General features: G+C 51.2%; 47 protein-coding genes (1 of these 47 cut by a window edge). 12 read left to right on the top strand and 35 right to left on the bottom strand.

The window, feature by feature from the left end:
- Positions 1-409, top strand: the end of a protein-coding gene (gene glnE / locus H8K47_RS13985; RefSeq protein WP_186882026.1) for a bifunctional [glutamate--ammonia ligase]-adenylyl-L-tyrosine phosphorylase/[glutamate--ammonia-ligase] adenylyltransferase. It extends 2,318 nt beyond the left edge of the window; only the last 409 of its 2,727 coding nucleotides appear in the window; the start codon falls outside the window, past its left edge; it ends in the stop codon at positions 407-409.
- Between the two features lie 81 nt (positions 410-490).
- Here glnE and pbpG read toward each other — a convergent pair whose 3' ends face one another.
- The 3 genes from pbpG to H8K47_RS14000 form a co-directional block, all read right to left on the bottom strand.
- A complete protein-coding gene (gene pbpG / locus H8K47_RS13990; protein WP_408057902.1) occupies positions 491-1,513 on the bottom strand; it encodes a D-alanyl-D-alanine endopeptidase in 1,023 nt (340 codons plus the stop codon).
- A gap of 156 nt (positions 1,514-1,669) precedes the next feature.
- Positions 1,670-2,365, bottom strand: a complete 696-nt coding sequence (locus H8K47_RS13995) for a nitroreductase (protein ID WP_186882027.1) — start codon at positions 2,363-2,365, stop codon at positions 1,670-1,672.
- Complete coding sequence (locus tag H8K47_RS14000; protein ID WP_186882028.1) at positions 2,352-2,819, bottom strand: acyl-CoA thioesterase; 468 nt, start codon at positions 2,817-2,819, stop codon at positions 2,352-2,354. Before H8K47_RS14000 ends, H8K47_RS13995 begins: the two co-directional genes overlap by 14 nt.
- 263 nt (positions 2,820-3,082) lie before the next feature.
- On the opposite strand from H8K47_RS14000, the gene H8K47_RS14005 reads away from it, so the two are divergent.
- The gene (locus H8K47_RS14005; RefSeq protein ID WP_186882029.1) at positions 3,083-3,655 is read left to right on the top strand and encodes a phasin family protein; all 573 of its coding nucleotides are present in this window, start codon (positions 3,083-3,085) and stop codon (positions 3,653-3,655) included.
- Between the two features lie 78 nt (positions 3,656-3,733).
- Here the strand turns inward: H8K47_RS14005 and H8K47_RS14010 are convergent, their stop codons facing one another.
- The 6 genes from H8K47_RS14010 to H8K47_RS14035 all read right to left on the bottom strand — a co-directional run bounded on the left by H8K47_RS14010 (position 3,734) and on the right by H8K47_RS14035 (position 9,266).
- Entirely contained in the window at positions 3,734-4,459 is a 726-nt protein-coding gene (locus tag H8K47_RS14010) for an ABC transporter ATP-binding protein (RefSeq protein WP_186882030.1), read from the bottom strand.
- Complete coding sequence (locus tag H8K47_RS14015; RefSeq protein WP_162021237.1) at positions 4,459-5,229, bottom strand: ABC transporter ATP-binding protein; 771 nt, start codon at positions 5,227-5,229, stop codon at positions 4,459-4,461. The genes H8K47_RS14010 and H8K47_RS14015 overlap by 1 nt, the downstream gene beginning before the upstream one ends.
- An 11-nt stretch (positions 5,230-5,240) precedes the next feature.
- The gene (locus tag H8K47_RS14020) at positions 5,241-6,422 is read right to left on the bottom strand and encodes an ABC transporter permease subunit (protein ID WP_186882031.1); all 1,182 of its coding nucleotides are present in this window, start codon (positions 6,420-6,422) and stop codon (positions 5,241-5,243) included.
- A gap of 11 nt (positions 6,423-6,433) precedes the next feature.
- Positions 6,434-7,363 carry a branched-chain amino acid ABC transporter permease gene (locus tag H8K47_RS14025; protein ID WP_186882032.1) on the bottom strand — a complete coding sequence of 310 codons (930 nt, stop codon included), beginning with the start codon at positions 7,361-7,363 and terminating at the stop codon, positions 6,434-6,436.
- 504 nt (positions 7,364-7,867) lie between these two features.
- Entirely contained in the window at positions 7,868-8,809 is a 942-nt protein-coding gene (gene ispH / locus H8K47_RS14030) for a 4-hydroxy-3-methylbut-2-enyl diphosphate reductase (protein ID WP_186882033.1), read from the bottom strand.
- A 1-nt stretch (position 8,810) separates the two neighbouring features.
- Entirely contained in the window at positions 8,811-9,266 is a 456-nt protein-coding gene (locus tag H8K47_RS14035; RefSeq protein ID WP_186882034.1) for an FKBP-type peptidyl-prolyl cis-trans isomerase, read from the bottom strand.
- Positions 9,267-9,353: 87 nt separating this feature from the next.
- On the opposite strand from H8K47_RS14035, the gene radC reads away from it, so the two are divergent.
- The 3 genes from radC to rpmG all read left to right on the top strand — a co-directional run bounded on the left by radC (position 9,354) and on the right by rpmG (position 10,584).
- Complete coding sequence (radC, locus tag H8K47_RS14040) at positions 9,354-10,028, top strand: RadC family protein (protein WP_186882035.1); 675 nt, start codon at positions 9,354-9,356, stop codon at positions 10,026-10,028.
- 126 nt (positions 10,029-10,154) lie between these two features.
- On the top strand, positions 10,155-10,391 hold the full coding sequence (rpmB, locus tag H8K47_RS14045) for a 50S ribosomal protein L28 (RefSeq protein ID WP_162021243.1): 237 nt from the start codon (positions 10,155-10,157) through the stop codon (positions 10,389-10,391).
- 25 nt (positions 10,392-10,416) lie between these two features.
- Positions 10,417-10,584: a 50S ribosomal protein L33 gene (gene rpmG, locus H8K47_RS14050; protein WP_110257750.1), complete on the top strand. Its 168-nt coding sequence runs from the start codon at positions 10,417-10,419 to the stop codon at positions 10,582-10,584.
- Between the two features lie 281 nt (positions 10,585-10,865).
- Here rpmG and H8K47_RS14055 read toward each other — a convergent pair whose 3' ends face one another.
- The 14 genes from H8K47_RS14055 to H8K47_RS14120 all read right to left on the bottom strand — a co-directional run bounded on the left by H8K47_RS14055 (position 10,866) and on the right by H8K47_RS14120 (position 22,907).
- Positions 10,866-12,068 carry a DesA family fatty acid desaturase gene (locus tag H8K47_RS14055; RefSeq protein WP_186882036.1) on the bottom strand — a complete coding sequence of 401 codons (1,203 nt, stop codon included), beginning with the start codon at positions 12,066-12,068 and terminating at the stop codon, positions 10,866-10,868.
- Between the two features lie 122 nt (positions 12,069-12,190).
- Complete coding sequence (locus tag H8K47_RS14060) at positions 12,191-13,510, bottom strand: mechanosensitive ion channel family protein (protein ID WP_186882037.1); 1,320 nt, start codon at positions 13,508-13,510, stop codon at positions 12,191-12,193.
- 58 nt (positions 13,511-13,568) lie between these two features.
- On the bottom strand, positions 13,569-14,828 hold the full coding sequence (locus tag H8K47_RS14065; RefSeq protein WP_186882038.1) for an RsmB/NOP family class I SAM-dependent RNA methyltransferase: 1,260 nt from the start codon (positions 14,826-14,828) through the stop codon (positions 13,569-13,571).
- Between the two features lie 95 nt (positions 14,829-14,923).
- Positions 14,924-15,532 (bottom strand): phosphoribosylglycinamide formyltransferase, encoded by a 609-nt coding sequence (purN, locus tag H8K47_RS14070; RefSeq protein ID WP_186882039.1) that lies wholly within the window; start codon positions 15,530-15,532, stop codon positions 14,924-14,926.
- Positions 15,533-15,627: 95 nt separating this feature from the next.
- Complete coding sequence (locus tag H8K47_RS14075; protein ID WP_186882040.1) at positions 15,628-16,035, bottom strand: barstar family protein; 408 nt, start codon at positions 16,033-16,035, stop codon at positions 15,628-15,630.
- A gap of 24 nt (positions 16,036-16,059) precedes the next feature.
- Complete coding sequence (locus H8K47_RS14080; RefSeq protein ID WP_186882041.1) at positions 16,060-16,431, bottom strand: guanyl-specific ribonuclease; 372 nt, start codon at positions 16,429-16,431, stop codon at positions 16,060-16,062.
- Positions 16,432-16,524: 93 nt separating this feature from the next.
- Entirely contained in the window at positions 16,525-17,691 is a 1,167-nt protein-coding gene (locus H8K47_RS14085) for a patatin-like phospholipase family protein (protein ID WP_186882042.1), read from the bottom strand.
- A gap of 191 nt (positions 17,692-17,882) precedes the next feature.
- Positions 17,883-18,641 (bottom strand): 3-hydroxyacyl-CoA dehydrogenase, encoded by a 759-nt coding sequence (locus H8K47_RS14090; RefSeq protein ID WP_186882043.1) that lies wholly within the window; start codon positions 18,639-18,641, stop codon positions 17,883-17,885.
- Between the two features lie 219 nt (positions 18,642-18,860).
- Entirely contained in the window at positions 18,861-19,517 is a 657-nt protein-coding gene (adk, locus tag H8K47_RS14095; RefSeq protein ID WP_186882044.1) for an adenylate kinase, read from the bottom strand.
- Between the two features lie 255 nt (positions 19,518-19,772).
- Positions 19,773-20,525, bottom strand: coding sequence for a 3-deoxy-manno-octulosonate cytidylyltransferase (gene kdsB / locus H8K47_RS14100; RefSeq protein ID WP_186882045.1), 753 nt, complete (start codon positions 20,523-20,525; stop codon positions 19,773-19,775).
- Between the two features lie 10 nt (positions 20,526-20,535).
- Positions 20,536-20,721: a Trm112 family protein gene (locus H8K47_RS14105; protein WP_186882046.1), complete on the bottom strand. Its 186-nt coding sequence runs from the start codon at positions 20,719-20,721 to the stop codon at positions 20,536-20,538.
- Positions 20,702-21,745 (bottom strand): tetraacyldisaccharide 4'-kinase, encoded by a 1,044-nt coding sequence (gene lpxK / locus H8K47_RS14110; protein ID WP_186882047.1) that lies wholly within the window; start codon positions 21,743-21,745, stop codon positions 20,702-20,704. The genes H8K47_RS14105 and lpxK overlap by 20 nt, the downstream gene beginning before the upstream one ends.
- Positions 21,746-21,849: 104 nt before the next feature.
- Entirely contained in the window at positions 21,850-22,299 is a 450-nt protein-coding gene (locus H8K47_RS14115) for an ExbD/TolR family protein (RefSeq protein WP_186882071.1), read from the bottom strand.
- A 2-nt stretch (positions 22,300-22,301) separates the two neighbouring features.
- Positions 22,302-22,907 (bottom strand): MotA/TolQ/ExbB proton channel family protein, encoded by a 606-nt coding sequence (locus H8K47_RS14120; protein WP_186882048.1) that lies wholly within the window; start codon positions 22,905-22,907, stop codon positions 22,302-22,304.
- 1,282 nt (positions 22,908-24,189) lie between these two features.
- Here H8K47_RS14120 and xseA point away from each other — a divergent pair.
- The 6 genes from xseA to H8K47_RS14150 all read left to right on the top strand — a co-directional run bounded on the left by xseA (position 24,190) and on the right by H8K47_RS14150 (position 31,832).
- Positions 24,190-25,557 carry an exodeoxyribonuclease VII large subunit gene (gene xseA / locus H8K47_RS14125; protein WP_186882049.1) on the top strand — a complete coding sequence of 456 codons (1,368 nt, stop codon included), beginning with the start codon at positions 24,190-24,192 and terminating at the stop codon, positions 25,555-25,557.
- A gap of 177 nt (positions 25,558-25,734) precedes the next feature.
- Positions 25,735-26,313 carry a superoxide dismutase [Fe] gene (sodB, locus tag H8K47_RS14130; protein WP_162021258.1) on the top strand — a complete coding sequence of 193 codons (579 nt, stop codon included), beginning with the start codon at positions 25,735-25,737 and terminating at the stop codon, positions 26,311-26,313.
- Between the two features lie 154 nt (positions 26,314-26,467).
- Positions 26,468-27,340 (top strand): DMT family transporter, encoded by an 873-nt coding sequence (locus H8K47_RS14135; protein ID WP_186882050.1) that lies wholly within the window; start codon positions 26,468-26,470, stop codon positions 27,338-27,340.
- A 293-nt stretch (positions 27,341-27,633) separates the two neighbouring features.
- Positions 27,634-30,279 carry a S9 family peptidase gene (locus tag H8K47_RS14140; protein ID WP_186882051.1) on the top strand — a complete coding sequence of 882 codons (2,646 nt, stop codon included), beginning with the start codon at positions 27,634-27,636 and terminating at the stop codon, positions 30,277-30,279.
- A gap of 249 nt (positions 30,280-30,528) precedes the next feature.
- The gene (locus H8K47_RS14145) at positions 30,529-30,849 is read left to right on the top strand and encodes a hypothetical protein (protein ID WP_186882052.1); all 321 of its coding nucleotides are present in this window, start codon (positions 30,529-30,531) and stop codon (positions 30,847-30,849) included.
- Positions 30,850-30,995: 146 nt separating this feature from the next.
- Positions 30,996-31,832, top strand: coding sequence for an HDOD domain-containing protein (locus H8K47_RS14150; RefSeq protein ID WP_186882053.1), 837 nt, complete (start codon positions 30,996-30,998; stop codon positions 31,830-31,832).
- Positions 31,833-31,856: 24 nt separating this feature from the next.
- On the opposite strand, the gene H8K47_RS14155 is transcribed toward H8K47_RS14150, so the two are convergent.
- The gene (locus H8K47_RS14155) at positions 31,857-32,933 is read right to left on the bottom strand and encodes an acyltransferase family protein (RefSeq protein ID WP_186882054.1); all 1,077 of its coding nucleotides are present in this window, start codon (positions 32,931-32,933) and stop codon (positions 31,857-31,859) included.
- A 456-nt stretch (positions 32,934-33,389) separates the two neighbouring features.
- Here H8K47_RS14155 and H8K47_RS14160 point away from each other — a divergent pair, with 456 nt between their 5' ends.
- Complete coding sequence (locus H8K47_RS14160; RefSeq protein ID WP_186882055.1) at positions 33,390-34,700, top strand: MFS transporter; 1,311 nt, start codon at positions 33,390-33,392, stop codon at positions 34,698-34,700.
- 70 nt (positions 34,701-34,770) lie between these two features.
- On the opposite strand, the gene H8K47_RS14165 is transcribed toward H8K47_RS14160, so the two are convergent.
- From H8K47_RS14165 to H8K47_RS14215, 11 genes are all read right to left on the bottom strand, one after another.
- A complete protein-coding gene (locus H8K47_RS14165; RefSeq protein WP_186882056.1) occupies positions 34,771-35,940 on the bottom strand; it encodes a heparan-alpha-glucosaminide N-acetyltransferase domain-containing protein in 1,170 nt (389 codons plus the stop codon).
- A complete protein-coding gene (locus tag H8K47_RS14170) occupies positions 35,940-37,109 on the bottom strand; it encodes an ABC transporter ATP-binding protein (RefSeq protein ID WP_186882057.1) in 1,170 nt (389 codons plus the stop codon). Before H8K47_RS14170 ends, H8K47_RS14165 begins: the two co-directional genes overlap by 1 nt.
- Positions 37,110-37,179: 70 nt before the next feature.
- A complete protein-coding gene (gene nagZ / locus H8K47_RS14175; protein ID WP_230410216.1) occupies positions 37,180-38,700 on the bottom strand; it encodes a beta-N-acetylhexosaminidase in 1,521 nt (506 codons plus the stop codon).
- Positions 38,697-39,551: a carbohydrate ABC transporter permease gene (locus tag H8K47_RS14180; protein ID WP_186882058.1), complete on the bottom strand. Its 855-nt coding sequence runs from the start codon at positions 39,549-39,551 to the stop codon at positions 38,697-38,699. Before H8K47_RS14180 ends, nagZ begins: the two co-directional genes overlap by 4 nt.
- Positions 39,548-40,411 carry a carbohydrate ABC transporter permease gene (locus H8K47_RS14185; protein ID WP_186882059.1) on the bottom strand — a complete coding sequence of 288 codons (864 nt, stop codon included), beginning with the start codon at positions 40,409-40,411 and terminating at the stop codon, positions 39,548-39,550. The genes H8K47_RS14180 and H8K47_RS14185 overlap by 4 nt, the downstream gene beginning before the upstream one ends.
- The gene (locus H8K47_RS14190; protein ID WP_230410217.1) at positions 40,408-41,745 is read right to left on the bottom strand and encodes an ABC transporter substrate-binding protein; all 1,338 of its coding nucleotides are present in this window, start codon (positions 41,743-41,745) and stop codon (positions 40,408-40,410) included. Before H8K47_RS14190 ends, H8K47_RS14185 begins: the two co-directional genes overlap by 4 nt.
- Before the next feature lie 131 nt (positions 41,746-41,876).
- Positions 41,877-42,887 carry an SIS domain-containing protein gene (locus tag H8K47_RS14195; RefSeq protein WP_162021291.1) on the bottom strand — a complete coding sequence of 337 codons (1,011 nt, stop codon included), beginning with the start codon at positions 42,885-42,887 and terminating at the stop codon, positions 41,877-41,879.
- Positions 42,880-43,995, bottom strand: a complete 1,116-nt coding sequence (nagA, locus tag H8K47_RS14200; RefSeq protein WP_186882060.1) for an N-acetylglucosamine-6-phosphate deacetylase — start codon at positions 43,993-43,995, stop codon at positions 42,880-42,882. The genes H8K47_RS14195 and nagA overlap by 8 nt, the downstream gene beginning before the upstream one ends.
- The gene (locus H8K47_RS14205; RefSeq protein ID WP_186882061.1) at positions 43,992-44,726 is read right to left on the bottom strand and encodes a GntR family transcriptional regulator; all 735 of its coding nucleotides are present in this window, start codon (positions 44,724-44,726) and stop codon (positions 43,992-43,994) included. The genes nagA and H8K47_RS14205 overlap by 4 nt, the downstream gene beginning before the upstream one ends.
- 38 nt (positions 44,727-44,764) lie before the next feature.
- Complete coding sequence (locus tag H8K47_RS14210) at positions 44,765-45,727, bottom strand: glucosamine kinase nucleotide-binding domain-containing protein (RefSeq protein WP_186882062.1); 963 nt, start codon at positions 45,725-45,727, stop codon at positions 44,765-44,767.
- Positions 45,728-46,138: 411 nt separating this feature from the next.
- Positions 46,139-46,545 (bottom strand): ExbD/TolR family protein (locus H8K47_RS14215; RefSeq protein ID WP_186882063.1); only part of this gene is annotated, 407 nt, incomplete at its 5' end.

A 46,545-nucleotide genomic window follows, 5' to 3' on the forward strand; every position in this document is an offset into this window, starting at 1 on the left:
GTTGTGTCAATCGCGGGATGAAGCCAGCTTACGTCACGAAGTACTGCAAATGCGCAAAAAAATGCGCGATGCGCATCCTAGCCGTAGTGAGCTGTTCGATCTCAAACATGATGCGGGCGGCATGATAGACCTGGAGTTCATGGTGCAGTATCTGGTGCTGTGTCATGCGCATCAGTATCCCGAACTGAGTGCCAACATTGGCAATATCGCCTTGTTGAAACGTTGCGGCGAACTGGGTCTGATTCCGGATGAGCTGGCACAACGCAGTGCGTCAGCGTATCGCAGCCTGCGCAAATTGCAACATACCATACGGCTGCAGGGCGAAGACCGGGCTAGGGTCGCGTTCGACAAAGTCAGCCAGGAAGTCACTTCCAGTCAACAGCTATGGAAGACCTTATTTTCTGAGTAAAGTGAGCGGTAGAACAAGACCATGAAAAAAGCCGGCTGCGCAACGCAAACCGGCTTTTTAATTATGAAGACAAGATGGCTGTCAGGCTTGTGGCTTATTTGACTCCAGCCATTTTTTGATGCGACCGGCATCTGCCAGGCGTGAATACTTCCCTTTAGAATCCAGGAACACCATCACAATCGCACGCCCTTCTATCATTGCCTGCATCACCAGACAACGCCCAGCTTCGGCAATATAACCAGTTTTTTGCAGACCAATTTCCCAGGAAGGATTCGCTACCAGTTTATTCGATGTACCGTATTCCAGCGGACGCCCACCCGGATTGACTATATATTTCGAATCCGTTGAGTATTCGCGGATCACGGGATGCTGATAAGCCGCATTGACCAGCTTGACCAAATCACGTGCGCTGGCGCGATTCTGGCTGGACAAACCACTGGAATCGACATAATGGGTGTCACTCATACCCAATTGTCTTGCCTTGGCATTCATGGCAGCCACGAATGCGGACAAGCCCCCCGGATAACTCCGGCCCAGCGCAGATGCCGCGCGGTTTTCCGAGCTCATCAACGCGATATGCAACATATCCGCACGGGTGAGTTTAGCGCCGATTTTCAAGCGCGAACCGGTACCTTTTTCCTTGTCGATGTCTTCGGTGGTGACTTCAATCAGTTCATTCAAATCCTGATGCGCCTCCACCACCACCAAACTGGTCATCAGCTTGGTAATAGATGCTATCGGCAAAGACACATCCGAATTTTTTTCAAACAGCACTTTGGAACTGGCCTGATCCACGACATACGCCACATTCGACTGCAGGGACAAAGGATCCGCATGTTTTAAACCAACGGTATCGCCTACGCTGGGTTTTTCCGCAACCACGGGGGCGAGTGCCACGTGCTCAGTCACCAGCTTGCGTTTGCCATTCACCAGCACATAACGTTTCACTACTTTGGTATTCGCAGCGATCTTCGCAGATTTTTTGTGTACCACGTGTTTTTTCGCATGACGATGGCGGGATTCCGTCGCCTGCACAGAGAGCGCAACTGCAGGAAGAATGGCAGCAAGGCTCAGAATAATTGCTTTACGGGCAAATTTCACTATCTACAACTCCTACATAAAATATGCCAAAAAATTTAGTGCAGTGTAGCAAATCCCAAAAAAATCGCAAGATAATTAAAGACTTAGCGGTTCCAATTGAAGTTTACTCTTATTTAATTTCACCTTGTCCCTATGCAGGCCGCAATGAATAATAAAATGCTACTCTACAAACCGTACAAACCCAGAAACCGGCTCCCGCTCTGTCTGCAAGGAATTTTCAGGCTGACTGAGGTCGGCATAACCTAAGGACATGCCGCACACCAGCATTTCATTTGCTGGCAACGCAAGCTGTTCGCTGATAATTTGATGGTATTGGGTAAAGGCAGCCTGTGGGCAAGTATCCAAACCACGTGCTTTCGCAGCCAGCATCAGATTTTGCAAAAACATGCCATAGTCCAGCCAGGAACCTTGTTCCAGGATACGGTCTATGGTGAAAATCAAACCAACGGGGGCATCAAAGAACGTGTAATTGCGTCCATGCTGGGCATGCATACCAGCCTTATTGTCACGTCCTAAACCCAGCAATGCATACAAATCCCAACCTACTTTTCGCCGGCGTTCCAGATACGGGCTGGTCCATTGTAAAGGATAGTAGTGATATTCCTCAGTATGCGGAGCAGCCGGGTTCGGATGATCATGTGCTTGCAAAATTTTCTGTGACAGCTGATTTTTCTTTTCACCGGTCAGCACATAGACTTTCCAGGGCTGAGTATTGGTGCCAGACGGCGCACGTGCCGCCACACTGAACAAGTCCTGCAGCAGTTCGGCGGAGACAGGATCAGGTAAATAGGCACGCACAGAATGGCGCGCAATGATGAGTTGGTCTACCGCTTGCTGCAATTCAGTGGGTGTCATCAGAATCACTCAGAATAAAAGTTAATACAGATCTTAGCTCGCCAGGTAACGGAACCGGGCGCCGCTCCTGCCTGTCCACATAGACATGGATAAAATGTCCTTGCGCAGAAGCGACCTGCTCATCGTTACGGAATATACCCAACTCATAACGGACACTGGTGTTTCCCAAGCGACTGACCGCAAATCCTACCGTCACCTCATCAGGAAACGCAATCGGTGCGAAGTAATTACAATGGGTTTCTATGACCAGCCCTATCACCTGGCCATGCTCAGTATCCAACACCTGCTCACTGATCAGATACTGGTTGACTGCCGTATCAAACCAACTGTAATACGTCACATTATTGACATGACCGTACACATCATTATCCATCCAACGGGTTGTGAGTGTATAGAAACGCTTGAAATCCCTGCGAGTCTTAATGCTATTTTTTACAGGTGCATTTGAATTCATGAATGGAAATTCCAGAAAGAAACACTCACAAAAAGTGTAACACAAACCCTGCTTTCATCGTCCAGTCACATAGCCAGTTCAGAATCTCCCAGGCAACATATCCCTCAGCCATAGAGGCTCCGGCTTCAGCCACTGTGTATGTTTGAGTTGCCAAACATATTTATTTCATTATAATCAACTTATTGCAGCGCACAATTTATGTGGATTCCCTGCAATATCTCATCTGACTTCATTCATGCACGACCTTTTTCAAGGAGATTCCTATGTTTTCAGTACCTGAACAATTCTCAGCGGCAACTAAAGCAAATCTGGATGCACAATTCGCATTATTCTCCACCATCAGTGCAAAAACACTCGAAAGTGTTGAAAAACTGGCCGAGCTGAATTTGAATGCAGTAAAAAGTACACTGGAAGAAGCCACTGCCACAACCCGCCAGTTATTGTCTGCAAAAGATGCACAGGAATTCATACAACTCAGCAGTGCACAATTGCAACCGAATGCAGAAAAATTCCTGTCTTACAGCCGCCACCTGGGAAATATTGCGTCATCTGCTCAGGCTGAGCTTTCCCGCGCAACGGAAATACAGCTCAACGAAAATAAGCGTAAAGTAGTCAGCCTGTTGGAAGATGTAACGAAAGATGCTCCTGCCGGAACCGAGCAGATTGTTGCGGCGATCAAAACTGCCATCAACAACTCTCATGCCAGCCTGGAGCAAATCAATAAATCAGGTAAGCAAACTGTCGAGGCACTGGAAGCCAACCTCAACACAGTAGTAACACAACTGGTGCAAGCGAGCGAGAAAGCTATTCCAACCAAGGCAAGTACAAAAAAATAATTGATAGTCGATAGCAGATAAAAAAAAACCCGCTTCAATAGCGGGTTTTTTTATCAGTTTAATTCACTATACAGAAAATTAACCTTCTCCCAGATAAGCCGCCTGAACCTTAGGATCATCCAGCATATCTTTCGCATTTCCGCTCATGGTAATCAAACCGGAATCCATCACATAACCACGATGTGCGGCTTGTAACGCGAGCTTCGCGTTTTGCTCAACCAGCAAAATAGTCACACCTTGAGCCGAGACATTGCGAATCACTTCAAAGATTTTCTCGACCATGATAGGCGACAAGCCCATAGATGGCTCATCCAGTAACAGCAGATTAGGATGACTCATCAGCGCACGCGCCATTGCCAGCATCTGTTGTTCACCACCCGACAGGGTTCCGGCTAATTGTGCTGAACGCTCCTTCAGACGTGGGAACACAGCATACCATTTGTCGATGTCAGCCGCGATACCGCCTTTATCATTGCGTGTGTACGCACCCATCATCAGATTTTCGTGGATGGTCATACGCGTAAACACGCCACGGCCTTCCGGTACCATGGCCAGGTGCTCAGTGACCAGTTCGAAGGAGTTTTTACTGCGGATAGAGCCTCCCATGTACAGGATCTCACCCTCAACCTTGCAGCTTGGTAAAGTACCTGTGATGGCCTTCAAGGTCGTTGTTTTACCCGCTCCGTTAGCGCCAATCAGGGTGATCAGTTCGCCCTTATTGACGACCAGATCGATTCCCTTAACTGCCTTAATTCCGCCATAAGCCACTTTGAGCTGTTGGACTTTCAATACATTTTCAACCATTAGTGTCCACCTCCCAAATAGGCTTCGATCACAGCCGGATTTTTCTGAATATCTGCAGGAACACCTTCTGCAATTGGTTTGCCGTAATCGAGTACAGTCAGGCGATCACACAAACCCATCATCAGTTTGACATCGTGTTCAATCAGCAGGATCGTTTTACCTTCAGCCTTAATCTTGACCAACAGCTCACGTAAAGCCAGCTTTTCAGTCGCATTCATACCAGCGGCAGGCTCGTCCAATGCAAGCAGCTTAGGATCAGTCGCCAGTGCACGTGCGATTTCCAGACGACGCTGATCGCCGTAAGACAGGAATTTAGAGGTGCGGTCAGCAAACTGACCGATACCAACGAAGTCCAGTAATTCCTGCGCACGCTGGCGAATTTCTGCCTCTTCCTTACGTGCAGCCGCATGGTGAAAAACAGCACCAAACACACCTTGATGAGTACGCACATGACGTCCTACCATCACGTTTTCCAAGGCAGTCATTTCGCCAAACAAGCGGATATTCTGAAATGTACGTGCAATCCCCGCTTTGGCCACTTCATGCGGTGCGGACGGTGAATATGGCTTACCGTCCAACTCAAAACTACCGGTATCAGGTTGATACAATCCGGTAATTACGTTAAAGAAGGTTGTCTTACCTGCACCATTCGGTCCGATCAGGCCATAAATCTGACCTTTTTTAATATGAATACCGACATTGGATAAGGCTTGCAGCCCGCCGAAGCGCTTATTTGCGCCTTCAATTTTTAAGATAGTCTGTTCAGTCATCACATTTGTCCTTACGCTGTGGCATCATTGGTTTTACCAATCTTGTCTTCATGCTTAGGTGCTGGCCACAATCCGGCCGGGCGATTCAGCATGACAACTACCATCGTCAGACCATATAACAACTGACGCAACACTTCTGCTTCTATCCAGATTTTACCGAACAGCATATTCTGTACAGGCTCAACCACATGACGCAACACCTCTGGCAAGGCAGCAAGCAACACAGCGCCCAGAATCACGCCAGGAATATGTCCAATACCGCCCAGCACCACCATAGCCAGAATCACGATTGATTCCATCAGTGAGAAAGATTCCGGTGAAACGAAGCCCTGGAAAGAGCCGAACATAGCGCCTGAAATACCGCCAAACGATGCGCCCATCGAGAAGGCCAACAGTTTGACGTTACGTGTATTGATACCCATGGCTTTGGCAGCAATTTCATCTTCACGGATCGCGACCCAAGCACGTCCAAGACGGGAATTTTGCAAGCGCAGGGAAACAACCACAATAATGATGCACAGGGTCAGGAACAGGAAGTAATACGCGTTCACGGATGGCATACTAAAGCCAAGGAAACTCACGACACCTGCCTCACCTTGCAGTGACACGCCCATAATGCTGACCGGATCCACCATATTGATCCCTTGCGGTCCATTCGTGAAGTTAATCGGTGCATTCATGTTATTCATGAAAATACGGATAATCTCACCAAAACCCAGCGTGACGATCGCCAGATAATCACCGCGTAGTTTCAGCGTAGGTGCGCCGAGCAAAGCGCCGCACAAGCCTGCAATCAACGCAGCAAACGGGATAATGACCCAGACTGACAAATGTATGCCTTTTTGAGCAATTTCAGGTCCGAACAGCGTCACCAATGCATTTCCAAGTGCAGGATAATTCTCCACAAAGGATTCAAGTATCACAGCAAACTGTGGCGATCCGAAAATCGCAGCCAGATAGGCACCGACAGCATAGAACGCGATATAACCAAGGTCCAGCAAACCTGCAAAGCCAACCACAATATTCAGGCCAAGCGCCAGCATAATGTAGAGCAAAGCAAAATCGATAATACGGACCCAGGAATTACCAAAGTTAGCAGCAACAAAAGGAAACAGCACCAGCACCAGACCGATCAGGGCGAAACTGGTATAGGCTTTTTTCGGGTTAGCTTTTACATCGAAAATAGTTGACATTGATCTTCTCCTTAAGCGCGATCAGCGACGCGTTCACCCATAATTCCGGATGGACGTAATGTCAGCACAATAATCAAAACAACGAACGCAAAAATGTCCTGGTAATGACTACCCAGCACGCCGCCAGTCAGATCACCGATATAACCCGCACCCAGGCTTTCAATCAGCCCCAGGATAATGCCACCCACCATCGCGCCATAAATATTACCGATACCGCCTAAAACCGCAGCTGAAAATGCTTTCAGGCCAGGTACAAAGCCCATTGCAAACTGTGCGGAAGAATAGTTAGCGGCCCACATCACGCCTGCAATCGCTGCCAGTGCTGCACCGATAGCAAAGGTGGCCACGATCACATAGTTGGAATTCACTCCCATCAAACCGGCAACACGTGGATTTTCTGCCGTTGCGCGCATCGCGCGTCCCATTTTGGTTTTTTCAACCAGCAGAACCAGACCAAGCATCGCCAGTGTCGCCAGTATCAGTAACAGTATCTGCGTCTGCGAAATAACAGCACCACCGATTTGAACCGGTATCGTGGGCATCACGGATGGGAAAGGGATAGGGCTGCGGCCCCAAATCATCATGGCAAATGTCTGTACCAGGATGGATACACCAATCGCCGTAATCAGCGGAGCCAACCGCGGAGCATTACGCAAACGACGATAAGCAATACGCTCTATCAGTATATTAACAATGATACAAACGGGAATTGCTCCGATGATTGCGATGAGCAACATGACAATGCCATGCATTTCAGGCGCAACAACTTGTAATAACTTAATGATACTGAGTCCCGCCATTGCACCGACCATCAATACATCGCCGTGTGCAAAGTTAATCAGATTTAAAACGCCGTACACCATGGTGTAACCCAGCGCGACCAGGGCATACATACTTCCCAGAACCAGCCCGTTAATCATTTGTTGGATAAAGGTATCCATATTGGTATCTCTTTCTATGAACGAATCTAAATTTCAACCGAGCCCGATGTTTACATCCAGTAAAGGATAACAAATGGGTCAGAAAAATCATTCCCGATAACAAAAAACGGCACCCGTCATACGGTGTGCCGCTTTCAACTCCGTTATCCGGAAAGGCGTGTCTTCATATCAGGAGTAACAATATTGCGTGTGATGCACATGATAAAACTCTCCTCTGCAACTTTTGGTAAAAGCTTTTCTAATATTTCGACTTCTTATATACGCCAATGAAGTGGGCGCGATTATACATAGGCAACTTCTCAAGACAGTGGTATAAAAACCACCCCTGCCTACGTATTTTCCACAAACCCATTATTTAAGCATACACCTTTATCAATTTCACAAACAGTCAAATTGATTTGCGGGCTCATCTTAAACACGAATTCGCTAAATAAAATATCGAAAACCAAGACAAAACAGATTTTTATCAAAACAGATTACAAATTTTTATGCTTGCAGCCTGACTCAGACTTCTTGCGCAACGCTTAAACCCTTAGGCATAGGGAAAGTAACGTTTTCTTCTACCCCCTCCAGCGCACGAACACTGCTAGCACCCAGCTCTTTAAGCCGAGCGATCACTTCCTGCACCAACACCTCTGGTGCCGAAGCACCGGCCGTAACACCAATACGCTGCACATTCTCCAGCCAGGCAGTTTGTATTTGCCCCGCATTGTCGACCATGTAAGCGGCCGCACCGATTTTCTCAGCCACTTCACGCAAGCGGTTGGAATTAGAACTGTTGGGACTGCCCACCACAATCACCAGCTCGACCTGCGGTGCCATGAATTTGACCGCTTGCTGACGATTCGTGGTGGCGTAACAAATATCACCTTTTTTGGGTTCACTGATGGCTGGAAAACGTTGCTTAAGTGCCGCAATAATGTCAGCCGTATCGTCCACCGACAAAGTGGTTTGCGATACATAAGCCAGCATCTCAGGATTGGCGACTTGCAGGGTCACCACATCGGCCACCGTTTCAACCAAATACATCCCCTCCTCTGTCTGCCCCATCGTACCTTCGACTTCCGGGTGACCATCGTGGCCGATCATGATGATCTCGCGGCCTTCCTTGCGCATTTTGATGACTTCCATATGAACCTTGGTCACCAACGGGCAAGTTGCATCAAACACTGTCACACCACGTTGCTCAGCCTCCTTGCGCACCGCTTGCGAAACACCATGTGCAGAAAAAATCAAGGTATTTCCTGCTGGAACATCTTCCAGATTTTCTATAAAAATAGCGCCTTTCTCACGCAAATCATTGACGACAAAAGCGTTATGCACTATTTCATGTCTGACGTAGATAGGTGCGCCAAACTGCTTCAAAGCGCGCTCTACAATTTCAATCGCGCGATCAACACCCGCACAGAATCCACGCGGCTGCGCCAGTAAAATTTCTTTATCCATCTTACAAAATTCCTATGATGCGGGTTTCAAACAACAGGGTTTGTCCTGCCAGCGGATGGTTAAAATCAAATATATAGCCTTGCTCATCCTTCGCCTTGAGTATGCCGGCAAACCGCCCACCAGACGGTGCGGCAAACTCGACCAGGTCGCCCACGACATATTGTTCACCAAAAGCGGAATTTTCACGCAAAGTGGCTTCAGATACGCGTTGTATCAGCTCGGGATTACGCGGACCAAACGCTTGCTCAGGCGGCAATTCACGTGTGGTATGTGAGCCCTCCGGCAAGCCCAGTAAGGCTTTTTCTAACTCTGGGGCAAGTTGCCCCATACCCATTTGCAAAGTCGCGGGACTTTCATCGAAGGTGCTGATAATATTTTCACCATCCAGACTGGCGAGACGGTAATGCAAAGTCAGGTAGGAGTCAGGATGAACTAAAGGTAGAGCTGGATTCGTCATGATTTCAGGCTTTCACTAATAAGCCGCTATTGTAAGCCAGCTTTCAGCGATACAAGTTTTTCTCAAACATAAGCAGGAGTCCGGGTAATGGCAATTCATGACTGGCCTGAAGATGATCGCCCCAGAGAACGCCTGATTAAGTCGGGTGCCAGCGCCTTGTCTGACGCTGAACTGCTGGCCGTCTTTCTGCGCACCGGTGTGAAGGGTAAGAGTGCAGTGGATCTGGGCAGACAGATGCTGCAAGAGTTTGGCTCTTTATCCAAACTGTTTGGTGCCGGTATCAATGACTTCTCGCGTATCCATGGTTTAGGCTCGGCAAAATACGCACAATTACAAGCCGTACTGGAACTCGCGAAAAGAGCCATTTGTGAAGAAGTCAGGCAAGCTGATATTCTGCATTCGCCCCAGGCTGTGAGGCAATATCTGCAGTTAATGTTAGGGGGCCGCGCTTACGAATCCTTTGCCGTATTATTTCTGGATGTTAAAAACCGTCTGCTTAGTAGCGAAGAATTATTTCGCGGCACCCTGGATCAGGCCAGTGTTTATCCAAGAGAAGTGCTGAAATCCGCACTCAAACACAATGCAGCCTCTGTGATACTGGCGCACAACCATCCCTCAGGCGCCTGTGAGCCCAGCAATGCGGACCGGCAACTGACCAGTAAACTACAACAGGCACTACAGTTGGTCGATATCCGTGTTTTAGACCACTTTATCGTAGCAAACCCACATGTTTACTCATTTGCAGAGCACGGTTTACTATGAAATTTTAAATTGTTAAATTTAAAAAAATCAAAAGACACAATTGTTTTTCACAAGTCGTTGATATTTCACGATTTTTTGTATACACTCTCATTTTTTCCAATTTCGGAAACTATTAAGGAGTTAATCATGGCACGTGTCTGCCAAGTGACTGGGAAGGGGCCAATGGTTGGCAACAACGTTTCCCACGCTAACAACAAAACTAAACGTCGCTTTTTGCCTAACCTGCAAAATCGTCGCTTTTTCGTAGAATCAGAAAACCGTTGGGTTTCTCTGCGTTTGTCTAACGCTGGTTTGCGCGTCATTGACAAAGTCGGCATCGATGCCGTTTTGGCTGACCTGCGTGCTCGCGGCGAAAAAGTTTAAGCTAAACTATTGTTAGGAAAAAATCATGGCTAAATCTGGTCGCGACAAAATCAAGCTGGAATCTACTGCCGGCACTGGTCACTTCTACACAACCTCCAAAAACAAGCGCACTATGCCTGAAAAAATGGAGATCATGAAGTTTGATCCTAAAGCACGTAAGCACGTTATCTATAAAGAAACAAAAATCAAGTAATTTTTGCTTCGCTTGTAACGTCAAAAAAGCCCTGCCCTGCAGGGCTTTTTCTTTTGATAAATTAGCGCTGATATCCAGGTTTGGTATGTGGCTTGAATGTGCCACTTTGGTCGCTGGTTCGTCAGTGTTGGGATCACGTGCAAACCGTTTAATCGGAAGTCCATAAGCTGACATCTCGTTCCGCCCCCAGCTGAACACCGGGTAAGTATTTGCTGTACAAATGTCTGGAATAAAAAAAACGACGCCTGAGCGTCGTTTTTTTATTCCAGATCAATCCAGACTTACGCGTAGGTACGCAAACGCAAAGAGAACTCTTGCAAAGTTTTGATACCGGAAGCTTCGGCACGTGTGCACCAGTCTTGCAATTGCTGCACCAGTTGCTCACGGCTAACTGTAGAACGTTCCCAGATCAAACCCAGCTCAACGCGCATATCATGCATGGTTTTGAGCACGTTGCTATGTGCGAGCACTTCAGACAAAGCCTGCTGTTGTTCACTGACCAGCTTACTAGGCTCACGCTGCAGCAAAACTTTGGTCGCTTTCAGGCGTGCTGCTTCAAACTGCGCTTTTTCACGCAAGGAAGCCACTTCTTCACGCCATGTACGACGCAGGGTCTTCGCATATTTCGCCATGACATCGTAACGGTTCGTGATCACTGCCTGCAAAGTTTCCATATCAACCGCAGCTTTATTGGCAACGAATTTCGGTTCCGGTGCAACTTTCTTCACCTTGGCCAGACCCAGCGTTTCCAGAGTACGGATATACAGCCAGCCAATATCGAACTCATACCATTTAGATGACAACTTGGCAGACGTACCAAAAGTATGGTGATTATTGTGCAATTCCTCACCACCGATCAGGATGCCAATAGGGAAAATGTTGGTGGAAGCATCAACGCAATCATAGTTGCGGTAACCCCAGTAGTGGCCGATACCATTGATAATGCCTGCTGCGGTGATAGGAATCCACATCATCTGTACCGCCCAGACGGTGACACCGATCACGCCGAACAAACTGAAATTGATGATCAGCATCAATGCCAGACCCTGCCAGCTGAAACGGGTATACACATTGCGTTCCATCCAATCATCTGGCGTACCATGGCCGTACTTTTGCAGGGTTTCCTGATTTTTGGATTCAATACGATACAGTTCCGCGCCTTCCAGCAACACTTTCTTAATGCCACGCGTTTGCGGGCTATGCGGATCTTCTTCAGTTTCACATTTGGCGTGGTGCTTGCGGTGCACAGCAGCCCACTCTTTAGTCACCTGACCGGTGGTCATCCACAACCAGAAACGGAAAAAATGACTAGGTATGGCATGCAATTCCAATGCACGGTGAGCCTGGCAACGATGCAGGAATATCGTCACACTGGCGATCGTGATGTGGGTCACCACCATCGTATAGATAAACACTTCCCAGCCGCTTGCGCGGGTCAGTCCATTGGACAGGAAGTCGACTAGAGATTCAATAAATGTACTCAAAATGACAATTACTCCGGTGTTATTGTGTGTTACCCAGCTTATGTTGAAAAGCAACAGCCGTCAAAATTTATTTTTAATGCGCCCGAATTGTACGCGTTTTAGAGGAATTGCACCAATGCATGTCAGGATTTTGCGCCCAGTTCCCGCGCCAACTCTGCCGGACTTTGCGCCAGCGTAACAACACGTTGTGGGAATGGCAAATTTGCACCCTGCTCACGAATGACTGTCCAGATCGCGCGATTCACCGCAGACAAAACATTCGATCGTCCATTTTCCGGATCTGCAATCCAGAACCCTACACGTAACTCCAGGCCATCGGCGCCAAAGCGCATCAGATAAGCGGAAGGCCCTGGCTCCTGGCAGACACGTTCAGTCGATTTGGCTGCCTGTGCCAGCAAAGGCAGCAGACTATCCAAATCGGTGTCATAGGCCACCGTCAAATCTGTCCACATGGCGACGCTGGAGTTGGTCAGGGAGTAATTTTGAACCGGGCTTGAAACCAGCATCTCATTCGGGATCACCGATTCAGCACCATCTAAACCCTGCAATACGGTGTAACGAGTGTTGATCTGTGTAACTTTGCCATTAAATTTATCGACAGAAATCATGTCGCCAATCGACATACTGCGGTCGATCAGTATGATAAAACCTGACACATAGCTACTCGCGATTTTTTGCAAGCCAAAGCCCAAGCCTACACCCAGAGCACCGCCAAATACCGACAGGACAGTCAGATCAATGCCCACCAGCGTCAGGCTAATCAGAATGGCCAGCAAGATCAACAAGGCACGCCCAACTCTGGACATCACCACTTTGAATGAAGAATGGGCATTGGGCAAAGCCATCAACCGGGCCTCGAGCGCCGCACTGGCCCACAAGGCGATCACCATGGTGAAAATGACAGAAATCGTGGCTTGAATAATGCTCAGCAATGAGATTTTATTTTTACCGACCGGCAGTACTATGCTGTCCAGCGTATCAATCAGATCTGGCCATAAACCCGTGTAATGCAATACCACGCCCAGCCACACCAGTCCGGCAAACAGTTTTTCAAATGCTGCTAAAAAACTGCCTATACGCCCCTCGCGCACAAAAGTCTTACGCAAGATATAAAACGCCAGCCGTATCATGGCGAGTGACCCCATAATAGGGAACAGCAAGGTCAGCAAGTGGGTATGCTGCCAGCGCGCCAGCGCCTCCTTGCCGATAGCGAGGAAAACGACGCTCAATAAGGGCATCAGTACCCGGGAAAAACTCTGCACACCAATATGCACCATGCCCGAACTGGCATCACCACCGGTGAACAGACGCTTCAGGTAGCGCGAACTGAGCCATGCCAGTGCAAAGCACACTGCGACGGTGGCAACCTGCCAAAGGAACTGGGGTTCTCTGAAATCGTCAGCCAGATCGGCCAACAAGCTGGTTAAAACGGGAGTACTCATGTTTTAGCAAATAAAAAGAAAAAATCCCGGCATTTGTTGTGCCGGGAGATCTCAGGGTTTAGGCTTTTTTACGTTCCATGATGGCAGCGAAGAAGCCATCCGTCTGATGCAGATGGGGATAGAGTTTCAGGTAATCGCCCATTTCCAGCTCAACCTTTTGCTCAGCCAACACGGCGGATGCCGGAATCAGCGTAAAGTCTGGATGCTGCGCCAGGAAGGCCTGTACGATACCCTCATTTTCTTCGTCAAGGATGCTGCAGGTCGCATACACCAAACGTCCACCTGGCTTGACCATTCTTGCTGCACTAGCGAGAATGGACGCTTGCTTCACATTCAGTTCAGCCACGCCTTCTGCCGTCTGACGCCATTTCACGTCCGGGTTGCGACGCAGGGTACCCAGACCACTACAAGGCGCATCCACCAGCACACGGTCCAGCTTGGCAGCCAGACGCTTGATCTTGGCGTCTTTCTCATGCGCGATCACGACCGGATGCACATTCGACAAACCGCTGCGAGCCAGACGTGGCTTCAGTTTTGCCAAACGCTTCTCAGAAATGTCAAATGCATACAAGCGTCCGGTATTGCGCATAATCGCGCCCAGCGCCAGCGTCTTACCACCGGCTCCGGCACAGAAATCTGCCACCATTTCGCCACGGCGCGCACCGACTAACTGTGCCAGCAACTGACTGCCTTCATCCTGTACTTCTATCGTACCGTCTTTGAACAAAGGCAGATTTTGCAGCGAAGGTTTTTTCTTCACGCGCAAACCTGTCGCCGAATAAGGTGTAGGCTCGGCAATAATAGGGGCTTCTGCGAGCTGTGCCACAACAGTCTCACGATTGCCTTTAATAGAGTTGACGCGCAAATCCAGCGGAGCCGGCGTATTCAGGGACTCTGCCAGTGCTAAGGCCTGCTCTTCACCAAAGCTTATGCTTAATTTGTCCCATAACCAGGATGGTAAGTTGGACTTCATATTGAGCGGCAGGTGGCTGCGGTCTATCTGCATCACACGATCCAGCCACGCGGTTTCTTCTTCGCTCAGGCCACCCAGCGATTCCAGCCCGACGGCATCCGCCAGACCCAGCAGGGTCAGACGGCGCATAGCTGGTCCGGTACCGGATTCAGCAAAACTGGTATAGACCGACTTATTACGCAACAAGCCGTAAATTGCTTCTGCAATCACACCGCGCTCGCGACCACCCAGCCTTGGATGTTCACGGAAATAACGGGACAATGTACCATCTGCAGGGCCGGTGAAACGCAAAATTTCACGTAATACTTCTTCGGTATGGCCGATGATGGCTGGAGGTAATCTCATACTGCTTCCTTCTCAATTTCTGTTCTGACCAGAATGGTCTGCGTCACATGTGCATCATGGTCACGCTGCTGGCTGGTGTCGCCGGATTGAAGCGATTATGCGTCAGCAATGGTGACATGATGGCCAGATACCGAGATTTTCCCCTCGATGAACTGGCGTACTGCACGTGGATAAATGATGTGTTCCTGTCTGAGCACGCGCTGTGCAAGGCTGTCTTCTGTGTCGTTATTCAATACTTCCACCGCTGCCTGCGCAACGATAGGACCATGATCGAGTTCAGCAGTCACAAAATGCACGGTAGCGCCATGTAATTTCACGCCTGCGTCCAAGGCCTGCTGGTGCGTATGTAAGCCGACAAAACTAGGCAACAGCGACGGGTGTATATTCAGCATACGATTCGCATAATGGGCCACAAAGGCAGGTGTCAGTATACGCATGAAGCCAGCCAGAACCACCAGATCAGGTTCAAATTCATCGATCTTTTGCTGCAAGGCAGAATCGAATGCTTCTCTGCTGCTGAAATCTTTACTGACGACAACTGCCGTCGGTATGCCATGGGAAGCGGCGAAGGCGAGACCGGCTGCATCTGCTTTATTGCTGATGACAGCCGCAATTTGCGCAGGCCATTGCTCAGCGATACTGGTTTCAACGATAGCCTGCATATTACTGCCACGGCCGGAAATAAGGATAACGATCTTTTTCATGGGCGCATTGTAACGCTGACAGGCACTTTGCCCCAAGTAAAAATACCCGCAGACATAGCCGTCAGCAGGAAAATGGCTATTCTTTCAACGCTGAATCAGGAATAAAATACCCTAAAAGCAATTTTTTTCTGCGCCCATTCATGCGCCGCATCCTGCAAAATTTCCAATAAAATTTCTTTCGCTGCCAGATCAAAATCAGCCAGTGCCGGCAGATTTTCCAATACCAGTACGATGCCTGAGGCATTACCGATGTCCAGTTCACTCAGACAGTCTGCGAGCGCATCGAAATTCGCGCCATAATGCGATGGAAAATGCATCGACTGTCCGATTGCAGTCAGCACGGCTTTTTTAGAAGCGGCATGCACCAGATCCACATGAAAATACAGTTGCCCATGGCTGACAGACTGTTGCTGCCAGTGCGTAGTCTGACTACCCTGTAAAGGCGATACGGATGCAATCGGTAAGGCGGTCAATGACAAACTGACTGGTGAAGGCATACTCATACTGAATTCCTGTTTCGGTTCTGATTATTCTTTGATACGACGAAAACTTTGGTAGTGATCATCGGTGTAATAGTATTCGCCTGAACTGGCAGGCTCGCCACCAGCCACGATACGGCGTGCACCGCGATTTCTGGCACCCGGCGTTTTGACCGTGTATTCATGGTAGTAACCACGCTTTTGTTTAGGTAATGCACCTTCGTAGTTTCCAAATACCACGCCATCTTTGGCATATGGAAAAGGCCCGCCTTGCTTAATCAGCTGCAGCAAGGACTGCGCCTCCCTGGGCAAATCCTGAACGAACACCACATCGGGTAAATCTTTGGCTGTGGCCATACCCGCACACAGACTGAATACGCAAAGTAAAAGCAGGCGACGAAAGCAGGAAAAATAGTTCATAGGACGTGTGAGTTGATATCGGCGTGCAAAGTATAGGTGAAACTGCCAGTGTCTGCCTATGGCTATGTGAGTCCGGAATGGGCGACTCAATGATCAGGCAAAAAAATCCAGCACATCCTGTTTGCGCGCATAGGTATCGTCACGTCCCAATGCGATCAGCTCACGTGTATAACTGGACTCAAATAAGAGGTAAGAGGCCAAGGCGGAACCACGCGCTTCGGTTGCGCCTATACCACCTAACATGGTTCTGACAGGTAAAGGCAAACTGGAAATATGTTGACTGGCGATGGCATCCAGCCTTTTCGAGGGAGCAATGACCAGAGTCTGTACCGGACGCAAGGGCGTTTTATGCAACAATTCAGGCGGCAACATCGACAAGGTTTTGTTGATGCGCTCAACCCGTTCAATATCGACCGCCAGGCTATCAAGGAAAATACTGGACAGCGCGTGGCCGGCAATCTGCGCCAGGCTGGGATAACGCGGGCTTTCCTGCTGAACGGCCGGTGGTTCTGCCAAGCGGCCTGCACCGATAATCATTACCTTGCTGGCCCCAAGATGGATGGCTGGCGAAATTGGCGCTAACTGACGCATAGAGCCATCACCACAATACTCCAGCCGCCCGCCCCAGTTCAGCGGAATCGCAGGAAACACAAAGGGAATGGCCGACGAGGCCATCAAATGTGCAATAGAAATAAAGTCACGTTGTGCCAGACGCTGACTGCGTACCCAGGGCTCAATATTCTGCAAAGTCTGGTAAAACGTTAAATGCTGCCCAGCGGTATACGAAGATGCAGTGACTGCCAGTGCCTGTAACGCGCCGCTCTGCAAAGCTGCATCCAGCCTGGGCAAATCCAGCATACGGATCAACAAATCTTCTAAGGGCGAATTATCCAGCAAAGAATTGGGTGGTGATTTTCGCCATTTGTTGAGCAACCAGCCAAACGACCAAAGTGACAGCCAGCGCGCGCCGCTGCGCATCACGCCCAGTGAATCAGCTCGATACACCTGTGCAGCTTCAAAGTTTTCCCAGATATGCAGCACAGCAGACAAAGACGCAGCAAAATCATCGGCGCGGCAAGCCAGCGCAGTGGCATTGATGGCACCCGCAGAGGTGCCGCAAATAATACCAAACGGATTCGTATGCGCTGGCCATCCTGCATCCTGCAACATTCTGTGCATGGCATCCAGTACCCCAACCTGATACGCCGCCCGAGCACCGCCGCCAGTTAGTATTAATCCCGTTGTTGCTGTATCGCGCATGATGATCTCTTGGTTCTGATAGCAACAGTCCCCCGCGTCACAAGAAGCCAGAGGGAGAGGCCGTCACGAAAAAGCAAAAAAAGGGCAAACTATGTTTGCCCTAGTGTATTAGTCAGACCCGCTGGTTGTCATGCTGCATGACAATAGAATCTAAGTAATCATCCCTCAAAACAACATTTCGCCTCAGCGCCTTACTTAGGCTGCATACGGATCGCGCCGTCCAGACGTATGGTTTCGCCATTCATCATCACATTTTCGATGATGGTTTTGGCCAAATGCGCATACTCATCCGGCTTACCTAAGCGTGGTGGGAACGGTACCATTTTGCCGAGTGCATCCTGAACTTCCTGTGGCATACCCAGCAGCATCGGTGTTTCAAAAATACCCGGCGCGATCGTCATGACACGGATACCGTTGCGCGACAGATCACGCGCCATAGGCAGAGTCAGACCCGCAACGGCCGCTTTGGATGAAGCGTAGGCCGCCTGACCAATCTGGCCATCAAACGCAGCGACTGACGCGGTATTGATCATCACGCCGCGCTCACCGTGTTCCGCCGCCTCTGTTTTCGCCATCGCATCCGCTGCCAGACGACACATGTTGAAAGTACCGACCAGATTGATGTTCACTACACGCTGGAATAATTCGAGCGGATGCGGGCCATCTTTACCTACCGTTTTCACTGCGGGAGCAACACCCGCGCAGTTAATCAGGCCACGCAGCGTGCCCAAGGCAACGGCAGCAGCCACCACAGCCTGACCATCCGCTTCTGATGTCACATCACATTTAACAAACTGACCGCCGAGTTCAGCCGCCAGTTTTTCGCCGGCCTCGACCTGCACGTCAGCCAACACGACCTTACCGCCGTTCGCGACGATCATTTTTGCAGTCGCTGCACCTAAGCCGGAAGCGCCACCAGTAATAATGAATACGTTATGTTGAATTTGCATCGTTGTCTCTTTCTGCGTTATGAATCAATCTGTCAGCCCGATCCGGCCTGAATGCCCGGTCAGGCACCTCAACATTGACGTTTACGTAAACGTCATATGCGCACATTGTAACTAAAAACAGCCACGAATACAGAAAAAAGGCGCTGAAACGTCAAATCCGCCTTTACTAACTGACATAAAAAAAGCGGACCAGAGTCCGCTTTTTTCGCTTATTGCAAATTACTCGCTCAGCGCAGCAAATGCGCTGTCGCGTATCGCTTCAACGGCACCGACACCGGCAATCTTGCGATACTTAGGCGCGCCAGGCTCGCCAGTCTTCGCCCAGTTACCATAATAGCCGAGCAACACTTCGGTCTGTTCGTGATAAACCTGCAGACGTTTTTTAACGGTTTCTTCCGCATCGTCTGGACGCTGCACCAAGTCTTCACCGGTCACATCATCCTTACCCTCAACTTTAGGCGGATTGAATTTCACGTGGTAAGTGCGGCCAGATGCCGTATGCACACGACGACCACTCATACGATCAACAATCGCTTCATCCGGCACATCGATTTCCAGTACGTAATCGATACTAACGCCAGCTTCTTTCATTGCGTCTGCCTGAGGGATAGTGCGCGGAAAGCCATCAAACAGATAGCCATTCGCACAGTCAGCCTGCTTCAGACGGTCTTTAACCAGGCCAATGATAATGTCATCAGAAACCAGACCACCGGCATCCATGACTTTCTTCGCAGCCAGGCCCATTTCAGTTCCGGCTGCAATCGCTGCACGCAGCATATCGCCTGTTGAAATTTGAGGAATATTGAATTTTTCTTTGATGTAATTAGCCTGAGTACCTTTACCGGCTCCTGGCGCACCCAACAAAATAAGACGCATAGTATTTCCTAGACGAGTTTGAGTTTATTGAAATTTTTGAGGACAAAGCAGCATGCTGCTTCGCGAATTACTTTTGTTTTTAAGTGTTTTACCTGGAATACATCTCGCTTAGTGCGAGGAAATGCATTCGGTTTATTTTTTTCTTTTACCAGTAGTAACACAGTATCTTTTCACGAAACTTACCACAAATTGCAGCATTCTTGATGCTTTGCCATGAAAACAGCGCAAACTTAGTGCTTTTTTTGCGTAATTTGCTTATTTCCGGAAAAACGCGCGAACCCGTTCCAGATCTTCCGCTGTATCCACACCGGCGGCCGGACTGCTGTCTGTCACATGAACTGCAATCGCGTAACCGTGCCACAACACACGCAATTGCTCCAGTGCTTCAATCTGTTCCAGGGGTGAGATGGCGAGCTTAGGATAGTTCTGTAGAAAGTCATTACGATACGCATATAAACCGATATGTCGCAGAGGCTGATAAGCCTCGGGCAACTGGGTTCGGTCTTGCGCAAAGCCATCACGATGCCATGGGATGGTGGCGCGAGAAAAATACAAGGCCTTGCCCTGTTTATCGAGTACGACTTTCACCACATTCGGATTGAATACGTCGTCCGGCAAATGCAGAGGATGCGCCGCCGTTGCCATCGGTACCGATGCATTTACCAAGGCTGCCGTGGCTGCGATCAGCGCGGGAGCGATCAGAGGCTCATCGCCCTGCACATTGACAATCACAGCATCTTCTGGCAAATCCATACGGGCTGCGACTTCGGCTATCCTATCGGTGCCAGACGGATGATCAGCACGGGTCAGACAAACCGGAATCTGATGCGCCTCACAGGCCGCGACGATGTCGGTGTGATCGGTAGCGACCATAATGCGGCTGGCACCGGAAGCCAAAGCCTGCTCGGCAGTACGCACCACCATGGGTTTGCCACCGATATCAGCTAAAGGCTTATTTGGTAGCCGGGTCGACGCCAGACGCGCCGGAATAATCGCGATAAAACTCATCAACCGTTCCTCAGCGTGCGTCGACTTCGTCAGAACTGAGTGTGCGCGCTTCTTCCACCCACATCAGTGGAATATCGTCACGCACCGGAAACGCCAGCTTATCGCCATAGCAAATCAACTCCTGATTTTCTTTTTTATAGGTCAACGGGCCTTTGCAGACAGGGCAAACTAATACATCAAGCAGGCGAGCTTCCACGCTTTTTCTCCAAAATCATCGATAGTAAGTCAGCGGCAAAACCGGCACTGAGCTGCGCCTCGACCGGCAGCACCCAGATGCGTGTATCGTTTTGCAACGCTGGAATTTGGCTACATTTTACTGCATCCTTTTCCGTGATCAGTATGTAATCCGCCTGAGTCTGACTAAAAGTAAAGGGATCAAACACCTGGTGGTCGGCTAAGGGCAAGCGCTCAAACTCACATCCGGCAGCAGTCAGGGCCTGATAAAAACGCTCAGGATGGCCGATACCGGCAGCTGCGCATACACGCTGACCCGCAAACGAACTCAGTACGCGTCGCTGTTGCGGCGCACTCAGTTGCCATGCCTGTTGCGTAACGAGTTGCATACGCACCGCATCGGCTGGAATGCCGGGTACCTCAGTACTGTCTACATCAGCAGCGGCATTCAAAACGGTGAAATCGCGCCGCCGCGATACCGGCTCACGCAAGGGCCCTGCCGGCATCAGCCAGCCATTGCCGGCACCACGCTGATCAAACAACACGATTTCCAGATCGCGTGCCAGGTAGTAGTGCTGCAGACCATCATCCGAAATCAGCACATCGACTTCGGGATAAGTCAACAATAGCAGCTGCGCTGCAGCGACGCGATCACGCCCTACCATTACCGGACAACCACAACGCTGCCGTATCAGCAGTGGCTCGTCGCCGACTTGCGCCGCCTGTGCCTGTTCATCGACCACCAGCACTTGCTGCGCAGCGGCACCGTAACCGCGCGACACCACGGCAGGATGCAGGCCAGCCGCCTGCAATTGCTGTACCAGCCAGATCACCAAGGGCGTTTTACCGGTACCGCCAACAAAAATATTCCCGACCACGATGACCGGGATGGCCAGCCGGGTTTGCGGCTTGTAACCCATCACAAACAAACCCATGCGGAACTGTATCAACACACGAAACAATTGAGCGAGCGGCCAGCACAGATACGCCAGCCAGCCGCGCTGCTGCCACGCTGCCATCACTTGCTTTTCCAGCCAGGCACGCATGTTCTACTCCATTAAAAAATTCGGGGAGTCGACTGACTCCCCTTTTTACGCATAGCGACTTCGCCGGCACAGTGCGTACTTAGGTTTCCCGGTAAGTCGCGATCTTACTTGCTACGGCTGCCAGTCTGCGCCGCAAACGTGACTTTCGCCAAACCTGCTATACGTGCGGCTTCCAGCACATCAATCACAGACTGATGCGTCGCAGCACGATCCGCATTGATAATCACCACCGGATCGACTGCCGCGCCAGGCCTGGCTTCTGCAATCGCAGCCGAGGCACGTTTCAGATCCTCGGCCAGCGTTGCGGTATCCAGAAAGGACACAGCCTGTTCGTTGATCTTATAGCGTCCCTGTGCATCGATACCGATCTCGATTTGCTGTGGCTTGTCCTGCGCTTTTTCTGCATCTGCAGTTGGTAAAGTGATCTGCAATTCAGTAAAGCGGCTGTAAGTGGTGGTGACCATCAGAAAAATCAGGATCACCAGCAATACATCAATGAAAGGAATCAGGTTGATTTCCGGCTCTTCCCTGCCCTTGCCTTTACGGAAATTCATCATTACTTCCTGGCGCTGTGAACAACATCAACAAACTTCACTGCCTGTTGTTCCATTTCCACGACCAGGCCATCCACCAAAGCACGGAAATGACGGTAAGCCACCAGGGTAGGCATGGCGATCAGCAAACCAAAGCCAGTGTTATACAAAGCCACAGAAATACCATGTGCAAGCTGAGCAGGATTGGCGCCGGTCGCGGTTTGGGAACCGAAAATTTCTATCATACCCACAATAGTGCCAAACAAACCCATCAGTGGTGCCAGCGATGCAATCGTACCCAAAGTAGTCAGAAAACGTTCGAGTTCATGCGCCACACCGCTACCGGCTTCTTCGATAGACTCTTTCATGATGTCGCGCGGTGCGTGCACGTTCCGTAAGCCAGCTGCCAGCACCCGGCCCAGAGGGGAGTTACCGGCGAGCTGATTCAGTACTTCCGGCGTGATCTTTCCTGACTGATATACCCGCACTACTTCATCCAACAAAGTCGGCGGCAAAATCTTATTACTGCGCAGTGAAAAAGTGCGTTCTATGATGAGCGTCATTGCAATCACAGAAGCGATAAGCAACAAATACATGGGCCAGCCAGCGGCTTGAAAAATAGCGAACAAAAGTGACTCCTTGAAGGTTCTGAAATCTAAGCCCGCAATGTAGCGCGTTGCGTGCTGGCGGGCAAGTCCATTTGGCAATTTCCTGCCCGCTACAGTTTTTTACGCACGCACTTAACTCTTAGAAGATGCTTAGGAAGTGACGATGCGTTTTCTACCGGGTCTGAACCCAGCCGCCCCCCCCCCAAACAAAAATTTTATCCGGGATCAGCGAAAAACCTCATTCCCATGCTGAGAGATACGCGTTTTACACAAATATTGTGCGCAAGCCTGTGGACAAATCCACACAAACTACATAAGCAACTGATTTTAAACGATATTATTCTCATGCCCAAGTTTTAAGCAGCATCAAAACCGCACAAGCGCCTTAAAAACACATCCACAAATCGCGATTTTTCTACACACTTTTTGTGGAAAAGTATGTGCACAATGCCAAAAAATCCAGCTAAGCGTTTGATTTTAATCATTTTTACTATTCAGCTCATTTTTTAAGCAAAGCAACAAAAACTCGCAAAGTCTGCCTGATTTTCTGGCAAGTTCAGCCATTCTCTGCTTACCGGGAAATTCTGCACATATTTTGTGGACAAGATTGTGCAGAAGCCGCTGACAAAGCCTTAAGTAGTTGATTTACATGCAGTTTATAGGGATGCCCATTTTTTAATCAGGGCCCCTGTTTACCCAGGAATCAGGGATTTTTCTTCAACTTGTAACGAAAAATACAACCCCATTTCCTGAGCTCCGTGCTTTTCACACATATTTTGTGGACAACCATGTGAAAAAGATGACGATATCTATATAAACATTTGATTTTATTAAGAATTTTATCAATGCATATTTTTTAAGCAGAAATACCGACACATCATTTCAGGTCTGAATTTCCTGGTTCACTTTTATTGGATGTGGAAAACCCACGACTTTTTCACATTTTTTGTGAATAAGACTGTGAAAACCATGCCAAATAGAAATGCAAGCCATTGATTTATATAGGTTTACCATTACTGCCCAATAAATAAGCAAATATTCCCGGCTATTGCTCCAACACAAGATACCCACAGCTTATTCACTTTTTCTGTGGATAAGCATGTGCACAAGCCTGGCAAGAGCAAGCAAAGTCCTTGATTTGTAAGGTATTTTTCATTTTGCCTAAACAATTTGCACAAAGAAAATCCCAACAAATCAATCACTTAACCTCAACATTTTCATTTGCTTTGACAAGTGCAATGCACAATGACATGCTGACGCGCTTGCCACGCTTCTGTGGAAAGCTTTTTCTGCTGTCAGCCTCATGAATACAGAACCTACATTTTCAAACCCAGCCAGCAAGCCGTCCGTGATCAGTGTTTCAGCGCTGAACAACGCGGTTGCTCAGTTATTAGAACGCAACCTGCCACTGACATGGGTTTCCGGCGAAATTTCCAATTTCACCCGCGCCGCCTCTGGGCATTGGTATTTCACACTCAAGGATCAGGCAGCCCAGGTCAGAGCTGTGATGTTCCGTGGCCGCGCGCAATATGCCGACTTTCAGCCCAGAGAAGGCGACAAGGTGGAAGTCCGAGCGCTGGTAAGCTTGTACGCACCGCGTGGCGATTACCAACTCAGTGTGGAAGCGATACGACGCGCCGGTGTCGGCAATTTGTACGAGGCCTTTCTGCGTCTGAAGGCGCAACTGGAACAGGAAGGCTTGTTTGACGTCACCAGAAAGCGTCCCATCCCATCTTTCGTACGCTGTATCGGTATCGTCACCAGCCTTCAGGCAGCGGCGCTGCGCGATATCCTGACTGCGCTTAAAAGGCGTGCACCGCATATTGCTGTCGTTCTATATCCTACTCCGGTACAAGGTGAAGGCGCAGCCGCCAAAATTGCGCAAGCGATCGCCACCGCCAATGCGCGTGAAGAATGTGATGTGCTGCTGGTCTGTCGTGGAGGTGGCAGCATGGAAGATTTGTGGGCATTTAACGAAGAAATCGTGGCCCGCACTGTGGCACATAGTCAGATACCGGTAATCGCTGGCATAGGGCATGAGACCGACTTTACCATCACTGATTTCGCAGCCGATCTGCGCGCTGCCACCCCAACCGCAGCCGCTGAGCTGGCAGCCACGCCACGTACAGAGTGGCTCGACTTACTCGCGCGCCAGGCGCAACAACTGCAACGCGCACAAACCCGTCTGCTCAACGAGCAACAACAAACCCTGGACTGGCTGACACGACGCGTGCAAAGCCCGGCTGCAGCCATCGCCGCCAGACGCCAGCAATTGCAGCAAACCAGCCAGAGCCTGAGCTTTGCGGCCCGCCAGCAATGGCAACATTCTCGCCACGCGCTCAGCCAGTTAGCGCAAGCACTGCACAACCAGACGCCCGACACCGCTGGCCGCAGTACGCAACTCCAGCAATGGCGGCAACGTCTCAGCCATGCCAGCCAGTCCAGATTGCAGCAACAGCATCAGACACTGACACACCTGCAAGCCCAGCTGGAATTACTCAATCCTCAGCGCACGCTGGAACGTGGTTATGCCATTCTGAGTGATGGTAAAGGACGTGCGCTGCGCTCCCCGGCCCAGCTGCAACCGGGTAGCGCCGTACGGGTGCAATTGGCACAAGGCAGTGCGCAACTGGGTATTGCCAGCATACAGACCAGCCTGGATGAGCAATGATACGCGCGGCCTGCTACTGAGCACATCTGACCAGCTCAGCCTGAAAAAACCCTGTATCACGCAGGGAATTAGCCATCACTGGCTGCAAGCTTACGCGCAAACGCTTACAATGCTGACTTTCACCGTAGCTTAATCCCGTTTTACCGACGGAAACCTCAGTCAATTAAAGGACGCGACATGGAACATACCTTACCGGCATTGCCCTATGCACTGGACGCTCTGGCGCCACACATCTCTCAAGAAACACTGGAATTCCACTACGGTAAACATCACCAGACTTATGTCACCAATCTCAACAACCTGATCAAAGGTACAGAGTTTGAAACACTGACACTGGAAGAGATCGTTAAAAAATCCTCCGGCGGCGTGTTCAACAATGCAGCTCAAATCTGGAACCACACTTTCTACTGGAATAGCCTGACACCAAATGGTGGCGGCGCGCCTGCAGGTGCTCTGGCTGATGCGATCAACGCCAAATGGGGTTCTTTCGATGCATTCAAAGAAGCCTTCACTAAATCTGCAGTTGGTAACTTCGGTTCTTCCTGGACCTGGCTGGTTAAAAAAGCTGATGGCACTCTGGATATCGTCAATACGTCTAACGCGGCCACACCACTGACGACAACCGACACACCTTTGCTGACTTGCGATCTGTGGGAACATGCTTACTACATCGACTACCGCAATGTACGTCCTAAATACATGGAAGCATTCTGGTCTTTAGTGAACTGGAACTTTGCCGCAGCCAATCTGGCTTAAGCAACACACATGCTGCATCTGTGCCGGTCCGCCGACCGGTACACGTGAAAAAAACCTGCGATATGCTATATACGCAGGTTTTTTTTCATCTGTAGCAACAAGGCTTTATGCGAAGATGCATCACATCTTGATTCACTCTCCCCTACCTTTAAGCATGTCGAATTCACCCTCTCTGTTATTACGCTCGCTGCCCGGCATTTTTATCTTCATCTGGGCCTCCGGTTATGTCGTCGCCAAATATGGTCTGCCGTATGCAGAACCTTTGACCTTCCTGTGTCTACGCTATCTGGGCGTAGTCGCCTTCATGCTGGTACTCGCGGTCGCGATGCGCGCTCCCTGGCCACAGCGCAAAGACTGGGGCCCGATTGCGATCGCCGGCATCCTGATGCAGGCTGGTTATCTGGGTGGGATCTGGTGTGCGGTCAAACTGGGTATGCCTGCTGGCGTGGCGGCACTCATCGCGAATATCCAGCCCATCCTGACTGCCGTTGCGGGCCCGCTGATCGGTGAGCGCATACGTGGCAAACAATGGCTGGGACTAGCCTTCGGCATAGCCGGTGTGGCGCTGGTGGTAGCGAATAAAATTTCTGTGGTCGGGCTATCACTGTCCAGCGTTGCGCTGGCGGTGATGGCCTTACTGACGATGACTACCGGTACCCTGTATCAGAAAAAAACCTGCCCCAGCTTTGATGTGCGTACCGGTCAGGTCATTCAATTTGCCGCCTCGCTATTCATCACCCTGCCGTTTGCGTTGCTGCTGGAAACGGAAAGCATACAGCCGACGCCACAATTTTTTGCTGCACTGGCCTGGTCAGTATTCGTGTTGTCGGGGGTAGGTATTTCTGTGCTGTTTATCATGATACGCCATGGCGAAGCGACCAAAGTCACTAGCTATATGTATCTGGTCCCCGCCGTCACTGCGGTAATGGCCTGGCTGATGTTCGATGAAAAATTCACCCTGACTGCCGCCATCGGCATGGCCATCGCACTGGCTGGCGTCGCACTGGTGGTGCGCCCTGCACGCTGACGGATCAGGTCACTGAGCTTCACTCAAATTGCACTTAGCCCGCCGACATGGCGGGCTAAGTTGATACCAATTCTCCAGCAATTAGCCAATTATTTAAACAAGCAATTAAAATCGGTCATTGATTACTTTCAGCAAATAATCTCGCGTTGTGTGGAATTCCTTCGCCTGACATGGAACTGCAACATGCAGTCTCTGTCTATCTCTGCCTATATCTGCTTATTCCTATAAAACGCGGATAAGTCCATGCGGTACCCCAGCGGTTTTCCTCTTGCCCTGAATAAATGAAAATGAACATGACACCAAAATTCCTTACCCTGAGCGTCGCGCTTGCCTGTTCACTGGTCAGCCTAAATCCGGCAGTTGTGCATGCCGATACGCCCGCTATTCCTCAAGTGAAAGCGGCTGATCTGACATTGGAGCAGGTATTTCGCAGCAAGTCGTATGCCGGCCAGTCTGCCCGTCTGATCCACTTCAGCCACGACGCACGCTATCTGGCGTATGTCTGGAATCCGTTTGGCGAAGTGGGTTCGGATTTGTACGTCTATGACACACAAACCGGTGAGACGAAACGCATCACTTCACCAGCCATCATTAAGGCTTACGATGCGCCGGAAGTCTGGGATAAGTTCGATAAAAAATTCCAGCAACGCGAAAAAGAAGAAGCGGAACGCCAGGCTAAGGCCGAAGCGCAGGCAGCCTATTTGCGTGGTGAAAAAGTCGATTTATTCCAATGGGAAAACGCCGCACTGGAAGAGCTGAAAAAAGAACTGGCGGATAAAAAAGCCAAAGAAGCCGCTAAAAAAGCAGAAGCCGATGCTGAAGCAGCACAGGAAAAAGCCGCAGCAGGAAAAACAGATACCAAAACTGCCGGCGATAAGAAAGACAATAAGGCCGACAGCGACAAAGCCAAAGAATTGTGGGAATTGCGCGATGAGCTGAAAAAGAAAATCAACAAGAACAAACTCAAGGCGGGCGATCTTTACCCCGGCGTGGATCAGCTGGTTTGGGCAAATAAGAAAAACGAATTGATTTTCCAATACCGCGGTGATCTGTTCCGCCTGCAGGCCAGTTCAGGCAAAATCGAACGCTTGACCCAGACCGATAAAGCCGAACGCATCGTCGCGTATCAGGCCAATGACAAGGGCTATATCTACATGGATGACAAGCGCCTGTACAGCGCCAGCTTTGATTCCAGCGCGATCCGCCAGTTAAATCGCGAACTGATTCATCCGGATGACGCCGATAAAAAATACAGTATCTTCGATACCGTATTAAGTGAAGATAAAACGTGGATGGCGATCTCCGGATACGCGAACGAAGTAAATCCCGAGACGGACAAACCGTATCCAAATTCGGAACGTCAGGTCGAAATCATGAATTACAGCGAACGCTTTGCAACCGCCAAAAAAGTATCGCGCGAAGTATCCGATGACAAGCGCAAAGTATCTGCCACTGCCTTGTATATCCGCCGAGTGTCAGATGCCAATACCCGTCAGCCAGAACCCGTGTTCACCAATAAAGGGGGCGATGTCTGGTTTGAAATGAGTAAAGTCAGCTGGGCCAAAGATGGTAGCCGCTACACCTTCTCGACCTGGGAGCGTGAAAAAGATGTGCTGCGTATTTATGTCGGCAAGGCAGACGAAACTGCGAAGCCGAAAGTCGTCTTCGAACGTCGTGGCAATGTCGGCCATGAAGTGGTCAATGTCATCAGTCCACAATTCACACCGGACAGCAAACAACTGATCGCGATCCTGGATGAACAAGGCTATCGTCAGCCCTACCTGATCAATACGGACAACGGCAGCGCGAAAGCGATCCTGAAAGGCGATTTTGAAGCGCACAGTATTCTCGGCTTCACGCCAGACAGTAAGTCCATGTTTGTGCTGGCGAACAAAGGGGATTTCGCGGCAATGAATGTATTCAAAGCCGATCTGGCCAGCGGCGACATGAAGGCACTCGGACAGCAGGGTGACTTCCATCGTGCCAGCGATGCGGCCGAAAATGGCGAGAAAGTCGCCAGCGTAGCCGGTCAGTGGTCCAGCCGCCCTGAATTGAAAGTGATCGATGTAAAATCCAGCAAGGTGCAGACCCTGACGCAGAGCCATGACAAGCAATGGGATGCGATTGCAGTACTGAGTCCGGAACGTTTCAGTTTCACCAATCGCCATGGTGATGCGATTCAGGCCTATGTCTTCAAACCAGCAGGCTGGCAAGCAGCGGATCAGCGCCCTGCTATCGTCTATACCTACGGTGGCCCACTGAATGACCGCCATATTGTAGAAACTGACAGTTTCCAGCCTACCGCCTATCTGTTTGGTATGTATATGGCTGCCAAGCACGGCTATGTGACGGTGGCGGTTGATCCTCGTGGTCATTCCAACTATGGCCGCAAATTCAGTGATGCGAACTGGGAACAGGCAGGTAAGCCACAAACGGAAGATCTGGAAGATCTGGCCAAATACATGCAGCAAAATCTGGGCGTCAATGGCCAGCGTATCGGCCTGACGGGCTGGAGCTTTGGTGGCTTCCAGACGCAATACACGCTGTACACCAGTCCGGATACGTTCGCAGCTGGCATCGCTGGTGCTGGTCCGACGGAGTGGGAAAACTATAACAGCTGGTATAGCGGCCGCACCATCGGCAAAACTGAGCGTAGCAAGCCAAATCTGCGTAAATATTCCCTATTGCCGCTGACTGCAGGTCTGAAAAAACCGCTGATGCTGGTGCATGGTATGCAAGATCCGAATGTGCTGTATCAGGATACGGTGAATGTGTATCGTGCTTTGCTGGAAAACGGCAAAGAACAGTTAGTTGATCTGTTCCTCGATCCGGATGGCGAACATGGCATGGGTGGCGCGGTCAAGGCCAAGGCCTGGCATAAGAAGTATGAAAGCTTCTTCCTGCAACATCTGGGAACTGCAGCGACACCAGCGAAATAAGCCGCGTTTCAATATCAGTCATATTTAAATTGAGCCCTGCCGCCATCCGCGGCAGGGCTTTTTGTTGAGCATTTCTGCATATCGGCATTTCCGGCTGATTTTTACCGTAGCCTGAGGCCTGAGCTTACGCCACAATGGCGCCTGCCTCCGCGGAAACAAATTCAGTCAGGCAACTTGATGCCTAAGGATCAGGGCCTGTTAAGCTGTAAATTGCGAGATGCGTAATTTAAAACGTAACAGGCCCTAATCATGAAAACACCCTTTACCCAGTACCTCTACTCCGTTCTGCGTCAACTCAGCCAGGAATTCCGGCAAATTGCGAGCCGCGGCGCGCAAGCTTCACTACACACCCCCTTACCGCGCATCGCGCTGGTGCTGATAGCAATTCTGGTATTGCTGAGCCTGATACCTTTTATCCTTGCGTTGTTTATTGCTTTCTTCGTATTCCGCGTATTTCTGGGGCTGATCAGCCCTGCTCAACGCAAGCCAGCAAATGCGAACAGTTACGGTTCAGCGGAGCCCGCTCAAGAGCCAGGAACTGTGCGCTATTTGCCAAGACAGGATAAGTAAACTAAAAAAAGTAAATCTAGCTTTGAGTCTCGATTAATTTCCACATGGAAATTAATCCTTGTTTTTCGACAAGCAGCTACTAAGATGGAACTGCAACGCCTTTTAACATTATTTCCCAATGTGAAGTGTGTTGAAGGAGTGCCATCATGGACAGGCTGAGCATGTTCAAAATAATTGCTGACCAGGCAAGACAAGGTCAGCTAGTCTTTCCCACCCATCTGGAACAGACGCTGAAATTAAAGCATTTATTAGACGATCCAGATTGCCACACGGAAATTGCAAGCAAACTGATCAGCGGTGAGCCGCTGTTATCTGCACGTATCGTGGCAGTCGCCAATTCTGCTGCTTATAACCGCTCTGGCGCTGACATCAGCAATATTCGTGGCGCCGTCAACCGCCTGGGTTTCAGTCAGACAAAGATCCTGGTCACCGCATTAATAGTGCGCCAACTGAATCAACAATTGCGCGATCCGGTTTTGATTGCCAAGGCGCGTCAGCTATGGGAACACACCGTACACGTCGCTGCATTGGCACAAGTGATTGCAAAACATATCACCCATGTTGATCCTGATACCGCAATGTTTGCGGGTCTGATCCATGAGGTAGGCGGCTTCTATCTGATTTCTTGCGCCGAACAGTATCCAGGCATAATCGATAGCGAAAATGAGGCCTGGAGTGAATATGGTGAAAAGCTGATCGGTCGTGGTGTATTGCAGCAGCTCGAGATTCCGCAACATGTGATCGATGCCGTCGAATTCATGTGGAAAGGTTTGGCCACTTATCCACCTGAAAGTCTGGGCGATACCCTGATCCTGGCGAACGATATTGCGCCGGTATCCTCGCCTTTGCATCAACATTTGAGCCCGGCTATGCAAGCGCACACTGCACACCTGAATTTTGAAGTGGATGAATCCACATTACAGGAAATTCTGCAGGAAAAAGACGAAGAAATACACTCGCTGAGTCATGCGCTGCTCAACTAGGATGGCAGCGCAGGACGAAAGTGCTTAGATCACGATGCGCCAATTTTTACGCGCCATCGCATGGGTCAGTGCAGCAAACACGGCTGTAAACGCAACAGCAAATGCAGCAGAGCTCCATGCCTCGCCGATCAGCGCAGGCAGATTTGGCGCAAACCAATGTAGATATATCCAGTCACCGGCTCCGGTATAGGCCAGCAGGCAGGTAGCGATCCAGGAACCCGCATAAGCGGCAATGGCATTGATGCCGAAGCTGCGCCCTATGGCCGGATATCCACGCACATCGATCAGCTGATGCACCAACAACAGCAAGGCCATCGCCCAGCCACTGGTCCATAACACAAACGATGCGGTCCACATTTGCTTATTCCACGGAAGTTCCAGGCCACTGATCAAACCCGCACATAAGCAAGCCAGTGCCAGCCATACCAGCTGCGGCGTTTGGCGATTACGTAACAAGCTGCCTGCCTGAATACCAAACAGCACGCTGCTCAATGCACCCAAAGTCGACAAGATGCCTTCCGGCTCCTGCGCCATATGAGTCAGTGCGTCGTACTGATACGCGAGCGGGCCCAGCAATACACTGTCAATACGATCAGACAGATTGGCATGTGGCAGTAAGGAACCACCACTCAGTAACAGTAAGCTGTGTAGCGCCATCAGCGCCAGCAAAGCGATCCAGCGGCTGCTTTGGGTACGCAGATACAGCATGATGAAGGCCGCCAGCACAAAGACTATGCCTATGCGCTGCAATACGCCCATCAAGCGAAATGCGCGTCCATCAATGGTCAGGCACGCGAATACATGCAAGGCGACACCGAGCAGTAGCATGCGCAACCCGCGGCGCAAAGCCTGACTACGCAAGGCTTCAGGCATCACACCCTTAGCCAGTTGCGGCGCAAAAGCCAGTTCCAGTGACAGGCCGACGATAAACAGAAAAAATGGAAAAATCAGGTCAGCCGGTGTACAGCCATTCCATTGCGCATGTTCGAGCCAAGGCAAGACATGATTCCAGTCACCCGCATTATTCACCAGCAGCATCCCGGCAACGGTCCAGCCGCGCAGTGCATCGATAGAAGAATAGCGTACAGATTGTTGCGTCATTTGGGTTCACATCCTTAATTTCACAGGCAGACCACTTAGGATCAGGCCACTGGCATCGCAGGCAGCAGGCAGCGGCTGCGATTTATGTTTCAGGGGAATAGAGTAAAAAACGAAAATACAAGAGCAAAAAACGGATAATGCCAGCTAATACCAGTTGTTGTTTTTATTCAGATTTTCGCAGCTTAGCAACACGCTGCGGGGAGCTATAAAAAAACCGGCAGTGCGTCCAATAGCGATTTAATTCAAGGCACTGACAACAATTCAGGATCAGCATCCAAGGATGCGGAATATTCTACTGGCACTTAAGTGGCATTGCAAATATAAAACCAGTTGACCAGTCCAGCACTGCCTAGTATGTTCTCCACTTTACCCCTCATCCCACGCTCACAGAGATGAGCTGAGCAGCAGGCATGACGCCAGGCAGCGTGAGTTCCGATTATTTTTAGAGACAGCTCCATGACAACAACAGCAGAGACAAAATCTATCCATCCTATGCGCTGGGTGCCCACGCTTTATCTGGCAGAAGGCCTGCCCTACTACGCGGTGGCGCTGGTCGCAGGCCTGATGTATAAAAGTCTGGGTGTACCCAATGACCAGATCGCACGCTGGACTGGCCTGATCGGCTTTGCCTGGGTCTTTAAGTGTTTATGGAGTCCCTTCCTGGAAGCCGCCAGCAGTAAAAAACTGATCGTTGTGCTGTTTCAATGCCTGGGTGGCGTCAGCCTGGTGCTGGTGGCCTTATCGCTGCAGTTGCCTATGTATTTCGCGATCAGTATCGCCTTACTGGCAATCGTCGCTATCGCCTCTGCCACCCATGATATTGCGGCTGACGGGCTGTACATCTCAACCCTGAGTCACAAGCAACAGGCAGCCTACGCGGGCTGGCAAGGTGCATTTTTCAATGCGGCCAAATTCATCTCACTCGGTGGTTTGGTGATCCTGGCCGGCCATCTGGAGAAGCAGATGAGTGCCCACAGTGCCTGGATGATTATCTTTGGCATACTCGGCGTGATGCTGATTGCACTCGGTATCTATCACAGCTGGGCCTTGCCAGGCACGCGCAATGTACAAACTGGCGAATCCATGCAAACTGTATTCAGCACGCTGGTGGATGTGATCATCGATTTTTTCAAAAAGCCGGGCATCTGGCTGGCCATCACTTTCATTATTCTGTTCCGTGCCGGTGAAGGTCAGATACAGACCATAGGCCCGCTGTTCCTGCGCGATAGCAAGGAGCTGGGCGGACTGGGATTAACTACCGATCAGGTCGGCCTGGTCTATGGCAGCGCGGGTACCATCGCATTTTTGGCAGGCAGCATATTAGGCGGTTACTTCACATCCTGGCTGGGCTTGCGTCGTGCACTGCCGTGGCTGATCATCGCCATGAATGTACCGAATCTGGTGTTTTTCTTTTTGAGTTCACAAATGCCGGACAATATGGCAGTGATTGCAACGGCCCTGAGTTTTGAAATGTTTGGTTATGGCTTTGGCTTTGTCGGCCTGATCCTGTTCATTATGCAGGTCGTCGCCGTGGGTAAATACCAGACTGCGCATTATGCGCTGGGTACCGGCGTGATGCAGCTGGGTGCGGTGTTTTTCAAGATGATCAGCGGCGACATACAAATGGCGCTGGGCTACAAGAACTTCTTTATCTGGGTACTGATCTCAGCTATCCCGGTCTTGATACTGACCCGCTTTGTACGTATTCCTGTGCAAGAAAAAGAACAGGCAGCTGCGCCTGCCACACCTGAACAAGTGACGGCATAATCCGGCTTCATCTCCTACCCTGCTCAGCCCCTGCCCTCGCCGGCTGAGCAGCATCCCGGCACTACGCCATTCAGATTCGTAATTGCCAGCCGCGTTTATCCAGTTGCGCCACGATTACAAATAACAGCGCCATGTATCCCAGCGTAATCAGCATGGCCACATCAGCTTGCAGGCACCACTGCGGCCATCCGCCCCCCAATGCACGCAACAAATGGAAGCCTAAGTAAGGCAGTAAATACAATAGTAGCGAGTGGCGCGCTGCAGGCAGAAGCAAAGCAACTGGGCGTGTCAGCCAGTTGAGCTTGATAGTGCGCTCCAGGCCCAGATAAGCCAGCCAGCAAGCTGCGGCCGATATCCAGCCCCAGGATGGTGTGGCACGGATTTTAGAGATTGGGAAATAGTAGCAAGTGATGCCAACCATTAGCACAAGTACGATTGCCTGCAACGCCAATGCATCCGTCGTACGCGCAGTCGCCACTGTGGGCAGACGTATCAGCCAGGCCGCGCTAGCCGCGCCCATCAACACAATCTGGGTATGCGTGAGTAGGTTCATCTGCTCCAGCACGCCAGTTCCCGACGGCAGCCAGCGTGTGAGCGTTGCCCATAGCACACTGCAAATAAGCGCCAGCACAAACAAGTAAAGACCACGTCGACTCAGCCAGATCAGCACCAGATTCGCGAGCCAGGCAGCCCAGCCTATCAGCCCAAGTATGCCCCACCATTGTGGCCGTAAGATGGTGCCACCGTCCTGCCCCACATAGCTGGCACACAATAGCAACAACAATAAGCTTGCCAAGCTACGCATGATCACACGCGGTCTGCCACTCAGCGCAGGCCAGTCCAGCCAGATACCCGCAATCGCCAGATACAACAAGACATTCCACAGATGGATGGGCAGCCACATCCGGCCTGCGTCGTAGCCACTGTCGGCATTGACCATCAAAACACCCAGCAGCACCAGCACCGCTGAGCGCCGAGTCGTCTGCACGGTGCGCTGCCAGCGCGAGCTTTTCGCTGCGCTGATCGACTGACTCAGGTAGGCCGACATACCGACAATGTATAAAAATGCCGGAAACACCAGATCCGCTAAAGTCATATAGCCGGCGTCTGCTGCAGCATGCTGCATCCAGCCCGGTATGCCAGTCACGCCGGCCAGATCATTGACCCCTATCATGAGCACGATGGTCAATGCGCGAAATACATCAACCGTTTGCTGACGCTGCATAGCGAACTGTGCCATCAGGATGCGGACTGAGCCAACTGAACCGACACGACAGTCTCGCTGCGCTGTACCGCCTGACCATCTGTATCAAACAAATGGCAATGGGCGAGATTCAGACTGACCTGTACGCTCTGGCCCGGTGCTGGTAAGGCGGCAGCCGCGGATACCCGCATCGCGAACATCCCCTGCTGGCCAGCGGCGGACAGATATAAGACATTGCTGTCCCCCAGCTGCTCAACAAATCCCAGCTGCAGTGTGAAACTGTCACTGTATCCTGCCTCTGCAGCGGATTGTGCATTGCTTAGCTGCCAGTGCTCAGCGCGTACACCCAGCGTCCACACTGCGCCCGGCTGCAGCTGCGCTGACGGAAGTGCTGCACTGGAAACCGGTATAGAAAACTCCGCCAGTCCGGGCAAACTCAGACGCAAAGCAGCTGGCTGCACTTCCAGCAAACGCAGCTGAAAAAAATTCATTTTGGGCGAACCCAAAAATCCCGCCACAAACTGCGTGGCGGGCTGATGATACAACTCCATAGGCGTACCAACCTGAGCGATACCGCCTGCATGAAAGACCGCAATGCGCTGCCCCAGCGTCATGGCCTCGACCTGATCATGCGTCACGTAGATCATGGTTGATTGCAATTCCTGATGCAAACGGCTTAACTCTATGCGGGTCTGCACCCGCAGGCTCGCATCCAGATTCGACAAAGGCTCGTCCAACAAAAACAATTGTGGCTGACGCACGATGGCACGCCCTATCGCCACCCGCTGCCGCTGACCACCCGATAAGTCTTTCGGCTTACGATCCAACAGATGGCTGATCTGTAGTTTTTCAGCCGCCTGCTCTACCGCCTTGCGTATCTCCGCTTTCGCCATACGTGTGAGGCTCAAGGCAAAGGCCATGTTTTCATACACCGTCATATGCGGATACAGCGCATAGGACTGAAACACCATCGCCAGTCCACGCTGTGCCGGTGCTGTTTCATTGGCGCGCACACCGGCGATCTGTAACTCACCATCGGTGATCTCTTCCAGCCCAGCGATCATGCGCAGCAAGGTCGATTTACCACAACCCGAAGGGCCGACAAAGACCATGAATTCGCCATCGCGGATATGCAGGTTAATATCCTGCAGTACCGTCTGCGATCCATAGGATTTACGGATCTGATGCAAGCTAACTTCCGCCATACCTGTCTCTGCCTCTGCCTTTAAGGTGCTTATTTGAATATTGGTGTTGCTTTATCCACTACGCTGAGCTTTAGATTGACTGAAATCCGCTCACAGGAATTTTTCCATCGGCACGGACTTCACCTGCCAGCCAGGCCCGTGCTGCGTCCACTGCCGGTGCAGCAAAGCCGTAAGTCAGCAAAGCCGGTGCATCAATATCGAGCATCTGGAAAGGATTCCACAACACCAGATGCAGGTCGGGTTTCCAGCTATCCCGGACTTGCTGGCTATAGCGTATGCGTACCGTTGAGGCCAGAATCACATAGCGCCCGTCCTGCGGTAAATCGTCCCAGCAGAAGCTATCCGCATTGTCAAAGGTCACGGTATCAACGTCGTACAGACTGCTTAACATGGCCGTGACTTTTTCTGCCGGTATGCCCGCTTCCGACACGCCGTCGCTGACCACATCGGCACTGATGACCAGACGCACCTTGCTGCCTTTGGCTGGTGCGACCGGATTGCCGCAAGCGGTGAGCCCGCGTTTCCAGGCAGAAGACATCAAAATACGGTCTGCCAGTTCAGTCTGATACGCGCTTTGCTGGCAAGGATAAGTCTTCGTCAGCCGACGTACCCGCGCCAGCCTTTGTTCTATCTCTGCCACTGTAATCTGGCCGCTCGCAATGACCTGTGTCAGTGCTTCCAGGGTTTCCAGCTGGGTTTCCGTGGTGCCCAGTGCCATCACCAGATCCGCGCCAGCCAGCAAGGCTTTGACTGCGGCCTTACCAACACCATAGCGTCCTGCAATCGCATGCATATCCATGCCGTCGGTAATCACCACGCCCTGATAATTCCATTGCTTACGCAGCAGCCCGGTCAAAATAGCCTCTGACATCGTGGCCGGATTGTCGGCATCCAGCGCCGGATACACGATATGCGCTGTCATCATGGCAGGTGCTTCACGGCTCACAGCAATCTGGAATGGTGCCAACTCCAGTGCCTGCAATTCTTCCAGTGTTTTATCGACGGTAGGCAAGTCGCGATGCGAATCGACATTGGTGTCGCCATGTCCCGGGAAATGTTTAACGCAGCACGCCACGCCTTCCGACAAACTGCCATCCATCCAGGCCAGTGCCAGCTCTGCCGCGCGGGCCGGATCGGAACCAAAGGAGCGCTCGGAAATGACTGGATTGTCCACGTTATTATTCAGGTCCAGCACTGGTGCAAAATTCCAGTTAAAACCCAGTGCCTTGACACCACGGGCCACTGCTGCACCTACCTGATAACACAAGTCCTTGTCGTCACTCGCCCCGAGCGACATCGCGGCAGGCGGTTGTGGCACCCAGGTCGAACGCACCACAGCGCCACCTTCCTGATCCAATGCAATCAATGCCTCCGGGCCCATCACAGCGCGCAGGTCGGCCGTCATTTTTTTTAATTGCAGTTCATCAGTCATATTGCCGCGGAACAGACAGATGGCGCGGATATGATGCTGCTTCAGAAAAGCTGCTGCCTCTTCATCCAGACGGGTGCCCGGCATCCGTATCATGACCAGCTGACCAGCCAGACGACGGGCTTCTTCGATACTCATTACTAATGGGGTTTCTTGCGTCATTTCACTGCTCCATCCATGCCGCGCATAAAAAAGCGCTGGGTAAATAAAAAGGCCACCAGTATCGGTGCGACCGTCAAAATCGTTCCTGCTGCGATCACCCTGGTGCTACTGCCGTAGGTGCCGCGTAAATACAGCACGCCGGCCGACAAGGGGAAATCTTCCGGTTTGGCGATCACGATAGATGGCCAGATGTATTCATTCCAGGCTTCCACCGCAGTCAATATGCCGACCGTCGCCAGCCAGGGCGCGATCAATGGCAACACAATGCGAAAAAACACGCTCCATTCGCTGGCACCATCCACCCGCGCCGCATCGAGCAAATCCTGCGGCACTTCATCGAAGGCTTGCTTGAGTAACAGGATAGAAACTGCGGTAACCAGATTCGGCAAGACCACAGCGGTATAGGTATCGACCAGCCCGAGCCGGGTCATGCTGATGAAGTTGACCAGAAAATTCACTTCCGAAGGCAGCACCATGGTCAGCAACACCACACCGATCATCAAACGGCGGCCACGAAATTGCATACGCGACAGCGGATACGCCGCCATAGAACAAATGACTAATTTACCGGCCACGGTCAGCACAGTAATCAGGATGGAGTTTTTGTAAAACGCCAGTATTGGTATCACGCGGAAAACTTCGGCGAAATTATCCAGTGCCACGCCTTGCGGCCAGAATACCGGCGGAAACGCAAAGGTGTTGCCCTTGGTCGACAAGGCCACCACCAGCGTCCACCAAAACGGAAAAACGCAAATCACTGTTATCAGGATCAGCAACAAATAATGCAGCAAGGGCCCCAGCAAGCGCTGCAACAAATGGAATCGTGCATTCGAAAAAATTGCATGCTTCATGTGCGCTGCCTCGGTCTCAGGTATTGCAAACACACAGCGGCAATCGCGATGCAGCTGAGCGACACTACAAAACTGGCCGCTAAACCACGCGGCAATTTCAAATGCTTGAGGCCCTGATCATACGCATAGTAAAGCGCGGTAAAGGTGGAGTTCATCGGGCCGCCCTGAGTCAACACATCGACTTCCTGATAGGCCTTCAGTGCGGCCAGCACACACATGATGCTGCAGATCATGACGGTAGGCAGCAGCATAGGAAAGGTAATGCGCCAGAAACGTTGCCAGCGATTTGCACCATCAAGCAAGGCGGCTTCCTCGACGTCTGCCGGCAGTGATTGCAAGGCTGCCAGATACATCACCATATACCAGCCTAAACCACGCCAGAACGACACAAACATCACGCACAGTAATGCCAGCGCATCATCCGACAACCAGCCCAAAGGGGCTGCGATCAGATGCGCACGCAGCAAGACGTAGTTGAGTGCGCCCTGCTCATGAAACATAAATCCCCACATGATACCGACCACTGACACGGTGGTCACAACCGGCACATAAAACGCAGCGCGGAACCAGCGTATCGCAGGTAAGCGATTATTCACCAGCACCGCCAACAAGATGGCCGCCAGCTGGGTGCAAGGCACAACTAGCAAAAACACAAAGGAATTGCGTAAGCCTGTCAGGAACATTTCATTATTGAATAGTGCAACATAGTTATCCAGACCGACCCAATGGGTTTCGCGCATCAGGCTGAAATCGGTGAAACTCAGATACGAACCATACAGCACGGGCCAGAATGAAAAGGCCGCCAGTAACAGCAGCGCCGGTGTCACGAATAGCCAGGCTAACAAACGTTGTGAGCTCATGAGTGCGCGCGCCTCCGCAGTTTGCGGTTCCAGATCAACACCGCTTCGTCCAGCGCTTCCTGAATATCACGTTTACCGGTCACCCCGGCCTCCACTGCTTTCACCAGAAAGCGGCGTAACTCATCGTAATCATCGATACCAGCCACATACAGACTGCGTGCTGAATTCATGGAATTCGCCGCTACATTCAGTGCCTGTTCGGCCGCGCCTGTGTGTTCAGGCAAAAGACGGAAATACGGATGTGCCAGGGCCTGTTTCGTGGTCGGCATCACACCCGCCATTTTGGCAAAGGCCAGCTGATTGTTTTCACCGGTCAGAAACCGTGCGAACTCGGCAATCGAAGGTAATTCGGATTTTTTGACGCCTTTCGGTATCGCGAAATGGAACATCCAGCCGCCATCATTGATACCGGTTGGCCCGGCAGGCACAGGGAATATTCCGGTCTGCGCATAGATCTCGGGCGCATCGGTCTGTATGCGACGGATCGCAGTCGGTGCACTCACCATCAGCCCCAGCCGCCCGCCCAGATAGGCATCGACCACGGCTGGGAAATTATCTTCTGCAAACAGCTTATCTTTGAGCAAACCACCTGCTTTGTAAGTCGCCGCAAGCTTGCGTATTAAGTTCACATGGGCTGGCGAATTGAAAACCGCCTTGCCATCGCTGACCAGCGCTAAGCCCTGCTGCATCAGAAAGCCATCTATCTTTCCTAAGGCCGGTGCATAGCCAGGCTTGCCGGTACGCGCAGAAATCATCACTGCCAAGGCCAGCAACTGATCCATATTTTCTGGCGCTTTGATTTGCCCTGTCGCGGCTAACAGGCTGCGGTTATAGGCAATCACATTCACATTACTGTAATGCGGAAAGCCATACACTTTGCCGTTGAAACGTAAATCTGCCAACGCAGCATCGGTATAGTCGGGCGTCTTACCCGGCACCGCCAGCCACTGATCCACAGGCTCTAATAAGCCATCGCGCGCCATTTCTTCTGCCCAGGGCACACTCAGATTAACCAACGCTGGTGGTCTTCCGGCCGCAATGGCAGTAATCAGTTTCAGCTGCAGGATATCCCAGGGAAAATCCACCCACTCTACTTTGACGCCAGGGTGCTTAGCCTCGTACTCGCGTACCAAATCCTGAAAATAAGGAATGAATTTTGGTTTAAGGCTCATGGTCCAGAATTCAATTTTCTGGGCAGCATATGCGGGTGCTGGCAATGCCAGCATCAAGCCAGCCAGCAAGAGCACGGAATACAAACCAGCCGCGAGCCGGGATCGACAGACTATGCGACAGGCACGCTGCCGCCAGCTATTTAAAAATCGCCTATGTTTCATTTTCCTGTCACGACTTTCTAAATCCCGGACGGCGTTGAAGATGTCTCTGTTTTTTTGGCACAGCGCAATTCTCGCTGCGCTCAGGCACAGTAGTCCTGAGCGCAGTGAAGCAAGATACACGGTACTGCTGATTAATTTGTCTTGGTGACTTTGCTTAAATGGCGTGGCTGATCAGGATTGAGCCCACGCGCTACCGACAAATGCGCAGCCATGACATAGAAAGCCTGAATCGCAACGATAGGATCCAGATCCGGTGTAGCAGCGGTTGGTAAGGTCAGATTACGTTCTGCCACATTGTCAGGCGCTGCCAGCAAGACGTTCGCGCCACGCCCACGCATTTCTTCTGCCAGACGGATCAGGCCTTCCTGTGCCGCACCGCGGGTCGCGAAAATCAGCAAAGGATAGCCATCATGTATCAAGGCCATAGGACCATGTTTGATTTCTGCGCCGCTGAAGGCTTCCGCCTGTATCACTGAGGTTTCTTTAAACTTCAGGGCAGATTCCAGCGCTACCGGAAAACTGATACCACGCCCGACCACCATAATGCGCTGAGCCGGTGTCAGTACATCCAGTGCCGCTGACCAGTCGAGCTGAGTCGCAGCATGCAAGGCTTCCGGCAAGGCATCAATCGCGCTCAGGAAGTCCGCATCATTTTGCCAGTGTCCAGCCAGACGGGCACCGGCTACCAGCGAGGTAATAAAACTCTTAGTCGCCGCCACACTGAGCTCCGGACCTGCATGCAAAGGCATAGTCCATTCAGCCGCCTGTGCCAACGGGGATGCCGCATCATTGACCAGTGCTACTGTGGTGGCACCACCCTGGCGAAAATACGAAATCGGCTCCACCACATCCGGGCTTTGGCCAGACTGCGAAATCGCGATTGCGAGTGTGTCTTTGGTATGCAGCGGCGCTTTATTCAAAGTGACCAGCGACATCGGTAGTGAAGTCACCAGCCGCCCCAGACGCGCCATGATCAGGTAAGCCGCATAGTTGGCGGCATGATCGGAACTGCCACGCGCCACCGTCAGCACCGATGCGGGTGGATGCGCACGTAAATGTGCGCCCAGATCGGCATAAGCCTGGCGTTCCTGAGTCAGTTGATAAGCTACGCGTTCGGATGAAGCGCAGGCTTCTTTAAGCATCTGAGAGGTCAATCTTTTCTCCTTCTACATACACGGCAATAAGGTTGAGGCTGGCATCCAGCACAACCAGGTCGGCGAACGCTCCCGCACGCAGGCGGCCACGTTCAGATAAACCGAGATAATCAGCGGCATAAGTAGAAACCCGTCTGGAAGCATCTTCCAGCGTGAGTCCGATACTGACCAGATTGCGTAAAGCCTGATCCATCGTCAGGGTGCTGCCTGCCAATGTGCCATCTTCCAGACGCACACCACCCAGACATTTATGTACCACCTGACGACCCAGCATGTATTGCCCGTCCGGCATACCGGATGCTGCAGTCGAATCGGTCACACAATACAAATGCGGAATTGCCCGCAGCGCTGCCTTGATCGCTCCCGGATGTACGTGGAGCAGATCAGGAATAATTTCTGAGAATTCAGCATGGGCGAGCGCAGCGCCAACCATGCCGGGAGCGCGATGATCGAGTCGCGACATCGCGTTATATAAATGAGTAAATCCTTTGGCACCGCTCTCCAGCGCAGCCACACCGTCTTCATAGCTACCGAGAGTGTGCCCAATTTGTACTTGCATACCCAGCGCGGTCAATTCTCGCACCAGTTGCAAATGACCCTCCATCTCAGGAGCAACCGTGACCAGCCGTATCGGTGCAATCGCGTGCAAGTGCTGAACTTGTTGCAAGGAACCGATGCCAGCAAAATCAGGCTGTGCGCCCAGCTTACCCGGATTGATATACGGACCTTCGAGATGCACACCCAATACCCGCGCTGAGTTGGCCGGACGCGCATCCACCAATGGGCGAATTGCATGTAATGCCGCTTCAATATCCGCCTGCGGTGCGGTCATGGTGGTTGCCAGCAGACTGGTCGTACCATGCTTGGCGTGTTGACGCGCAATCACGGAAACTGCGTCTCCAGCTTCCATCGTATCTTTGCCACCCGCGCCATGCACATGCAGATCAACGAAACCAGGCAAGATGTAAGGTAACTCAGCCTCTGCCGCATTTTTATCGGCATGTATCGCTGCAATCTTTTCGCTGAATTCGATGCGCCCCTGCACCCAACCTTCCGGTGTCAGGATTTTCCCGCGCAAGCCTTGATGCAAACTCATCTGAACAACTCCGCAACGAAGTCATAATAATCGCTGCGGCAGTACGAATGCGATAACTCAATCGCAGTACCATTTGGCAGATATCCGACACGGGTAATGAATAGCATGGCCGCACCTTGTTTGATATCTGCCAGCCGTGCCTGCTCTGCTGTCGCGTTGACCGCACGGATATGCTGCAATGCGCGTGTTGGTGCTACGTTATGCGACTCCAGATAGCCGTACAAGCTGTCAGTCACGAGCTTAGGATTGGGCATATACATGGCAGGAATCGTGGTACTTTCTATCGCCATGACTACATTGTCCGCAGTGCGCAGACGTTTCAAACGCGACACTACTGTATTCGGCGACAAACCTAAGGACAAAATCTCTTCAGGTGATGCCACACCTGTGTCACGTGAAATCCAGCGTGAACCGGGTACAAAACCACGTTGACGCAATTCTTCGCTAAAATTAGTCAGGCGCGACAAAGGCTGTTCCAGCTTAGGCGTGATATAGGTACCAGAGCCATGTTTACGTGTCAGCAAACCACGCTCGCACAGCATATCTATCGCTTTACGTGCAGTCACCCGTGAAATTTCCAGTGCTTCGGACAACATGCGCTCGGAGGGTAAAGCTTCATCTGGCTGCCACAGACCGCTATGTATGCCATTGGCCAGTTTATTAGCCAGCTGCAGATAAAGCGGCGTGGAACTTTCACTATCGGGTTTAAAATCGATCAAATGTGACAACATCTGTGCCTCCCTGTTTTGCTTTTCGTTTTTATACGTTTTTATACGTTCTTGTGCATCGTGTGTTGGAGGTGACGCTTAATCAGCAGCATCGCGCCATGCGCAGACCCCCCCACCGGTGCCTGTATTCTTTGTTGTAAAGGCTGAGGTATATACGGCAGTATCATTTCCGCCAGACCACCGCTTAGTGCAACCGGCAGACTCTGCTGCGGGTCGAGCGCCAAAGCCATTTCCTGCACATCACACCCAGCTTGCAGCATCATTTCCCTGGCCACCTGACTATCCGTTGCATGCCGGATCACGATCGGCGCCAGCGTGGCATAGCGTGTTTGATTTGCAGCAGCCAGCCAGCTGAACATCGCAGCCTGATCTGCGCCCAGATGCTCAAATAACTCTGCCGAAAAAGCGTCTGCAATCAGACGCCCATCCATTACACGCTGTGCGTAATTCACGGCCTGAAAACCCAGCCACGCGCCGCTCGCCTCATCGCCTACCGGAAAGCCCCAGCCGCCGACTTCGCGCCGCGCTCCATCTTGCGTCAACATCTCACCCACACTACCGGTACCCAGTGCAATCACGACACCTGCTGCGCCGCCATGGGCGCCAAGCAACGTGGTATAGGCATCGGTCTCGACTACGATACGGCCAAAGCCGGGATTCAGCGCGATAAATTCCTGTGCCCAGTGCACGTTGTTAACACCAGCCAGGCCACAACCTATCGCAATTTCACTCAACGCAGGGTTCGCTACACCCGCCGCAGTCAATGCAGATTCCAAAGCCAGCTGGATTTGCTGCCATGCTTTATCACGACCATGCGCCAGACCAGACGGCCCCGCAGCGCCACGCGCAATCTCAGCACCACCGGCATCGCACAACACCACCCTGGTCCCCGTCCCCCCGCCATCAACTCCGACTATGTAGCGAAAGTTCTGAGCAGACTCAGCGACGTCTGCAGCCTTAGATAAGGAAACTGAATTTCCTGAATTTAATTCTTCTGAATTCATGTGTGCACGTTGGGCTTACGGCTTAATTCGGGCTCAAAGACGAGTCTGAATCAACTCAAATTGTTTCTGTTAAAATTATAAGCTTCACTGTAAAAGTAATAGCTAGTGGTTGTCAATAGGTATTTAAGTGGTATTTAACAATGTGCAGCAATTTAAGCTGCTTTAGCTACCATCCCCTTACATACCTCTACTCCCAGCATGCCGCACTTAGCCTCATCCTACCTCAAGCTCCGAAGGTGGATGACCACACCACTTCCTGATTCAGCAGCAATTTTTCTGTCTGAATCTGCCCACTGGCATCAGACCTGTTTGACAGCGCGCCCCGCCAGATTTGCACACCTGTGCCCGGATGTCTCTCAACACCCGAACACCTACACACGGCGGGGTCAGCCGCAATACCTGCAACGACTATTACTTCATAAACTGCTCATTCCCAACCATACCGATCTTGGTCACGCCCAGACGCTGGGCTGAGGCCATCACCGCGGCCACCGATTTGTATGGCACCACCGCGTTAGGACGCAGATGCACCTCAGGCTGGTCTGCCTGGGTCGCCACTTCAGTCAGCTTGGCTTCGAGTTCGTTACGGTTCGCCAACGCCACTCCATTCCACAATACCGTGCCGTCAAAGTCGACGTCGATGTTGACCACCACTGGCTCCACCGGATTCTTCGGCGCGGCCTGGTTGGTCGGCATGTTCAGATTCACGGAGTGATTCTGAATCGGGATGGTGATGATGAGCATGATGATCAATACCAGCATCACGTCAATCAGCGGGGTCATGTTCATTTCGATCATGACTTCCGGATCAGCCGATG

The sequence above is a fragment of the Cognatundibacterium rugosum genome (genome assembly GCF_014284365.1).
Lineage (GTDB): Bacteria > Pseudomonadota > Gammaproteobacteria > Burkholderiales > Burkholderiaceae_D > Undibacterium > Undibacterium rugosum.

What these genes read in the sequence shown, in the direction of transcription:
- H8K47_RS13995 (WP_186882027.1), bottom strand. Translation starts at nt 2,365, where the DNA reads ATGACACCCACTGAATTGCAGCAAGCGGTAGACCAACTCATCATTGCG.
- H8K47_RS14000 (WP_186882028.1), bottom strand. Translation starts at nt 2,819, where the DNA reads ATGAATTCAAATGCACCTGTAAAAAATAGCATTAAGACTCGCAGGGAT.
- H8K47_RS14005 (WP_186882029.1), top strand. Translation starts at nt 3,083, where the DNA reads ATGTTTTCAGTACCTGAACAATTCTCAGCGGCAACTAAAGCAAATCTG.
- H8K47_RS14010 (WP_186882030.1), bottom strand. Translation starts at nt 4,459, where the DNA reads ATGGTTGAAAATGTATTGAAAGTCCAACAGCTCAAAGTGGCTTATGGC.
- H8K47_RS14015 (WP_162021237.1), bottom strand. Translation starts at nt 5,229, where the DNA reads ATGACTGAACAGACTATCTTAAAAATTGAAGGCGCAAATAAGCGCTTC.
- H8K47_RS14020 (WP_186882031.1), bottom strand. Translation starts at nt 6,422, where the DNA reads ATGTCAACTATTTTCGATGTAAAAGCTAACCCGAAAAAAGCCTATACC.
- H8K47_RS14025 (WP_186882032.1), bottom strand. Translation starts at nt 7,363, where the DNA reads ATGGATACCTTTATCCAACAAATGATTAACGGGCTGGTTCTGGGAAGT.
- ispH (WP_186882033.1), bottom strand. Translation starts at nt 8,809, where the DNA reads ATGGATAAAGAAATTTTACTGGCGCAGCCGCGTGGATTCTGTGCGGGT.
- H8K47_RS14035 (WP_186882034.1), bottom strand. Translation starts at nt 9,266, where the DNA reads ATGACGAATCCAGCTCTACCTTTAGTTCATCCTGACTCCTACCTGACT.
- radC (WP_186882035.1), top strand. Translation starts at nt 9,354, where the DNA reads ATGGCAATTCATGACTGGCCTGAAGATGATCGCCCCAGAGAACGCCTG.
- rpmB (WP_162021243.1), top strand. Translation starts at nt 10,155, where the DNA reads ATGGCACGTGTCTGCCAAGTGACTGGGAAGGGGCCAATGGTTGGCAAC.
- rpmG (WP_110257750.1), top strand. Translation starts at nt 10,417, where the DNA reads ATGGCTAAATCTGGTCGCGACAAAATCAAGCTGGAATCTACTGCCGGC.
- H8K47_RS14060 (WP_186882037.1), bottom strand. Translation starts at nt 13,510, where the DNA reads ATGAGTACTCCCGTTTTAACCAGCTTGTTGGCCGATCTGGCTGACGAT.
- H8K47_RS14065 (WP_186882038.1), bottom strand. Translation starts at nt 14,828, where the DNA reads ATGAGATTACCTCCAGCCATCATCGGCCATACCGAAGAAGTATTACGT.
- purN (WP_186882039.1), bottom strand. Translation starts at nt 15,532, where the DNA reads ATGAAAAAGATCGTTATCCTTATTTCCGGCCGTGGCAGTAATATGCAG.
- H8K47_RS14075 (WP_186882040.1), bottom strand. Translation starts at nt 16,035, where the DNA reads ATGAGTATGCCTTCACCAGTCAGTTTGTCATTGACCGCCTTACCGATT.
- H8K47_RS14080 (WP_186882041.1), bottom strand. Translation starts at nt 16,431, where the DNA reads ATGAACTATTTTTCCTGCTTTCGTCGCCTGCTTTTACTTTGCGTATTC.
- H8K47_RS14085 (WP_186882042.1), bottom strand. Translation starts at nt 17,691, where the DNA reads ATGCGCGATACAGCAACAACGGGATTAATACTAACTGGCGGCGGTGCT.
- H8K47_RS14090 (WP_186882043.1), bottom strand. Translation starts at nt 18,641, where the DNA reads ATGCAAATTCAACATAACGTATTCATTATTACTGGTGGCGCTTCCGGC.
- adk (WP_186882044.1), bottom strand. Translation starts at nt 19,517, where the DNA reads ATGCGTCTTATTTTGTTGGGTGCGCCAGGAGCCGGTAAAGGTACTCAG.
- kdsB (WP_186882045.1), bottom strand. Translation starts at nt 20,525, where the DNA reads ATGAGTTTTATCGCGATTATTCCGGCGCGTCTGGCGTCGACCCGGCTA.
- lpxK (WP_186882047.1), bottom strand. Translation starts at nt 21,745, where the DNA reads ATGCGTGCCTGGCTGGAAAAGCAAGTGATGGCAGCGTGGCAGCAGCGC.
- H8K47_RS14115 (WP_186882071.1), bottom strand. Translation starts at nt 22,299, where the DNA reads ATGAATTTCCGTAAAGGCAAGGGCAGGGAAGAGCCGGAAATCAACCTG.
- xseA (WP_186882049.1), top strand. Translation starts at nt 24,190, where the DNA reads ATGAATACAGAACCTACATTTTCAAACCCAGCCAGCAAGCCGTCCGTG.
- sodB (WP_162021258.1), top strand. Translation starts at nt 25,735, where the DNA reads ATGGAACATACCTTACCGGCATTGCCCTATGCACTGGACGCTCTGGCG.
- H8K47_RS14135 (WP_186882050.1), top strand. Translation starts at nt 26,468, where the DNA reads ATGTCGAATTCACCCTCTCTGTTATTACGCTCGCTGCCCGGCATTTTT.
- H8K47_RS14140 (WP_186882051.1), top strand. Translation starts at nt 27,634, where the DNA reads ATGACACCAAAATTCCTTACCCTGAGCGTCGCGCTTGCCTGTTCACTG.
- H8K47_RS14145 (WP_186882052.1), top strand. Translation starts at nt 30,529, where the DNA reads ATGAAAACACCCTTTACCCAGTACCTCTACTCCGTTCTGCGTCAACTC.
- H8K47_RS14150 (WP_186882053.1), top strand. Translation starts at nt 30,996, where the DNA reads ATGGACAGGCTGAGCATGTTCAAAATAATTGCTGACCAGGCAAGACAA.
- H8K47_RS14155 (WP_186882054.1), bottom strand. Translation starts at nt 32,933, where the DNA reads ATGACGCAACAATCTGTACGCTATTCTTCTATCGATGCACTGCGCGGC.
- H8K47_RS14160 (WP_186882055.1), top strand. Translation starts at nt 33,390, where the DNA reads ATGACAACAACAGCAGAGACAAAATCTATCCATCCTATGCGCTGGGTG.
- H8K47_RS14165 (WP_186882056.1), bottom strand. Translation starts at nt 35,940, where the DNA reads ATGGCACAGTTCGCTATGCAGCGTCAGCAAACGGTTGATGTATTTCGC.
- H8K47_RS14170 (WP_186882057.1), bottom strand. Translation starts at nt 37,109, where the DNA reads ATGGCGGAAGTTAGCTTGCATCAGATCCGTAAATCCTATGGATCGCAG.
- nagZ (WP_230410216.1), bottom strand. Translation starts at nt 38,700, where the DNA reads ATGACGCAAGAAACCCCATTAGTAATGAGTATCGAAGAAGCCCGTCGT.
- H8K47_RS14180 (WP_186882058.1), bottom strand. Translation starts at nt 39,551, where the DNA reads ATGAAGCATGCAATTTTTTCGAATGCACGATTCCATTTGTTGCAGCGC.
- H8K47_RS14185 (WP_186882059.1), bottom strand. Translation starts at nt 40,411, where the DNA reads ATGAGCTCACAACGTTTGTTAGCCTGGCTATTCGTGACACCGGCGCTG.
- H8K47_RS14190 (WP_230410217.1), bottom strand. Translation starts at nt 41,745, where the DNA reads ATGAAACATAGGCGATTTTTAAATAGCTGGCGGCAGCGTGCCTGTCGC.
- H8K47_RS14195 (WP_162021291.1), bottom strand. Translation starts at nt 42,887, where the DNA reads ATGCTTAAAGAAGCCTGCGCTTCATCCGAACGCGTAGCTTATCAACTG.
- nagA (WP_186882060.1), bottom strand. Translation starts at nt 43,995, where the DNA reads ATGAGTTTGCATCAAGGCTTGCGCGGGAAAATCCTGACACCGGAAGGT.
- H8K47_RS14205 (WP_186882061.1), bottom strand. Translation starts at nt 44,726, where the DNA reads ATGTTGTCACATTTGATCGATTTTAAACCCGATAGTGAAAGTTCCACG.
- H8K47_RS14210 (WP_186882062.1), bottom strand. Translation starts at nt 45,727, where the DNA reads ATGAATTCAGAAGAATTAAATTCAGGAAATTCAGTTTCCTTATCTAAG.